The organism is Nocardia sp. NPDC050717 (genome assembly GCF_040654275.1).
Taxonomy (GTDB): domain Bacteria; phylum Actinomycetota; class Actinomycetes; order Mycobacteriales; family Mycobacteriaceae; genus Nocardia.
Genome location: NZ_JBFAHR010000006.1, coordinates 113,867 through 168,478 on the forward strand (window position 1 = coordinate 113,867; position 54,612 = coordinate 168,478).

Genomic DNA, 54,612 nt, shown 5'->3' on the forward strand with positions numbered 1-54,612 from the left:
GTGTTGGCGGCCAGACCGAGCGCGAGACCGACGGACACGAGCACCGGCGCCGTCGCGTCGCCCCACACGTCCTGCCCCCACTGTTCGCGCACGGTCACCACGACCGCCGACATCGCCAGCCCGGCGACCACCCCCGCCACCGGCCCACGCAGGATCGCCATGGAGATCACCGAGTTCGCGATCCACAGCGTGGTCGGCAGGGTCTGATGCCCGTGGTACCAGCCGTAATCGGCGACGAGCCGGGTCGAGGCGATCAACAGCACCGTCACCACCTGGTCACCGAAGACCACCCAGCCGCGGATCCGCCCGGTCGCGGAGGGGAAATACCACTGCGAGAGCAGCAGCGCCGAGGTGCCCGACCAGATGACCATCACCGCGATCAGCACCCAGCTCAGGCGCGGATGCTGATAGTAGGGCGCCGAGGCGATCTGCTGGCCGATCGCGTACAGCAGGGTGACCAGCCGGAAGGCCTGGGCGGCCCGCCACAGGGGCGCGGTCGCCGCGTCGGTCGAGCTCAGCTCAGCTGTGTGGGTCCGCATCGCCGGACTCCGCCTTGCGCAGCGTGCGCGTGATGTCGAACCGGCCGGGCTCTGGTTTGTCCGGCTCGGCGGAGAAGAGCCTGCGGTCCTCGCCGCCCGCGAGTTCGCCGTACACCTCGTCGGGACTGTCGGCCAGCAGATACCGGATCGCGGTGTTGCCGACCGCGATCAACGGCACGGCCAGCAGCGCGCCCGCGATCCCGCCGACCACCAGGCCCGCGGCGATCGCCAGCACCACGGCCAGCGGATGGATGCTCACCGCGCGTCCGAGCAGCAGCGGCTGCAGCACATGACCTTCCAGCTGCATCACCGCGATGATGATGCCGAGCACGATCAGCGCCGTCACCAGGCCTTTGGTCACCAGCGCGATGAACACCGCGACGAACCCGGCGAAGAACGCGCCGATGATCGGGATGAACGCGCTGATGAACACCAGCGATGCCAGCGGCAGCGCCAGCGGCACGTGCAGGATCGCCAGCCCGGCGCCGATACCGATCGCGTCGACCGCGGCCACCGCGACGGTCGCGCGCACGAAACCGACCAGCGTGCCGAAGCCCAGTTCACCGGCGGTGCGGACCTTTTCCCGATGCGCGGTGGGAATGATCCTGGTGACGAAGTGCCAGATCTGATCGCCGCCGTAGAGGAAGAAGATCAGGATGAACAGGATCAGGAACGCGCCGGTGAGGATGTGCCCGATCGTGGTCGCGGTGGTGAGCGCGCCGCTGGTCAGGGCCTCGCGGTTGTCCTGGATGGTGCGCACGATGGTGTCGCCCGCGCTGCGGATCTGCTGATCGCTCAGGTGCGCCGGGCCGTTGATCAGCCAGTCCTGCACCTTGTGCACGCTGTTGGTGACCTCGTTGGACAGCCCGGGCACACCGTCGACGAACTGCTCGACGACGAAGGTCATGATCCCCGCCAGCAGCCCGATCGACCCGACCATGGCGACGAACACGCCGAGCGAGCGCGGGATCCCCACCCGCTGCATCCAGTCGACCAGCGGCGCGAGCAGCGCCGCGGCGAGCAGCGCGATCGCGAGCGGGATCACCACGGTCGCGAATTTCTGCACCAGCATGCCGACCGCGAGCAGCGCGGCGAAGATGATCAGCAGCCGCCAGCTCCACGCCGCCGCTTTACGGACCAGGGGATGTACGGACTCCGCGTCCGCGCGCCACGGCGTGGACGGCGGCACGGAATCTACCTTCTGGTCGGTCACCCGAGAGAGCCTATCGGTCCGAACGCTAGATTGGTGGTCGTGTCGGCGCCACTGGAAGCGGTCAAACAGACCATGCGAACGCGCTGGCCGCTGTATCTGACGTCGGTGCTGCTGGCCAACGCCTTCGGCGCCGTACTGGTGTGGGCGTTCATCCAGTACGGTCTGCCGGTCCCCGAGGGGGAGGCCGGTGCGGTGCGCCAGACGGGGCTGCTCGCGCCGGTGCTGGTGTTCGGCTCCGCAGCGGTGCTCAGCATCTTCGCCGCGGCGCTCATGCTGCGGCCGGTGATGCGCTGGCAGATGCGTGGCGGCCCGCCGAGCAGGCGTGAGCAGATGGCGGCCCTGCATGTGCCGCTGCGGCAGTCGATCGTGCACCTGGTGCTCTGGATCATCGGCGGCGGCATCCTGGCGGCGCTGATCATCGTGGAATCGCCCGAGCTGGCGGGCGCGGTGATCATCACCGAGTGCATGGCCGCGACCATCGTGTTCGGCTTCACCTACATGCTGGGCGAACGCATCCTGCGCCCGGTCGCCGCCGAGGCGCTCACCGAGGGCACCTTCGACCACACCCTCACCCCCGGCGTCGGCACGCGCATGGCGATGACCTGGGGCATGGGCACCTTCGCGCCGACCATCGCGATCGTGCTGCTGTGCGTCACCCAGATCTCCTCCGACGTGAAGTTCTCGGCGAACTCGCTGGCCATCTCGATCCTGCTGCTGTGCGGCGTGGTGATCATGCAGGCGCTGGCGCTGTCGATGCTCACCGGATCGTCGATCTCCGACCCGGTCCGCCAGCTGTCCCAGGCCATCGACCGGGTGCAGGCGGGTGCGCGCGACGTGCAGGTCGAGGTGTACGACGGCAGCGAGATCGGGCTGCTGCAGGTCGGTTTCAACCGGATGATGGAGGAGGCCGCCAAGCGGCGCAAGCTGCAGGAGCTGTTCGGCCAGCACGTCGGCGAGGAGGTCGCCCAGCGCGCGCTGGACTACGGCACCGAGCTCGGCGGTGAGACCAGGTTCGTGGCGGTGCTGTTCGTCGACATGGTCGGCTCGACCGCCGCGGCGGCCGAACGACCGCCGACCGAGGTCGTCAGCCTGCTCAACGAGTTCTTCCGGGTGGTGGTCGACGTGATCGACCGCCACCACGGTTTCGTCAACAAGTTCGTCGGCGATGCCGCGCTCGCCATCTTCGGCGCGCCGCTGGATCGTCCCGACGCCCCGAGCGCCGCGCTGGCCGCGGCCCGCGACCTGCGGGAGGCACTGCGCGAGGTGACCAGCCTCGACGTCGGCATCGGCGTCTCGGCCGGTCTGGCCGTCGCCGGAAACATCGGCGCCGCAAATCGTTTCGAATACACCGTGATCGGCGACCCCGTCAACGAGGCGTCGCGGCTCACCGAATTGGCCAAAGATCAACCCGGCCGCGTTCTCGCTTCGGGCAGCGCGCTCTACTTCGCCGACGAAAGCGAGCAAGACCATTGGGAAACCGGCGACGAGGTCCAACTGCGTGGCAGACGCAGGAAAACCCGCCTGGCCTGGCCGAAGCCCGCGATGGCCACGCCCGACGAGGAGCAGGGCGAACAGGTGCGTTCGTTAGGCTGAGACCGTGACGGCCGACGGCGACCTAGCAGGCGAACCCGCCTCGCCACCGACCGAGCGCCGCCGCCGGTTCCGGTGGGTCAAGTGGGTGCTCGGTGCGGTGCTGCTCGCTCTGCTCGTCGGCGAGGGCGTCTACCTGTGGCCGCGGCTGCACGAATCCTGGCGCACGCTCACCGAGATCCATTGGGGCTGGCTGCTGCTGTGCATCGTGCTGCAGGCGATGTCGATGAGCGGGTTCGGCCGCGTGCAGAAGCAGCTGCTGCACGCCGGCGGGGTGGATGTCAGCCAGCGCAAGTCGGTGTCGGTGGTGTACGGCGCGACCGCCATGTCGGTGACGCTGCCCGCCGGTCAGGTGTTCTCGACCGCGTTCACCTATCGCCAGACCCGGCGCTGGGGGGCGAGCCCGATCGTGGCGTCCTGGCAGCTGGTGTTCTCCGGTGTCGTGGCCGCGGCCGGGCTGGCGCTGCTCGGCATCGGCGGCGCCCTGCTGGTCGGCACGCAGATCGGCGGCAAGCTCATCGCCTCGGTGGTGATCCTCGGCGTGGTGCTCGTGGCGGGGAACTACCTGGCCAGGCACCCCGGCACGCTGGAGGCGATCCTCAAGCGGGTGCTCGCGCTGGTGAACCGGATCAGGAAGAAGCCGGCGGGCTACGGCATCGCCAAGCTGGCCGAGATCAGGGCCCAGCTCGAGTCGGTGGACCTGGGCAAGAAGGACGCCGCGCTGGTCGGGGTGTGGGCGCTGGTGCACCGGTTCGCCGACGTGGCCTGTCTCGGCGCGGCCTGTTACGCGGTCGGCGCCGATCCCAAACTGTCCGGCCTGCTCATCGCGTTCACCGCGGGCAAGGCCGTCGGCTCCATTCCGTTCGCGCCGGGCGGCATCGTCTACGTCGACGCGACCCTGATCTACGGACTCACCGCGGGCGCGGGCCTGCCCGCCTCGCAGGCGGTGGCGGCCGCGTTCGTCTACCGGCTGGTGAGCTTCATCCTGGTCGCCATCGTGGGCTGGATCGTCTTCGCGTTCCTCTATCGCACCCCGCACGCCGACGACGACGAGTACGAGCAGGAGTTCAAGCAGCAGCGCAGGATCTAGCGCAGCGCCCGGATCGCCGCGCGCCAGCCGAGCAGGAACAGCGCGAGCACACCGGCCGCCACGATGACGAAGCTCACGGCCACCCCCTGCCCGCTCACGGCGCGCAACAGCATGCCGCCGACGAGGGTGCACGCCCAGATGACGATGCCGCTCGGCCACAGCGCGGTCGCGTCGAAGCGGGCGCCGCGCGCGATGAACACCGCGACGGCCCAGCCGATGAGCAGCCCGATCCCGAACGGCCACACCGTTTTCAGGAGACCGGCCAGCACCGCCTCGTCGTGACTGCGCCTACCGATCGCACAGAAGACGATCACCAACAGGGCATCGACGAGAAACGGCGCAAATCTCCTCACGCCAGGCAGCCTATCCGGTGCTGAGCGACATCCAGTGCGGCCCCACCACCCCTGACCAGTGCGCCAACTGCACGCACATCCGCGCTTACGGCTCAGGCGTGGCCAGGGATTTCAGCAGAACGGACGCGAGGCGCGAGGTGGCGTCGCCGCTGTCGGCGTCGGCGATGTGCACAGCGAAGACCAGATCGCCCATGGCGGCGAGCAGCCAACCGTCGGATCCGCCGGTCGCGGTGAACGCGGTGACATCACGGAAGCCGCGCAGCGCGGCCGTCTCCGGCTTGCCGATGCCCTCGTGCATCATCGCGCGCAACCGGTCGACCGCGACCTGCGGCAGCGCGGGCACCGGGGTCTCGGTGGTGCTCGGCTTGCCGTTCTCGATCATCGGCGGCACCACCGAACCGCGGGTGATCGCGGCGGCGGCGATGGCAATGCCGAACGGACTGGCCAGGACCGCGTCCGAGCCTGCGCCCTGCCGGACCTGCTCGGTGCTGCGCCCCGGCGCGGCGATCCGGCCGGTCACCTCGTCGAGCCCGTGCACCTTGAAGTCGACGCCGACGCCGAGCGCGGTGGCCGCCTCGGCCGCCTCCTGCTCCGAGACATCCTGCGGCGCTTTGTTCTTCGTCGCGGCGGCGACGGTGCGGAACAGTTCCATGGTGCCGCCCGCCGGGTACAGCCCGGTGAACGCGATCGGCCCCTTCTCGGTGGCGTAGCTGTTCTGCGCGACCGCGACGACCGCGCCGGTGGACGGCTGGATCGCGACCACCGAGGCAGGCGTGCCGACGCTGACCACCGCGTCCTCGGCCGCGCGCTGCAATCGCTGGTCCATGGTCGCGGAGATGTCCGGCCCGGCCGGACCCTGGTACCCGGCGACCTGGTTGACGAACCGGCCGTCGGCCTCGAAGATCTGCACGCCCCAGCCCGCGGTGGCCTCCTGGCTGTCGAACCACACCTCGCGCAGCGCGTCCAGCATGGGCGACCAGGTGCGCCGGTCGGCCGAGATCAGCTTGGGCTGCTTCTCCATCACCACGCCGGGAATCCTGGCCATCCGCGGCTCGAGGATCGCGAAATCGCCCTCGCGCAGGTTGACCGCGACCACCGGCTGCCCCTGCGACGCGGCCAGCTGCTGCATCAGCGAGGGCCCGGTGATCAGCGGCGCGACCGGTTCGATGGCCTCGGCGAGCGCGTTCGTCGAACCGACGAGGTCGCCCGTCCGGCTGGGATCGATCTTGATGACATTGAGCATCTGCTCGGTCATCAGCGGCTCACCGGCCATGTCGACCACCCGCGGCGGCGGCTTCGCGGTGGTGCGCACGAGCTTGACGGTGCGATTGTCGGTGAGCTGCGGCATCACGACCTGGGGCTCCCAGGTGATGCGCCAGCCGATGGCGAGCTTGCGGACGGTGCCCTGCAGGGTATAGGTCCAGTCCTTGCGCTCACCGAAGTTCCAGGCGACGTCCATGCTGAAAATGGCCGACTGCGGATCGAGGTCGATGACCTGGGTCTTCTCGTAGTCGACGGTGCCGGTCGCCAGACCCTCGAACATTTGCTTCATGGTTGCCGAAGCGGCGGCGGGGTAGGAGGTCAGCTCGGCGGCCTTGGCGTAGTCCTGGTCGTCGAGCAGGTCGGTGAACCGCTGGACAACCGATTCGGACTCACTGAGCGTGTCCCCCGCCCCGCACGAGCACAGCGCGATGGCGAGGGTCGCGACCCCCGCGATCGCCATTGCGCCCCGGACCCGAAAGCGGCGGGATCCCCACACATCCATATCGCCCACTCTTCACTCTTGCCACTCCGGTAACAAATCCACCGTACCGGAAGTTGACCCGTCTCCGATGCCCCGGTAACACGGGACCACTACCCGACCACAGCACCTCGATTGTGCCCGATATCTCCCCCTGCCGAGGGGCCGATTTCGAACCTCGCCCAGCCAGTGGCAACAACTGGCGCGCTAACCGTACCGGCAGGCCCGCCCGGTTGTGCGCATCTCGCATCGTCCCGGCGATTCAACGCGAGGATACCCAGGCCCGTCCCCACTCAACCCCGGTGACCACCGATCGGGACCGAGCCGAAAGCACCGTTCTCGCAGAGCATAAGTCAGCACGCATATATCGGCGTAATCTTGTAATCAACGCAACGTGCGCTACACAGATTGCAGGTGATTGCCATGCGGAACGCTCATCGCGAACGCGGATTCGGCCGCCCCGGCGGCTGGCAGCAAGCCGATCTCCCCGACCCCTCCGACGCCCCCGACTGGTTCGCCGGGCGATTGCCCGCCGACTGGTTCACCGGCCCGCCCGAGATCGAGATCGACCGCGACGAGATCGTGGTCGTCGGCGAACTGCCGCCGCCAGAGGCCGCCGACGGCGCGCCCGTCGCGGCGGCCACGAAGGAGGGCGCGCTCGCCCGCTGGCGCGAGTCGACCCGTCCCGCCCGGATGCAGATCGCCGACGAGGCCCAGCGCCGTTATCGCCGCAGCGTCGCCTGGGGCGTGCGGCTCGACGGGGAGCGAATCCTGTTCACCCATCTCGCGGTTCCGGTGATGACGCGGCTGCGCCAGCCCGAACGGCAGGTCCTCGACACCCTGATCGACGCGGGCGTCGCCCGGTCCCGCGCCGACGCGCTGGCCTGGACGGTGAAGCTGGCGGGCAAGCACGCCGAGAGCTGGCTCGCCGAACTCCGCGAGGCCATGCGCAAGGTCGACGACCTGCGCTCGGAGGGCCCGACCGGCCTGTGAATTAAGGTGGCCTGCATGGAGAACGTGCAGGCCACCGGTCCGATCCTGGTGCTCAACGGGCCGAACCTGAACATGCTCGGCACTCGTCAGCCGCAGATCTACGGCGCCGACACCCTCGACGACGTGGTCGCCCTGTGCGAGCGGACGGCGGCCAGGTTCGGGCGCGAGGTGGTGGCGTTCCAGTCCAATCACGAAGGCGCGCTGATCGATCGGATCCACGAGGCGCGCGGCCGGGTGTCGGCCATCGTGATCAATCCGGGCGGGCTCACCCACACCTCGGTGGCCCTGCGCGACGCGCTCGTCATCCCCGAGGTGCCGATCGTGGAGGTGCACATCAGCAATGTGCACGCGCGCGAGGAGTTCCGGCACCACTCGTTCGTCTCCCCGATCGCGACCGCGGTGATCGCGGGCCTCGGTATCCAGGGCTACGCCGCCGCCATCGAGTTCCTCGCCACGCGCTAGGCGAGCCGGAAGACCGGGAAACCGGGGGCGATCGCCGCGAGCTGTTCGTCGCTCGCGTTCTTGTCGACGCCCTCGAAGAACTTGCCGACCTCCCAGCCCCACTTCTCCAGGTAGAGACGCAGCAGCGGGATCTTCGCCGCGTCGGCGACCTCGGTGGCGGTGAAGGTTTCGACCTTGCGGCCCAGGCGCAGTTCCCCCTCGCCCGCGGCGCGCAGATTGCGCACCCACTGCGTGTGCCCGCGCGGGGCGACCAGGTAGCGCGCGCCGTCGGCGCCGGTGAGCACGTTCACCATCGCGGTACGCCATTCGCCGCTCTTGCGGCCGCGCACGGCGAGCAGCCGCGAACCCGCGACGCTGATGCCCAGCTTGGGCAGCAGATTGGCGATCTTGTTCATGACCGGATCGAAGCCGGTGGGGCGGAGGTAGCGAGTCGCGTTGTCCATCTTGATCTCTCCCGAACTGTGAGCACTGCTCTCTGTTTGAGAAAAGCATGCGCGCATGGCGTCGAGTTGTCAAGAGCAGTGCTCTCGTTTTCTGAAATGCCCAATTCGGGCGAAGCATTGCCGCGATGATATGTAGTACGTATGCTACATATCATCGAAGGTCGATGACTGGGAGGAATCATGGCTTCGAGCAACGGCGTCGTTCTCGACGTCCGACAACTACGGATGCGGTACGCCGAGACCGACGTGCTGCACGACGTGACATTTCAGGCCGGGCGCGGAGAGGTGCTCGTGATGCTCGGGCCCAACGGCGCGGGCAAGACCACCACGATCGAGATCCTCGAGGGGTTCCGCAGGAGGTCGGCCGGTCAGGTCGAGGTGCTGGGGATCGATCCCGAACACGGTGACGAGCAGTGGCGCGCGCGCATCGGCGTGGTGCTGCAGTCCTGGCGTGATCACGCCAAATGGCGGGTGCGCGAGCTGCTCGCCCACCTGGGTGCCTACTACCGCCCCTACGCCACGGCGCGCACCCAACGGCCATGGGACACAGACCAACTCATCGAGTTGGTCGGGCTCACCGAGCTGGCCGAGGCCAAGATCGCGACCCTGTCCGGTGGACAGCGGCGCAGGCTGGATGTGGCGATCGGCATCGTCGGCAAGCCGGATCTGCTGTTCATGGACGAACCGACCGCGGGGTTCGACCCGGCGGCGCGGCGCGACTTCCACGATCTGGTGCACCGGCTCGCCGACCTGGAGGAGACCACCGTGCTGCTCACCACGCACGACCTCGACGAGGCCGAGAAGCTGGCCGACCGGATCCTGATCCTGGCCGGTGGTCGCGTCATCGCCGACGGCTCGCCCGACGAGCTGTCCCGCTCGATCGCCGGCGAGGCGCAGGTGAGCTGGACCGTCGACGGGCAGCGGTTCGTGCACACCACCACCGAATCGACCAAGTACGTGCACGAGCTGTTCAAGCAGCACGGCGAGGCGGTCGGCGACCTCGAGGTGCGGCGCGCCTCGCTCGAGGACACCTACATGACGCTGGTCCGGCGCGCCGAATCCGGCGAGGACGCCGCCCCCGTCCACACTCTCGCGGAGGTCACCCGATGAACGCGATCCGGATCGGCGTCAGCCGCGGCCTGATCGAGCTGCGGCAACAGTTCACCAACGCGACGGACCTGATCGGTCAGTTCCTCACCTCCGCCATCACCCTCGGCGTGTTGTTCCTGCTGCGCGACAAGATGTACAGCGAGAGCGGCCTGTCGGTCGCCGAGCTGGCCGTGCCGGGGCTGCTCGGCAGCATCATCGCGTTCAACGGCATGTACGCCCTGCTCAACGTGCTGGTGCAGGACCGCGAGGACGGCACGCTGCTGCGCGCGAAGGCGGTGCCGAAGGGCATGGTCGGCTATTTCGTCGGCAAGATCGTGGCCACGGCGGGCTCGGTGCTCGCGCAGGTCGTTATCGTGCTCGGGGTGGGCATGGTGATCATCGGCGGCTCCTCGCTGAGCGGAGCGGGAGCGGTGGCGACCTTCGCGTGGGTCGTCGCGCTCGGTCTGCTGGCCGTGCTGCCGTTCGGCGCGATCCTCGGCAGCTACCTCGACACCAGGTCGGCCTTCCTGCTGACGATGCCGCTGATGGGACTCATCGCCGTCTCCGGCATCTTCTATCCGATCACCGCGCTGCCCGGCTGGCTGCAGGCGGTGGGCCAGGTGTTCCCGATGTACTGGCTCGGTCTCGGCATGCGCTCGGCGTTGCTGCCCGCCGACGCGGTGGCCATCGAGCTCGGACAGTCCTGGCGTCACCTGGAAACCGTTGCGGTACTCGGTATCTGGGCCGTCGTCGGACTGCTGCTCGCACCGGTGGTGCTGCGCCGGATGGCCGAGCACGAGTCGGGCGCGACCATGGCGGCGCGAAAGGAAAAGGCGATGCAGCGTGCCTTCTGAGGTCATCTACAACCGCATCGCGATGCTGCGTGCCGAACGTGGCATCTCGCGGCGGGACCTGGCCGAGGCGCTGGGGGTGCACTATCAGACCGTCGGCTACCTCGAGCGGGGCGAATACAGCCCCAGCCTGCATCTCGCCCTGCGGATCGCGGCCTACTTCGAGGTGGCGGTGGAGGTGGTGTTCGCCATCGAGCCGTTTCCCCGGCTCGGCGCCGAGACCGCGTGAGACGAACCGCCCGGCAGCCGATGCCGGGCGGTTTCGTCCGTGGTGTCAGCGCTGCCCGTCGCGGATCAGCTCGAAGGTGGAGACCGCCCTGCCCGCGGCCTCGCTGGCGGCGATGGCCTTGCGCCAGTACGACTGGGCCAGGTGCGAGAAACCCGCGTCGACGCCGACTTCCTCGCTGGCGTCGATGATGTGCTGCGCGCCGGCGTCCATCATCTTCAGCTGGGCCAGGTCGGCCCAGCCACCGGCCGCGTTGGCCTTCGAGAACTCGGTCATGAAGAACGGGAAGGCCTCGTTCGCGCGGATCGCGAACGGGACGAAACCGGCGATGTCGTGACCGGACTTCGCGATCACCGCGCTGGCCTGGTCGAAGGCCAGCAGCCAGGGGTGGAAGATGGTCAGCAGCGCCTGGTAGTAGATCTGGGCCAGGCCGTCGTCGGCGCCGAGGTATTCCTGCGGGCTCAGCGGGCGCAGCAGCTCGGCGTGCGCGTCGAAGACCGCCTTCGGGCCGCTGTAGAAGATGTAGGACGCGGGGTGCACGATGTTGTCGCCCGCCGACATCACGCCACCGGAGAGGAACTCGGCGCCGCGCTCACGGACCCAGGCCGCGCCTGCCCGCGCCTTCTCCGGCGAATCGGAGGACAGGTTGGCGATCACCTTGCCCGCCAATGCTTCCGGCGCCTGGCCGAGGACGTCGTACATGGCGGCGTAGTGGGTCAGGCTCAGGACCGACACCTCGTTGGCGGCCAGCGCCTCGGCGACCGTCTCGGCGCGCTTGGCGCCGAGCGCCACCATGGCGTCGACCTTGGCGGTGCTGCGGTTCCACACCGTCACCTCGACGCCTGCGTCCAGGAAGGCGCGCACCATGGCCTGGCCCATCGGGCCGAGGCCGAGCACGGAGACGGAGCGGGTGGTGTTCTGCTCGGACATGGGGTTGTCCCTTCGGTTCTCGTTGCTTGCTGGTTCGGCGCCGAGATCCATGGTGGTCGCGTCGGTATCGTCGGGGAAGACCGAACGTCGACGTGCGGTTGCTTACCCAGAGGTTCGAAATACGGTCAGAAGGGCGCCCCGAAGATGAGCAGTGACGTAGATCACGATGTGTGCGGCATGAGTTTGGCCATCGACGTCGTCGGCGGCAAGTGGCGACTGCACCTGATGTGGGTGCTCGGCGACGGCCCGCAGCGGTTCGGCCAGATCCGGCGGATGCTCGACGGCGTGAGCGAGAAGGTGCTCGCCGAGAACCTGCGACACCTGGAGAGCACCGGCGTGGTGCATCGCGAGATCTATCCCGAGATCCCGCCGCGCGTCGAGTACTCGCTCACCGCGCTGGGCGAGACCCTGCGCCAGGCGCTGGTCCCGCTCGAACAGTGGGGTGACGCCCACCGCGCGGAACTGTCCGCCCCGGCCCCGGTTCCCGCGCCGCCGCGCCCGGCCACCAGCATCGCGATCTGAGCCGCTACCAGCGCTCGGCCGCGATGCGCTCGCCGACGCGCTCGAGCAGCGCCGCCGCGTGCGCGATCGACAGGCCGGGGTCGGGTTCGAGGTCGCTCAGGGCGTAGCACCCGGCGAACCCGGCGGCCCGGATCTCCCCCGGCGACAACAGCGTCCGCCCCACCGCGGCGACCACCGGCACGCCGGCCGCCTTGGCCGCCGCGGCGACACCGACCGGCGCCTTGCCGTGCATGCTCTGATGATCCAGCGAGCCCTCCCCGGTCACCACCAGCGCGGCACCGCCGACCAGGTCGGGGAATTCCAGCAGCTCCAGCAGCACGTCGATGCCGCTGCGCACCTGGGCGCCGAGCACGGCCAGCACACCGAAGCCGGTGCCGCCCGCCGCGCCCGCGCCGCCGATCTCGGCGTAGCCGGTGCCGAGCACGGCCGCCCAGTTGGTGAGCGCGGCTTCCAGCGCGAGCATCTGCTTGGGCCCTGCGCCCTTCTGCGGCGCGAACACCGCGACGGCGCCCGCGGGCCCGAGCAGCGGATTGTCCACGTCGCAGGCGAGGGTGAAGCTGGTCCGCGCGATCGCCGGATGCAGCCCGGCCCGGTCGACCGAGGCCACATCGCCGAGCAGGGTGACGACATCGCTGGTCGCGCCGTCCAATTCGACGCCGTCGTGATCGAGCAGCCGCAGCCCCAGGGCGCGCAGCAGGCCGGAACCGCCGTCGGTGGAGGCGCTGCCGCCGAGGCCGAGCACGATCTCCTCGGCCCCGTTGTCCAGCGCGTGCGCGATGACGACGCCGAGGCCGTAGGTGTTCGCGCGCAGCGGATCGAGCCTGCCGCGCAGTTTCGCCGCGCCGACGGCGGCGGCCAGCTCGACGACGGCGGTCCGCTCGTGCACGGCGTACACCGCGCGCGACGGCTCGCCGACCGGGCCGGGAGCCGCCACCTCCACCCGGCGCCAGCCCGCCGCGACGAAGGCGTCGACCATCCCGTCGCCGCCGTCGGCGACCGGCACGCAGCGCACGTCGGCGGCGGGGTCGGCGCGCCGGATCCCGGCCGCCAGGGCCGTGGCGACCTCGGGCGCGGTGAGGGAACCCTTGAACTTGTCCGGGGCGAGCACCACACGTGGTCCATCGGTCATCCCGACATTGTCCCCTTCCAGTAGTTTCGACGCATGGCGACCGAGGTCCGGAAAAATGCCGCGCTCGAGCGGTTCGAACTCACGGCCGACGGGGTGCCCGCCGGTTACATCGAGTATCAGGACACCGGGGCCGAACGCGCCCTCGTGCACACCGAGGTCTTTCCCCGATTCGAAGGGCAGGGCCTGGCCAACGTGCTGGTCAAGCATGCCCTGGACGCCAGCCGCGGCGAGGGATTCGAGGCGCTGCCGCTGTGTCCGGTGGTCCTGCACTTCATCACGACCCACCCCGATTACATCGCACTGGTGCCGCAGCGGGCCAGGGCCCTGTTCGGACTGCCTCAGTAACCGGCGACGGCGGCGTCGACGGCGAGCTGTAGTTCCTCCTTGACGAGGCGGGCGATGTCGGCGGGCCGCTGCGGCAGCTCGAGCACCGGCGCGCGGAAGTGGAAGTGCGCCGAGCGCGCCTGCTCGGCGGCCGGTTCCAGGTGCGGGCCGTAGCTCATCGCCAGCGCCACCAGCGCGGGCGGCGCGTCCAGCTTGGCCGCGCGGAAGGCGATGTGCCCGATCCCGCTGCCGACGGCCTGCACCTTCGCCGGATCGACGTCGTTGCAGGTGCCCTCGGGGAAGATCGCCAGGTGGTCACCGGCGGCCAACCGCTGCGCGCAGACATCCATCATGCGCTGACCGGCGGCGTTGACCGCCCTGATGCCGTGGTCCTTGCCACGGAAGACCGGGATCCCGCCCATCATGTCCACCTTGCGGCGCTGCTCCGGGTCGAGGAACAGCTCGTCCTTGGCCAGCACCCGCACCCGCCCGATCTTCGCGCGCAGCGGGGAGCGCCATGCCGTCGCCGCGACGGTGTAGGGATCGCTGGTGGAGAGGTGGTTGATGGCGTAGATCACCGGACGTCCGCTGCGGAGCAGGGCCTTCAACTGCTGTTTCGCGCCCTCGGCGAAGCTCACCCTCGGCCGGAAACGGCGGGCCAGCACGGCATAGGACGCGAGCGCCTTCCAGCGATTCTGCTGATGTCGCAGGTAGTAGTCGTACACGGCGTCGCTGTCTTCGAGCAGAACCTCGGGCGAGTGCATGCCGCGACCCTACCGGGCGCGCCCGCGGCCGGTCGGAGGAGAAATTTTCCGGTTCCGGGCCCTCGCCGGGGAGCGCGCGACGCCCGTCCAGTGCGATGATGGCTCGGTGGCACCACGCGGAGACGACCCGGACGAGCGCCGGACTCGCGACGGGCACGGCGATGACCGGCGGCGCGGGCAACCCGCGGTGGGCGTGCGCGCCGGCAACCTGCTGGTGTCGGCGATCGACCTGGTGGAACCGACCTTCCGGCGCACGGTGGTGTACGTCATCGAGCACAACGACGCGGGCAGCCTCGGCGTGGTCCTGAACCGGCCGAGCGAGACCCCGGTGCGCGATGTGCTCCCCGCCTGGAGCGCGCTGGCCGCCGAGCCGACCGACCTGTACATCGGCGGGCCGGTCAAACGCGACGCGGCGCTGTGCCTGGGCACGCTGCGCACCGGGGCCGACATCTCGGGCGTGCGCGGGCTGCTGCGGGTCGACGGCCGGGTGGTGCTCGTCGACCTGGACGCCGATCCGGCCGAGATCGGGCCGCTCGTGGAGGGCATCCGGATCTTCGCCGGATACGCGGGCTGGTCGATGGGTCAGCTCGACGGCGAACTCGACAACGACGACTGGGTCGTGGTCTCGGCGCTGCCGTCGGACCCGCTCGCCACCGATCAGCACGATCTGTGGGCGGCGGTGTTGCGCCGTCAGCCGCTGCCGCTGGCCCTGCTGGCCACGCATCCGATTGAACTCGAGCGCAACTGACCCCGTTACTCCTTCGAACAGGCAGGAGTGACACCCATGAATATCGACGAGCAGTGAGCACGGCCGCCGATGGACGACGGTCGCGACGAACTGATGCGCGCGCTCTACGCCGAGCACGCGCCCGCCCTGTGGCGCTTCACCCTCGGCATCACCCACGACCCGGGCCGGGCCGAGGACATCGTCCAGGAGACGCTGCTGCGGGCCTGGCAGCGGCCCGCGGTGCTGGAACAGACCGAAACCTCGCCGCGCGCATGGCTTTTCACCGTGGCGCGTAACCTCGCCGTCGACGAGCACCGCAGCGCCCGCCACCGCCGCGAGTTCGGCACCGACACGCCACCGGAGCAGGTGAGTCCCGACCAGTCCGACCGGGCGCTGGACGGCTGGCTGGTCGCCGACGCGCTCAGCACACTGAGCCCGGATCACCGCGAGGTGATCGTGCGCGCCTACTATCGCGGGCTCGGCATGCAGCAGATCGCCGACGAGCTCGGCATCCCGCCGGGCACCGTGAAATCCCGGCTGCACTACGGCATGCGCGCGATGCGCCTGGCCTTACAGGAGATGGGGGTGACCACCAGATGACCGATCTCGCCGACGAGTACAGCACCTGGGACGCCGCCTACGTGCTCGGTTCCCTCGGCGCCGCCGAGCGCCGCGAATACGAAGCCCATCTGCGCGACTGCCCGCACTGCCAGAACGCCGTCGCCGAGCTGGCCGGGCTGCCCGGCATGCTCGCGCTGGTCGACCGCGACACCGCGCTGTCGATGAGCGAATCCACCGAGCCGGCGCCACCAAGGGCTCCCGATCTGCTCCCGTCCCTCGCGGCGGCGGCCGCGAAACGCAGGCGGCGTACCCGCTGGATCGGCATCGGCAGCGCGGTGGCCGCGGTCGCGGCGACGGTGGCGATCGCCGTGCCGGTGACGATGACGGTCGCCAGGTCCGATTCCCCCACCGAACAGGTCGTCGCCCAGCAGCAGATGCGCGCTGTCGAGCAGACCCCCATCACCGCCGAGGTGAAACTGGTCCGCGACGGCGACCGCACCCGGCTGGTGATGACCTGCCGCTACGGCGGCGCCGACTACGGCTACGGCGCCGCCTACGAGTACGGCCTTGTCGTCACCGTGGCCGGTGAGCGAATGCCGTTGGACCGGTGGCCCGCCGGGCCCGGCACCGAACTCACGGTCGACCGCACGATCGACGCCGCGCCGGAATCGATCGACGCCGTGGAGATCACGTCGGTGGATTCCGGGCGCACCGTCCTGGTCGCCCAGGTCTGAACGCCGACGATCCGGTCACCCCGCGCGGGGTGACCGGATCGCTGTGTCGCGTGATCAGTCCGCTTGCTTGCGGAAGATCGACTTGGACCACAGGTAACCGCCGCCCGCGATCACCACGCACCAGCCCAGCGAGACCCAGCCGTTGACGCCGATCTCGGTGCCCATCAGCAGGCCGCGCAGGGTCTCGGTGATGGGGGTGAACGGCTGGTATTCGGCGAACTGGCGCAGGCCGATCGGCATGGTGTCGGTGGCCACCAGACCGCTGCCGAGGAACGGCATCATCACGATCGGAAACGGTGCGTTGCTGGCGCTTTCGGGGTTGGGCGAGAGCAGGCCGAGCGCGATGGCCAGCCAGGCGAAGGCGAAGGTCACCAGCATGAGCAGGCCGAGCGCGGCCACCCATTCGAGCGGGTTCGCGTTCGGCCGGAAGCCGATCAGCAGCGCGACACCGGTCATCACGGCCATGCCGCCGAACGCCTGGATGAGCGTGCCGATGACGTGCCCCGTGAGCATCGAGGACTGCGAGATCGCCATCACCCGAAAGCGATTCACGATGCCCTTGCTCTTGTCGGTGGCGATGGAGACCGCCACCGAGACCGTCATGTACGCGGGCAGCAACAGCAGCATGCCCGGCGCCAGGTAGTCGATGTACTCACCACCGGAGGACTTCTCCAGTGCCCCACCGAAAACGAAGTTGAACACCAGCAGCAGCACGGTCGGCATGATGAGGATGCCGAACACCATGCTCGGATAGCGCTTGGCGTGGATGATGTTGCGCCGCAACATCGTCATGGTGTCAGCCATTGCGTGGCCGGAAACGGTCTGTGTACTCATGCCAGGGACTCCTGCTCGGTGGTGGCGCGGCCGGTGAGGGTGAGGAAGACGTCGTCGAGATTCGGGGTGTGCACGGAGATGCCGCCCGCTTCGATGTTCTCGGCATCGAGCAGGTCGAGCACCGCGCGCAGCGAGCGCACGCCGCCGTCGCTCGGCACGGCGAGGGTGAGCCCGTCGCCGCCGTCGAGCACGCGCGCGGCCGAGCCGAACGCGTACTGGGCGGCGGCCATGGCCTGCTGATCGGCGAAGTCGATGCGGATGTGCCCGCCGGGGATCAGGCGCTTGAGTTCGGCCGCGGTGCCCTCGGCGACGATGCTGCCGTGGTCGAGCACGGCGATGCGGTCGGCCAGCTGGTCGGCTTCCTCGAGGTACTGGGTGGTGAGGAAGACCGTGACGCCGCGATCGTCGACCAGGGTGCGGATGATGTCCCAGATGGCGCGGCGGCTGCGCGGATCGAGGCCGGTGGTCGGCTCGTCGAGGAAGATCACCCGCGGGTCGCCGACCAGCGTCATGGCCAGGTCGAGCCGCCGGGTCATGCCGCCGGAGTAGGTGCTCGCCGGCTTGTCGGCCGCCTCGATCAGGTCGAACCGGTCGAGCAGTTCGGCGGCGAGGCGACTGGTCTCGCGGCGGGGCAGATGATTGAGATCGCCCATCAGGTGCAGGTTCTCGCGGCCGGTCAGCAGTTCGTCGACCGCGGCGAACTGCCCGGTGACGCCGATGAGCTCGCGCACCCCGTCCCGGCCGGTCACCACGTCGTGGCCACCGACGGTGATCTCCCCGCCGTCGGCGCCGATCAGCGTGGTGAGGATCTGCACGGTGGTGGTCTTGCCCGCGCCGTTGGGGCCGAGCAGGGAGAAGATCGTGCCCTCGGCGACGGTGAGGTCGATGCCGTCGAGGACCGTGTGCTCGCCGTAGGCCTTGCGCAGGCCGCGTGCGGTGATGGCCGAGTTGACCATGGTCGTCCCTTTCCAGAGAATTGCATTCATTACTGCGAATAAGTGCATGAGTTATCCACACGACCCCTTCGGGGTCGCGGTACTCGGTTGTCGGTGTGCGGTTGTCGCGGACGGAGCTAGATGTCGAGCTCCTCGATCTGCGGATGCGAGTAGATGTCCTCGACCTTGCGGTAGAGCTTGTCGGGGACGCGCCCCTTCAGCGCCGCGACGTCGTCGAGGATCTCGTACTCGTAGTCGCCCCAGTCCCAGGGCCGGTCGCCGATGCCGAACATCCGGCGCCAGTACTTCCAGTCCTTCATGTCACCGGCGGCCTCGCCGGTCGGGTAGTCCTTCCACAGTGCCGTGTGCGTGTGCAGCACGAGCTTGCCCTTGCGGCTGCGGTACACCTTCTGGTCGAGCACGCGCTCGTCGCCGACATCGCGCCACTCGCCCAGCAGCGAACCCTGGAAGCGCACCTGCCGCACGCCGTCGCGGCCCACCTGCAGGACGATCTCGTCGAACCCCGCCTGGCGACCTTCCTCCAGGTCGATGAAGCGACGCAGCGCGGTGACGACCGCGCCGGACAGATTCCCGCCGACGAGTTCCTGTGCGCGCTGGAACAGCGTCAGGTCGTCGTCGGAAACATAGATCGTCTTGTTGGGCATGAACTCACTATACGTAGATGTATACGTACAAGCAAGAGGGGATCTTCCGAACCGGTGAACCGTCCTCGGCGCGTCCCCGTATCCCTCGTGTACGGACGATCCGGTCCGTCGGTGTCCGCTGGACCCGGCGGGCGCGTCAGGAGGAGGGCCGATGCCGGGCCGAGTGGTCGACTATCTCGTGGACATGATCGCCGATCTGGGGATCACCCATCTCTTCGGGGTCGACGGCGCCAACATCGAAGACGTCTACGACGCGATCTTCGACGCGAACGGGCCGGTGGGCATCGTCGCCAAGCACGAGTTCTCCGCGGCGACCATGGCCGACGGATACGCACGCAGCACCGGCGGGCTCGGCGTCGTAGTCGCCACGTCCGGCGGCGGTGCGATGAACCTGGTCGCCGGGCTCGCCGAGTCGTACACCTCGCGGGTGCCCGTGCTCGCCCTCATCGGGCAGCCGCCGACCGGCCTCGAAGGCCACGGCGCCTTCCAGGATTCGAGCGGACTGGCCGAATCCATCGACGCGACAGCGCTGTTCGCGACGGTCAGCCGGTACTGCGCGCGCGTCGAGGATCCCGCCGAGCTGCCCGAGCAGTTCGCGGCGGCGGTGGCCGCGGCTAAAGACGGTGGCCCCGCGGTCCTGCTGATCCCGAAAGATGTTCAGCAACAAGCGATGCCGATCCATGTCCCGCACCGCGAGAACGCCGCGGAACCATCGGCCGCACACAGCGGGCCTCGGCACCGCGCGACCGCCGAACTCGCCGACGAGCTCACCGCCGCCCGGCGCACCGGCAAGATCGTGATCATCGCCGGTGACCAGGTCGCCCGCGATGACGCCCGGGCCGAGCTGGCCCACCTCGTCGCCGCGCTCGACGCCTCGATCGGGCTCGCGCCGGACGCGAAGGACGTGTACCCGAACACCGGGCCCGGCTACCGCGGTGTGGCGGGCAGCATGGGCCATGCCGAACTGCTCGAGGCGCTGCGCTCGGCCAGCGCCTGCCTGCTGGTCGGCACCCGCCTGCCGGTCACCGCCCGCGCCGGACTCGACGCGCTCCTCACCGAACTGCCGGTGCTCAGCGTCGGAGTGCTGCCGCCCCATCCGGCGGCCAACCACCTCCACGCCCCCGACCTCGCCGCGACCATCGCCGACCTGCTCACGCGGATCGACACCGCCCCGGCCCGCGGCGAGGCGGCGGCCCAGCTCACGCCGATGCCGGTGCCGCCGGCCGACGGCCCCGGGCTGCGGTATCGCGCGGTCGTCGAGGCGATCCAGCGCGAACTCCCCAGCGGCGCGGATATTTTCGCCGACGCGGGTAACACCGGCGCGGCCGTGGTGCATTACCTACGGGTGCCCGAGGGTGGACGATTCGTCGTCGCCCTCGGGATGGGTGGCATGGGATACGCCTTCGGCGCGGGCATCGGGTCCGCGTTCGCCCGCAGGCACGCCGCCGACGGTCCGCATCGCACGATCGTGATCGCCGGCGACGGCTCGTTCTACATGCACGGAATGGAGCTGCACACCGCGGTCGAACACGACCTGCCCGTCACCTTCGTGGTGTTCAACAACAACGCACACGCCATGTGCGTCACCAGAGAACAGCTCTACTACCGAGATCGATACAGCTTCAACAGGTTCCGCACCGCACGGCTCGGTCCCGGCATCGCCGCCATGTTCCCCGGGCTGCCCGCGCGCACCGTCGCCGAACCCGGCGAGCTCGCCGGCGCCCTGCGCGACAGCGTCGCGGCCACCGGCCCGTCGTTTCTCGAAATCCTGTGCGACCCCGACGAGATCCCGCCGTTCCAGCCCTTTCTGTCGACCATCGACGCCTCGAGGAGTACACCGTGACCATCAGCGCCCTACCCGCCCTCAGCGACATCCCCGACGAGGTGATCCCCGGCGTCCTGCGGATCGAGAATTCCGACAGGGAAGCCACCACGCCGATCATCATGGACATGCTGCGGTCGGTGTACCCGCACGATCAGATCTACGGCGACTACTGCCCGGTGCAGACCTACATCGCCGCGCCACCGCGCGAGGTCTTCGAATACCTCGCCGACACCCGCTCGCTCGAGGAATGGACCTACAGCCTGCGCGGCTTCACCGAGACCGACGAGCCGGGACTGTGGCTGTCCTACGACCGGCTCGGCGATACGACCAAGTGCTACACCAGAACCGTCGCCAACGCCGACGCCATGACCGTCGACTATCACTGCGCCTGGGACCAGTCCGAGCACCTGTGGATGATCTATCTGATGCGGGTGGTCGACGCGAAGCTGGTGTTCGACAAGCCGGGCTCGGTGGTGCTGTGGGTGAACTGCAAGCACCCCTTCTACGACGAGAACGGCTATCCGGAGACCGCGCCGCCGAAGCGGCCGGTGTGGGTGGGCGACTTCTGGGAGATGTTCTCCGCCGGGCACCAGCTCGAGCTGGACAACCTCAAGGCCATCTGTGAATACCGCGCGGCGAACGGGCTGCCGATCAAGCCGGAGTGGATGCGATGAACATGCCGACCGTGAGCCTGGTCGATGTCGCGAGCTACCTGCCCGGCGACCCCGTCCCGACCGAGTACTTCACCCAGTTCTCCCGCTCCGACCGGATGGCCAAGAACGTGATGTTCCGGTCCCCCACCGGCCGTCATCACATCTCCCGGGACGAAACGGCCGTCGACATGGCCGAACGGGCCTTCGCGCCGCTGCGGGACCGACACGGCGACGGCCTCGCCGGCGAGCTCGACATCATCATCACCCACACCCAGCTGCCCGACAATCCGGTGCTCGGCGCCGGTCCGGAGCTGGCGCGCCGGCTCGGCGCGAAGCCGGCGCACGTGTTCGACGTACACAACGGCGGCTGCGCGGCCTTCGTGCACATGATGTCGCTGGCGCGGATGATCATGGCCACCAGCGACGCCCGCACGGCGCTGATCGTCGCCACCCAGAACTGCGCTGGCCCGGTGTTCACCCAGCCCGAGATCCGCAAGCTCGCGCAGGCGCCGGTGCCCGGCGACGGTTGCGGCATCGGCCTGCTGCGCAGGGACGACTCGGCGCCGATCCTCGACATCGAATGTCGCACCTACCCGGAATTCGCCGGTGACATGGACTTCTCCACCAACGGTCCGCGCAAGTACTGGGAGCCGGGCGAGGGCCAGGGCTGTGTGAGCTTCACCGAATCGAAGATCACCAAGGTGTTCGCGCGCGGCAATCGCCTCGTGCCCGAGGTGGCGCTGGCGGTGTGCGACCACATCGGGGTGAAGGGGCGCGATATCGACACCTTTGTCACCAACCAGCCCAACCGGCTGTTCCTGCGCAACTGGCACGATGCGCTCGAACTGCCCGCCGAACGTCATCCCGACACCTTCGATCGGTGCGGAAACCTGTTCGCCGCGGGCATTCCCGTCACCCTCGACGTGGAGAACCGGGCCGGGCGGCTGCGCAACGGGTCGGTGGTGTTGCTGTCGGCCTTCGCGCACGCGGGCGATTTCGCCGGCGCCGCGGCCGTGCGCTGGGGCGCGGCGCGATGACCGTGCGGCTGGCGGAACCGTCGATCCCCTCCCGGCGGTTCCACGGCACGGCCACCCTGTTCGACCTGTCGCTCAGCGAGAACCCTTTTCCGCCACTGCCTTCCGTGGTCGCGGCGGTGCGGGACACGCTCGCTTCGGCGAACAGATATCCGGAGTTCCTGCCGGAGCGGCTGCCACGGCTCATCGCCGAGCGGCTCGGCGTGCCCGCCGACGAAGTGGTGGTGGGCGCCGGGGCCACCGGCGTCGCCATGCAGATCCTGCGGGCGCTCGGTGGCGGTGAGATCGTGAGCAGCACACCGACGTTCGACGGGTATCCGATCATGGCGGAGATGGCGGGAATGCCACTGGTGTCGGTGCCGCTCGACCCCGCGGGGCAGCAGGACCTGGCCGCCCTCCGCCGCGCGGTGCACCGGCGGACCGCGCTGGTCGTGCTGTGCCGTCCGCACAACCCGACCGGAACGGTGCTCGACGCGGCGGCGGTGCGCGGCTTCCTCGCCGCGATTCCGCGCCGGGTGCCGGTGCTGCTCGACGAGGCCTACGCCGAGTTCCTCGACCCGGCCGATCGCCTCGATGTCGACGGACTGCTGCGTCGGCACGCGAACCTGCTTGTCCTACGAACCTTTTCGAAGGCGTACGGATTGGCGGGATTGCGTATCGGGTATTGCGTGGGACGCGGTGAGCTGATCGCCAGGGTGCGCGGACAGCAGTTGCCCTTCGGAACACCCGCTGCGGCGGCCGCGGCCGTCCGGGCCTGCTACGCGGCCGACGACGAACTCCGCGCCAGGGTGCGCCATATCCGGCGGGAGCGTGAAGCACTGCGTATCTCCCTGTGCGCCTCGGGGATCAATGTCCCACTCAGCCGAGCCAACTTCCTCTACCTGCCCGGTCCGGGAGTGGCCACCGCCCTGCGGCGGGCGGGAATCAAGGCCAAGGCCTACGCGGACGGCAGTGCCCGCATCACCGTCGGTGACCCGACCGCCGGGCTCGCCGTGCACGCGGCACTCGCCGGTCTACGCGGCTGAGGGTGCTCCCGACGGCCGCGCGGGCAAGCACCGTCCCGCAAGCAAGCGAGCATCGGCCGCGGGCAAAGCGTTTGTCGTCAGGGCGGCTCACCGGCGCTGGTCGACGTGGACGTCGAGTGCGTTGTTCCGCTGGCCAGGGCTCGGCTCGAGCACGCCGAGCGAGGTAGGCGTTCGCTGGCGCCGGCGCCCTGGACCGCCCAGGGTTCGGGTCGGCGCGCGCACGCCGTGGTTCGATGGCGGAATGACCCGGTGGCGAACCACGTTCCAGCCGAACCCGGCGCCCGCGGTCGGCACCGCCAGCCGGACGCTCCTGCGCGTGCGGCTGGGCGGGCGCGAGATCGTGGTGCGGCGGACGCGCATCGCGCCCGGCGGCAGCAGCGGGTGGCACTATCACGACGGCACGCTGTTCGTGCTGGTCACCCGGGGTGTCCTCGACCATCCGTACGTGCGACGTGGCCCCGCGGAGTATCCGCGAGGCCACGTCTTCCGTGAGCCGAGTGGACCGGCGAACGCGCACGTCGCCCGCAATCTCGGCCGCGGCGAAGTGCGCATCCTGGTCCTCTACCTCAACCCGGCGGGCAGCCCCCTGTCCCACCAGGTCACCCCACCCTGATCAGCAGCTGCTGCTACCCCCGCCACAGCTGCTCGAACTCCCGCCGCCACAGCTGCTGCTACTCGAGCTGCCGCTGTCGCAGCTGCTGGACGAACCGCTGTCGCCGCCGAACCAGCCACCACCGCTCGAGCCGCCGCCGTACCCGCTGCTGAAGCCGCTGTCGGCGTAGGACCAGCTGCTCGAACTCGACCCGCGGCGGTGCCGCATCTGCGCCCTGGCCCGCTGCACCTCGGCCGCCCGATACGCCCGCCGGGTCCGGGCCGCCGGGGTATCGGTGGCCCGGACGATCGCGACGATGATCATCACCGGGACCAGGGTCACGATCACCACCCCGACACCCGCGATGAAGAAGGCGACGATCGTGCCGATCACTTCGGCGATATCCATGAAACCTCCCCAGCCGGTTCAACTCTCACGGCCGAAGGTATTCCCGCGCCCTTAACAACCCCTTTCGACCGGCTGGCGCCCGGTCGACCGCCTGCATCAGCCGGGCTGCCGGGTCGTGGCGGGCGCGGACGAACGCCAGGGCAGGCGGTTCGCGCGCGAGAGATCGCGGAAGGCATCGGCCGTCACCAGCGCCGCGATCACGAACAGGGGTATGGCCGCCATGGCCGATTTGCCGATCACCGTCGCGCCGATGACGGCCAGGAGCACCGCCGCCGCGAAGGCCATGATCAGATCGCCGGATCCACTGAACAGTTTCATGCCACGCCCCTGTTCGAGTCCTACCTCAGGCGGTCAGCATCCGCCGCCGCCTCCGCCGCCACCACCACAGCCGCCGCCACCCCCGCCGCTGCTGCCACCGCCGCAGCCGCTGGAGCCGCCACCACCGTCACCGCTGGAACCACCGCCGTCACCGAAACCCCAGCCGAAGACCGAGCCCGAGGCCCCGGCACTCCAGCCGCCGCCCCCACCCCGCCTACCGGGACGACCGGGGTGCGAGTTCCGGGAGAGCAGGGCGAAGCCCGTGGCGTAGAGCCCGATGGCGACGCAGAACAGTACGAAACCCAGTATGGGCGCGAACGCGAACGAGATCACCCCGATCACCGTGACGAGCAGTCCCAACCCGATAGCCCACATGTTTCCCCCTCGGTCGATTCGTCCGGATGCGACCCGCCCACCACCGTCGAGACAGGGTGGATCCCCCCACCTGGCTGAGCACTGGGTACCCGAGCGCGGTTCAGGCCAAACGGCTGTCAGCTGCCCCCGCCGCAGCCGCCTCCACCGCCACCGCAGCCGCCGCCACCGCTGTCACTGCCGCCGTCGCCGCCGCCGGCATAGAAGTGCCCACCGCCGCCGCCCGCGGCGCCCGCGCCACCGGAGGCCCACCAGCGCCGGTCGGACCTGCGGGAGGTCAGCAACTTGTCTTCGCGTCTGATCCGCACAGCGCCGGCGATCGCCAGGCCGACGGCGGCCACGATGACGACGATCCCGGCCACGGGCCACACGTTCGCCACGATGATTCCGACGAGCGCGAGCAGCGCCGCCGAACCGAAATACTTCATGAATCCCCCCGGCTCAGTTCCTACCTCCGTTGTACCGAAGCAACGGGCCGTAGGCCAGTGAATTGTGGGGGTACGGACCGGCTCAGTTGGCGGGTGCGCAGGTGTCGCGCAGCGAGCAGCCGCCGCACGAGGAACCGCAGCCGCCGGCGGGGGCGGGCGGCAGGAGCGGCTCGACGGTGCGGGCCGCGGCATTGGCGCCGGCGCCGAGGGTGAACACGGCGATCACGGCCACCACGACCGCGACGCCGAGACCGGCGAAGCCGCCCGCGACCAGGGCGATCAGACCACCGGCGAACAGCAGCGCACCGGCGCCGACCGAGGTGGGCGCGGCGATGCGGTTGGCGATGCGGAAGTTGTCGTCGCTGTGCAGGGCGGCTTCGGTGGTGACACCGAGGAAGCGGTTGCGGGGCAGTTTGCCGAGCAGTCCGAGCACACCGGTCACGATGGCGACCGCGGCCAGCGCGAACAGCAGGGAAGCGACGACGACCATTCCTGCAGGCTAGCGCACCCGCGCCGGGCCCCGATCGCGCGCTCCCCGCGAAGGTGACCGCCCACACAGCGGCGTAGCGGCGCGCCGCGCGGTCTCGGCCCGTGGAAATCGGCTGGCACCGACGTTCTACCCTGTTAGACGATGTTTACCGGGGATCGGCGAGAACAAGAAGGCAGGACCGTGCAGGACACTCGTGCAACCGAGAGTGACGTACCTCAGCACCGGTACAACGCCGAGCTGGCTGGGCGGATCGAACGACGCTGGCAGCAGAACTGGGCCGAGCGCGGCACCTTCCACGCGCCCAACCCGGTCGGGCCGCTCGCCGGTGACACGCCGGCCGACAAGCTGTTCATCCAGGACATGTTCCCGTTCCCCTCGGGCGCGGGCCTGCACGTCGGCCACCCGCTGGGCTACATCGCCACCGACGTCTTCGGCCGCTACCACCGCATGCGCGGCCGCAACGTGCTGCACGCGCTGGGCTACGACGCCTTCGGCCTGCCCGCCGAGCAGTACGCCGTCGCGACCGGCGCGCATCCCCGGGTGACCACCGAGTCCAACATCGCGACGATGCAGCGTCAGCTGGACCGGCTGGGCCTCGGCCACGACTCGCGGCGGTCCTTCGCCACCACCGATCCCGAGTACTACCGCTGGACGCAGTGGATCTTCCTGCGCATCTACAACGCCTGGTACGACCAGGAGGCCGGCCGGGCCCGCCCGATCGCCGAGCTGGAGGAGCAGTTCGCGACCGGTGCGCGCGCCGTGCCCGAGGGCGACTGGAACAGCATGAACGCGGCCGAGCGTGGCGCGCTGCTCGACTCGTATCGCCTGGTGTACCAGTCGGATTCGATCGTCAACTGGTGCCCCGGTCTCGGCACCGTGCTGTCCAACGAAGAGGTCACCGCCGACGGCCGCAGCGAGCGCGGGAACTTCCCGGTGTTCCGTAAGCGCATGTGGCAGTGGATGATGCGGATCACCGCCTACGCCGATCGCCTGGTCGACGACCTGGACGAGCTGGACTGGCCGGACAACGTGAAGTCCATGCAGCGCAACTGGATCGGCCGTTCGCGTGGCGCGCAGGTGCGCTTCGAGGCCGACGGCGAAACGCTCGAGGTGTTCACCACCCGCCCCGACACGCTCTTCGGCGCCACCTACGTGGTGCTGGCGCCCGAGCACGAGCTGGTCGACACGCTGACCTCGACGGTCTGGCCGGACGGCACCGAGCCGGGCTGGACCAACGGCGGCGCCGCCACACCCGCGGAAGCCGTTGCGGCGTACCGCAAGTCGATCGCGGCCAAGTCGGATCTGGAGCGGCAGGAGAACAAGGAGAAGACCGGCGTCTTCCTCGGTTCCTATGCCACCAACCCGGCCAACGGCAAGCAGGTGCCGATCTTCATCGCCGACTACGTGCTGAGCGGGTACGGCACCGGCGCGATCATGGCCGTGCCCGGCCACGACAGCCGCGACTGGGACTTCGCCACCGCGCTCGGCCTGCCGATCGTCGAGGTGATCTCCGGCGGCGACATCACCGAGGGCGCCTACGCGGGCGACGGCGAACTGGTGAATTCCGACTTCCTGAACGGACTTTCGGTCGACGAGGCCAAGGCCGTGATGATCGGGCACCTGGAGGCCGACGGCCACGGCACCGGCAAGGTCCAGTACAAGCTGCGCGACTGGCTGTTCGCGCGGCAGCGGTACTGGGGCGAGCCGTTCCCGATCGTCTACGACGAGCAGGGTGTCGCGCACGCGCTGCCGGAATCCATGCTGCCCGTGGAACTTCCGGAGATGGAAGACTTCGCCCCGGTCACCTTCGACCCGGACGACGCGAACTCCGAGCCGTCCCCGCCGCTGGCCAAGGCCACCGACTGGGTCACCGTGGAACTGGATCTGGGCGACGGACCCAAGAAGTACCGCCGGGACACCAACGTCATGCCCAACTGGGCGGGCAGCTCCTGGTACCAGCTGCGCTACGCCGACCCCACCAACACCGAGGCGTTCTGCGCCGAGGAGAACGAGAAGTACTGGCTGGGGCCGCGGCCGGCCGAGCACGGTCCGAACGATCCGGGCGGCGTCGATCTGTACGTGGGCGGCGTTGAGCACGCGGTGCTGCACCTGCTGTACGCGCGGTTCTGGCAGAAGGTGCTGTTCGACCTGGGCGACGTGACCGGCAGCGAGCCCTACCGGCGGCTGTTCAACCAGGGCTACGTGCAGGGCTACGCCTACACCGACGCGCGTGGCGCCTACGTGCCCGCCGCCGAGGTCGTCGAGCGCGACGACAAGTTCTTCTGGACCGGCGCCGACGGCGTCGAGATCGAGGTCGCCCAGGAGTACGGCAAGATCGGCAAGTCGCTGAAGAACGCCATCTCGCCCGACGAGATGTGCGATCTGTACGGTGCCGACACCTTCCGCTTCTACGAGATGTCGATGGGGCCGCTGGACACCTCGCGGCCGTGGGCGACCAAGGACGTCGTCGGCGCGCACCGGTTCCTGCAGCGGGTGTGGCGCCTGGCGATCGACGAGGAGACCGGCGCGGTGAAAGCCACCGACGCCGTGCCCTCGGACGAGACCCTGCGCCTGGTGCACCGCACCATCGCCGGTGTCGACGAGGATCTGGCCGCCCTGCGCGACAACACCGCGGGCGCCAAGCTGATCGAGCTGACCAACCACCTCACCAAGAACTACCCCGACGGCGCCCCGCGCGCCGCCGTGGAACCCCTGGTGCTGATGCTGGCCCCGCTCGCCCCGCACATCGCCGAGGAACTGTGGGAACGCCTGGGCCACACCACTTCCCTGGCCCACGGCCCCTTCCCCACCGCCGACCCCGCCCTGCTGGTCGCCGACTCGGTGGAGTACCCGATCCAGGTGAAGGGCAAGGTCCGCAGCCGCATCCAGGTCCCCGCCGACGCCGACCCGACCGCCATCGAGGCGGCCGCCCTGGCCGACGAGAAGATCGTCGCCCTGCTCGCGGGCGCGGCCCCCCGCAAGGTCATCGTCGTCCCAGGCAAGATGGTCAACATCGTCCCGTAGCCGACCGTGCTGCAGGGTTCAACCCGCCCTGCAGCACGGCGGTGCCGGATCAGTTGACGGACGGCCGGCGCACGCGTGATCGCTCCATGCTGACGTTGACAGACTTGACGTGCGGCGAGACCCTACACTTGATGACGAAGGCCCCGGAACGATCACTGACTCGGTCACATCGCCGGGGCTACGCCATTTTCTGACCCCCGTCGAGCAGCGGTTGCGATCATAGCTCAAAGCTATTGTCTACGTGGTAATCCCGAGGTTGCCGAGGTCAGGCCTGGACCTGGAGGACGTCGTTCAGGGTGACCAGGGCGAGGTTTCGTTCGCGGATGATGTCGACGAGCTGGCCGTAGCAGTGGGTGACCGGGGGGAAGTTGGCGTGGCCGATGATGATCTTCTGGGCGGCGAAATACTTTCGCGCGCATTCCATCAGGTATTCCTCGGTGATCAGGCCGGAGTCGGAGAGGGAGCCTTCCCACATGGTGGGGACGGTGTAGCCGAGGTCGGCGGCGACGCGGTCGACGGCGGCGTTGTGGTAGCCGAAGGGTGGGCGATAGAACGGGGTGCCGTCGACGCCGAAGGTGTTGCGCAGGAAGGCTTTCGTGCGACCGAGCTGGTCGGCGATGCCGCTCGCGCCGATCTTGGTGAGCGCGGGGTGGTCCCAGGTGTGGTTGCCGAGCTGGATCTGACCCGAATCGACGAGGGGGCGCAGGGCGTCGCGGTGGATCGTCCACGATTCGTAGTAGCCGGTGACGAAGAAGGTGAAGCGGGCGCCGGTGTCCTTCGCCCACCGCACGTACGCGCCGACGACCTCGGGGCTGGCGCCGTCGTCGACGGTGAGCGCCATGCTGGTGCCGGGACCGGGCAGCGCGGTGATCGTCTCGGCCGCGATCACCGACTTCGGCCCGCCGGGCGGCGGCGGCAGCAGCGGCGCGACCGGGGCCGGAGCGGGGGCGGGCGCCGGCGGGGTGGGGATCTCGCCCGCCGAACCGGCCGTCTCGCCCTCCGCGGTCGCGCACCCGGTCAGCGCCACCGCGCCGCCCGCGGCGAGCAAGGCCAGCATTCGACGTCTGTCCACGGACGAACCCCTCTTCGACGGGTGCACCTGCGCCATCCGACCAGGGCACGGATCAAAACAGCGGGACCGTACCCACCGAATCCGTCGACCAGCTGAACCGGCGGGCACCTGCGCGCGAACATCGTGCCGCCCGCACGACAGGCGACCATACCGAATCGCCGGCCGCCCCGACCGCGCTCGGCTGACAGTCACATCGCCGGGCGCACATGATCGTGCCGCCGTCACAGCACCGTGCGGCTGCGATCGCGGGCGATCCAGCCGGGCCTCCCGGCGCCGGCGGGCCGGGCAGGCACACCGACCACGCCGAGCGCCGCAGCCGCGGGTCGGCACCGACACGCCTCACCGCGGGCGCAGCACGATTTCGGTCGGGTGCCCGTCACGCGGGGTGTCGACGGCGGTGCGCACGGCGCCGGCCACGGTCTCCGCGGTCAGGAATTCCTCCGGGCGGTATTCGCGGCCCTCGTCGGCGACGATCGCGCGCTGCATGTCGGTGTCGATGCGGCCGGGGAAGATCGAGGTGACGCGCAGGGTCGGTTCCTCGAGGCGCAGCGCGTCGGCGAGGGCGCGCAGGCCGAACTTGCTCGCCGCGTACGAGCCCCAGCCCGCGTTGGCGCGCAGCCCTGCACCCGAATTGATCAGCACCACATGGCCGTTCGCGGCGCGCAGGGCGGGCAGCAGGATCCTGGTGAGTTCGGCGACGGCGATCAGGTTGACTTCGAGGGTGGTGCGCCACTGGTCCACCGAGGACTCCGCGACGGTGCCGAGGTCGGCAACCCCGGCGTTGTGGACGAGCACGTCGAGCCGCTGGATCGGCTCCGCCGCCGCGGCGACGGCCGGATAGTCGGTGAGCGCGACGGGCCAGCCGGTCGCACCCGGCAGCTCGGCCAGGATCGGGGCGAGGGCGTCGGCGGAGCGGGCGCCGAGCAGCAGCTCGTGGGTGGGCGCGAGTTCACGGGCGATCGCCGCGCCGAGTCCACGGCTGGCGCCGGTGATCAAAGCGGTCGGGGCGGGAGTACTGGTCACCGTCATACGATCCACGCTAACGGCAGACCTGGGTCGACCACGACGCGCCGGCCGGCCACCGACGCGCCGAGGACGGCCAGGGCTACCGCCGTCGCCGCGAATCGGGCCGCACGAAACCAGTCCGCTGCCCCGCGCGAACCGGACGACGTCGCGTAATTCTGGCGACTCCAGATTCGGGCAAATCCGGCGCACGACCCGACGGCTTCCGACACCGTGCCCATTTCGGCGCAGATCAGGGGCCAGCGCTTGTACCGTCGAGGCATGACCGATCCCCGGTACAACTACGATCCAGCGAACCCGCAGTATCCACCGAACCAGGGACAGCCCCCGCGGCCCAAGATCAATGTGGGCAAGCTGTGGGCGGGCGGTATCGGCACCGCGGTCGTCGCCGCGCTGCTCGTCGTGGTGGCGATCATGCTGATCCGGGGCGTGCTCGGCATCGCGATCCTCGCGCCGGAAGGGGCCGGCACCTACGGCTCGGTGTCGACCACGTCCTACGCGGTGGCCGCCGCGGGCGCGGCACTGCTGGCGACGGCCCTGCTGATGGTGCTGCTGCTGGCCATGCCGAGCCCGATGACCTTCTTCACCTGGATCTGCCTGCTGTGCACCGCCGTCGCGGTGATCCTGCCGTTCACCCTCATCGCCGATCTGGACGCCAAGATCGCGACGGCCTCACTCAACCTGGTGATCGGCCTGGCGATCACCACCATGCTGAATTCGGTCGGCACCGCCGCGCAGAACGAGGCGCGTCAAGGCGGGTACTGATCGTCACAGCCGTGCCGAGATGCCATCGGGGCAGGGCAGCCGCAGAATAGAGGGATGTCCGATCCCGGGTTCACCCCCACGCAGCTCGCGGCCCGCGCCGCCTATCTCCTGCGCGGCAACGACCTGGGCACGATGACGAGCGCCGCGCCCCGGCTCTATCCACACATGTGGAGCTGGGACGCGGCGTTCGTCGCGGTCGGGCTGGCGCCGCTGAGCGTGGAGCGCGCGGTCGTCGAGCTCGACACGCTGCTCTCGGCACAGTGGAAGAACGGGATGATCCCGCACATCGTCTTCGCCAACGGCGTGGACGGGTACTTCCCCGGCCCCGCGCGCTGGGAGTGCCGCAGGCTGGCTGCCAACGCGCCCGACGGTCCCGACACCTCCGGCATCACCCAGCCGCCGGTGCACGCCATCGCCGTCCAGCGCATTCTCGACCATTCCCGCAGGCACGGCCGCTCCACCAGGGCGGTCGCCGAGGAATTCCTGAACCGGCGCTGGCCCGATCTGGTGCGCTGGCACCGCTGGCTCGCGCACGCCCGCGACCCCAAGGAGACCGGGCGGGTGACGCTGTACCACGGCTGGGAGTCGGGCATGGACAATTCGCCGCGCTGGGACCGCGCCTACGCCAACGTGGTCCCCGGCGCCGACCTGCCGCCCTACCGCCGTGCCGACACCGCGATCATCTCCGACCCCACCCAGCGCCCGAGCGACCGCGAATACGACCGCTACCTGTGGCTGGTCGAGCAGATGCGGCGCGCGTCCTACGACGACTACCAGCTCACCTCGGTGATGAGTTTCGCCGTGGAGGACGTGTTCGTCTCGGCGATCTTCGCGCTGGCCTGCGAGGTGCTCGCCGATATCGGCGAGGAATACAAGCAGCCGCACGCCGACGTCCGCGAACTGCACGGCTGGGCCGAACGCTTCCGCAACGGCGTGGTCGCCACCACCGACGAACGCACCGGCGCCGCACGGGATTACGACGTGCGCCTGCAGCGCTGGATCAACACCGAGACGCTGGCGATGTTCGCGCCCTTGCTGGCGGGCGGGCTGCCGCGGCACGCCGAACGCGCCCTGCTCAACACCTTCGAGGGTCCGCGTTTCTGCGGTCACCCCGACCTGCGCTACGCCCTACCGCCCTCGACCTCGCCGGTCTCGAAGGACTTCCGTCCCCGCGAGTACTGGCGCGGCCCGGTCTGGCCGGTGATGAGCTGGCTGTTCTCGTGGGCCTTCGCCCGCCGCGGCTGGGCCGAACGCGCCTACATGCTGCGCGCCGAGGGCCTGCGTCAGGCCGCCGACGGCAGCTTCGCCGAGTACTACGAACCCTTCACCGGCGCACCGCTGGGCAGCATGCAGCAGTCCTGGACCGCGGCCTCGGTGCTCGACTGGCTCGGCTGAAGCTCCACCGCTCAGTGCTCGCCGGCGAACTCCTGCCATTCGACGATGATGCCGAGTTCGCGGGCGAGCGTGGCCGCCAGTGATACCAGGTCACCACCCTGGATGACGGCGCCGCGCAGCGCGGTGACCCCGAGCACCCCGGTGAGATCGCAGTCCTCGAAGCGCAGGCTCTGCTGGATCCTGGCATCGGCGAAGCGGGCACCGGCGAGATTGCAGCGTTCGAAGCGCACATCGCGAAACTCGGTCCGCTGGAAATCGGCCTGCCGCAGGTCGCAGTCGCGGAACACCACTGTGCGCAAACGTGATTCGGCGAACGAGGCCAGGTCGGCACGCGTGGAGTCGATCAGCACATCGCGCAGCACGCCCGCGGTCCACGACAATCCGGTGAGCCTGCCGTGCGCGATCCCGGTCTCGAACATCGACGAATCGTCGGCCTGCACATTGGCGAGATCGCACACCCGCAGCTCGGCCTCGTCGATCCTGGCCTGCCGCAGCGTGCTCGGGAAGCGGACGCTGTCGAACCGGCACTGCTCGACGGTCCACCCGTAGACGTGTGACTCGGCGAAGTCGGCTCCGCGATACTCGACGCCGGACACGCTGCCGTCGTCGGCCGGGTCGTCCCCTGGCGATGCCGCCTCCGGCAGGGCACCGAGCCCGGCCACCTTCGGTTCGAACCGCACCTCACGCTTGCGCACCACGCCACCACTCCCGTCTCCGCGGACGCGCCCAACATACGGGTCCGACCGACGCGTCCGCACCACCGGTTCGCCGCTGTCACGGCGCCCGCCGGGTGGTATAGCGCCCCGCCGCTCGTCACAACTTTTCCCGGACACCCCATCAACACCGCTGGTCACACGGGTTCGCGGGCACTACGGTCGAGGGCCATGGACACCAAGCGCTGGAGTTCGACGGTTCGCCGAGGTTGCACCGCGCTGTCGGTGGTCGCGCTGGCCGGGCTGGTGCCCGCGCTCGCGCAGGCCGAGCCGAGCGGTCCCGATGTGTCGTCCTGGCAGCATGTGGACGGGCGGATGATCGACTGGCACGCCGTGCGCGCGGCCGGTCATCAGTTCGCGATGGTGAAGGCCACCGAGGGACTGCACTACGTCAATCCGTACTTCGTGCCCGACAGCATCCTGATGCGCACCGCGGGCGTGGCGCGCGGCACCTACCATTTCGCCAGGCCGGAGCTGCCGCCCGAGCCGCAGGCGGCGATGTACGCGGCCACAGTGCTCGGCCAGAACGGCCCACTCGATCTGCCACCGGTGCTCGATCTGGAGACCTCCGGCGGCCTCGCCCCCGCCGAGCTGATCAACTGGACCGAGCGCTACCTCGCGACCGTGCGGGCGCTGACGGGGCGCACCGCGATCATCTACACCTATCCCCACTTCTGGAAGACGGCCATGGCCGACACCAGCCTGTTCACCCACCATCCCCTGTGGATCGCCGACTACAGCGGCAACCCCGAACCCGACGTCCCCGGCAACTGGCCCACCTGGACGTTCTGGCAGACCACCGACCGCGGCAGCGTCCCCGGCATCGGCGGCGCCACCGACGTCAACCGCTTCAACGCCACCCACACCGATTTCGCCCGCTTCGCGAACATGTCGGGGCTGTTCGGCAGCAGCTGATCGAATTCATTCGCCGCGGGTGAGGCCGAGGGCCTGCCGATCCGTGATGCTGCGGAAACGATCCGACGGCGGAAAGCGAGCGGCCATGAGTATCCCGGTGAATGTGGACAATTTCGCCCGGGCGGAGACCGACACGATGATCGAGCGGATGCTGCCGATCGTCGGCGGTCTCGGTGTGTTCCACCACGACCGTGAGCTGGCCCCGCTGGATCAGCAACCGGTGATCCGCCAGAACCGCGACACCCTGTACTCGGTGGCGATCACGTCGATCACCGACGGCCCGGCGACGCTGACCATCCCGGATGCCGGTCGGCGCTACCTGTCGGTGATGGTGATCAACCAGGACCACTACATCAACAGGGTCTTCCACCAGCCCGGGACCTACCCACTCGGCCGGGACGAATTCGGCTCCGATTACGTCGTCGTGGCCGCGCGGATCCTGTTCGACCCGAACGATCCCGCCGATCTCGCCGAGGCCCATCGCATCCAGGACGGCCTCCGCCTCACGGCGGGACAGCAGCGGCCCTTCGAGTACGCGGACTACGACTCCGCCACCCACAAGCAGGTCAGGGACGCGCTGCTGGCGCTGAACGAGTCGATGGCCGACTTCAGCGGATCCTTCGGCAGCGCCGACGACGTCGACCCGGTCCATCATCTGATCGGGACGGCGGCGGGTTGGGGCGGACTACCCGACGCCGAAGCGGCCTATCTGAATGTGCATCCCGGCCTGCCGGTCGGGGCGTACACGATGACCTTCCGCGACGTCCCGGCAGACGCATTCTGGTCGTTGAGCGTTTACAACGGTGACGGCTACTTCGAACCGGGCCCCAGCGGGATCACCAACGTGAACTCCGTTTTCGCCCGGCACAACGACGACGGCTCGACCACGATCCACCTCGGCTCGACCGGTCCTGATGCCACGAACGGCATCCCGCTTCCGCCGGGCTGGAACCTGCTGATCCGCCTGTACCGTCCCCGCCTGGACGACCTCGCGACGTGGCAGGTTCCCGAGATCGAACCGGCCTGAGCCAGCGGTGATCCGGAGACGACGAAACCGGTACCCGCCCAGTCGGGTACCGGTTTCGTCGGCGGGTCACACGCCGATGCGTCCGCCGTTCTTCTTCCACACCACGGCCACCGCGGGCCGGGGCTGGGAGGTGCCACCGTCGGGCCAGTGCGACTGCGGGTTGTCCGGCGTCGCGTCGTCGGCCTCGCCGGGGTGCTGGACCGAGACGATCACGCGCTGCTCGGTGACGATCGGGCCGCAGGTCTCGCCGCCCTTGGGGACGGTCAGGAACTGCTTGGTCTCGCCGCGGTTGGGGCCGTCGAGGACCACCGAGAACAGGCCGTCATTGGTCTTGAGGGCATTGCCGTCGGTGGAGATCCACAGGTTGCCGTACGGGTCGAAGGCCAGGTTGTCCGGGCAGGAGATCGGGCTCACCTTGGTCTTGTCGAAACCGGCGAAGTAGGTGTCGGCGGCGGCCGGATCACCACAGACCAGCAGCAGCGACCAGGTGAAGTCGGTGCCGGTGTGGTTGTCGTCGATCTCGAGGACCTGGCCGTTCTTGTTCAGCTTGCGCGGGTTGGCCTCGTCGACGCCCGGCTTGTCGTCCTTGGCACGGTTGTCGTTGTTGGTCAGCGCCACATAGACCTTGCCGGTGTACGGGTTGGCCTCGAAGTCCTCGGGGCGGTCCATCTTGGTGGCGCCGACCTTGTCGGCGGCCAGCCGGGTGAACACCGCGACCTCGGCGGCCGACATGCCGTCGACCAGCGACTTGCCCTTGCCGTCCTCGCCGGTCTCCAGCAGCGGGATCCACTGGCCCTTGCCGGTGAAGCCCTTGTCGGAGGGCACCGCGCCACTGCCGTCGATCTTGTCGGCGTGGTCGCCGGTGAGCTTGGCGACGTAGAGGGTGCCCGCGTCCAGGATGGTCAGGTTGTGCCGCATGGCCGCCGCGCCGGTGCCCGACTGCATCTTTCGCTTGGATACGAACTTGTACATGTAGTCGAACTTCTCGTCGTCACCGGTGTAGGAGACGACGTCGCCGTTCGCGGTGACGTAGATGTTGGCGCCCTCGTGCTTGAGGCGGCCCATCGCCGAGTGCTTGATCGGGGTGGACGAGGCGTCCCACGGGTTCACCTCGATGACGTACCCGAAACGGTTGGCCTCGTTGGGCTCCTGGCTCAGGTCGAAGCGCTTGTCGACGCGCTCCCACTGGTTCGGCGTGCCGCCCTTGGCGAAGCCGTAGCGCTTCACCCGGCCCTGCGGGTCGGAGGCCTTGTCGCCGTTGGCGAAGTAGCCGTTGAAGTTCTCCTCGCCGGAGAGCACGGTGCCCCAGGGGGTCACGCCGCCCGCGCAGTTGGCGAAGGTGCCGAGCACCTTGGTGCCGGAGGAGTCGGCGCCGGTGATGGTGAACGCACTGCCCGCCGCCGGACCGGTGAGGGTGAACTCGGTGTCGGCGGTGATGCGGCGGTTGTACTTGCCGAAGACCGGGGTGAGCTTGCCGGTGCCTGCCTCGCCCTTGACCTCAACCACCGAGAGCCCGTGCGCGGCCTTGGTGATGGCGATCTGCTCGTCGGTCGGTGCTTCCTTGTTGTAGCCGCGGAACATCATCGGGCCGGTGGTGTACTCGTGGTTGACCACGAGCAGGTAGCTGTTGGCCTGGCCCTCGATGGGCAGCAGGGCGGCGAAGTCGTTGTTGTAGCCGAACTGCTTCAGCTGCGCGGCCGCGCTCTGCTTGTCGAAATCGAAGGCGGGGGCGTCGGCGAAGATCGGGTCGCCCCAGCGCAGCACGACCTGCTGCTCGTAGCCCTCCGGGATGACCAGCGCGTCTTCCTTGTTGGGCGCCACGGCGGTGAAGTTCGTGCCGGTGCCGGGAGTGCCTGCCGGGGTCGGCGCCGGGGTCGACGAGGACTCGGCCGCGTCGTCACCGCAGGCGGCCAGCGCGCCCGCCGCGCCGAAGGCCAGCACCGCGGCGGCGCCGCCCTTGATCAGGCCGCGGCGGTTCAGGCCGCTGACGATGTCACCGAAGTAGGCGCCGGCGGAGGTGTTCGGCGGCTCGTGGAAGCACGCGTTGCCGCACTTGTATTCACAAGTCAGGGCGGCTCGTGACGACTGGCCGTCGTGCTTGACGAACAGTGCGAGCGGTTTCGGACTCACGGTGACTCCTGTGTAGGTCGGACTTCGCCGCACGGTAGGCACCGCAGGCGAGCCGTCGGGAACGCGTAGATGAACACACGACCAAAACTCGGCGAGTGGTGTACTCGCCGAGTTCAGGGAAGGGCTGGTGTCATCAGGCGTTGACCGGCAGCGCGATCACCACCTCCTGTTCGTCGCCGGGCAGGTAGTGGGCCTGCACGATCCGCCCGACCTGCACCGATCCGATGGCCGTCGGCGGCAAATACTTGTCCACGCGGGCTTCGAAGGTGGAGCCGTCGGGCCGGGTGACCACCAGGCCGAGCACCACCTCGGTGTAGCCGCCGCGGATGCGGCCGGGCACGTCCAGGCTGCGGACCACGGCCTGGGCGGCGATGCCGCGTTCGGCGATGTCGAGCTTGGCGCGGGTGGTGATGCCCTTGCGGATGAGCGATTCGTTCATCGCCCGCTGCGCGGCGCCCTGGTCGCCGGAGCGGTCGACCTCGACCTTGTCGGTGCGGCCGGGCAGGTAGCGCACCGGCAGGACGACGCCGGGCTGCAGCAGGGCGAGCTCGGTGAGCGGCACGATCATCTTGGCCTGCGAATCGAAGACCTTGCCGTCGGCGCCCTCGACCCGGAACTCGATCCTGACCTGGGGCTGGTCGTTGACCGAGACCCCGGTCTGGCGGAACCCGACGATGGTGCCGATGCCCACCTCGCCCTCGCGGAACTCACCGCTGTTGCGGCCGGTGAAGGCCTCGAAGATGCCGTCGCCGGTGAAGGCGAACACCATCGGGACGATCGTGAGGGCGATGATCGGCAGCGCCATCTGCGGGCCGACCCAGCCGAGCATGCCGCCGGTGAACTCGTCGGGGGTGTAGGTGAGTCCGTAGTACAGGTAGTAGCCGATGGCCAGGATTCCGAACGCGACCGCGGCCGCACGCAGCTTGGATTTCATGGTTCCTCCTCGGGAAGTGGTGCGACCGGGTCGCGGACAGGGTCAGGCGATGGTGGTGCAGGCGAAGGTGATGTCGAACTTCGCGGTCGCGGGGCCGGCCAGCGGGTTGGTCATGTCGGGGGCGCTCACGCCCTCGCCGGTGACCTTGAAGGTGTTGCCGTCCTTGGTGAGCTTGGCCGAGCCACCGGGCTGGCCGTTGCCGTAGCCGACCGCGTAGGGCATGCCGTTGGCGCCGCCCTGGGAGCCGGCGATGGCGACCGCCTGGACGGTGTCGCCCTCGATCGAGGCGCTGACCGAGAGGTTGCCGTAGGTGGCGTTGGCCAGGTCGGTGAGCGCCAGCGCCAGCGTGCTGCCCTGCTTGGCGCAGGTGGTCTCGAACTTCGCGTCGAACGCTTTGCCGTCCACGCTGGCGGCGGACTTGCCCGCGGCCGGGGCGGGCGCGGCCGAACCGGTGCTGCTCGGGGTGGCGGTGCTGCCGGAGTCGTCGCTGCAGCCGGTGACGAACAGCGCGGTGGCGGCGGCGGAGGCGGCGATGGCGGCGATCAGCTTGGTGTTCATGGTGTTTCCGTTCTCTCGGTCGTGCGGGTCGGTGTGGTTGACCCGTTGAGAGAAAGGTAGGAATCGCCACGGCCCTACCGATCCCAACTTTTCGCGGCGCCAAGCACCCGAAATGCCGTTAACCTGGTCGAATGCGAAGACCGCGTGCCATGGTGCTCGACGAGGTGTGGCGTGGGCTCACGGGTGTCGAGGCGCTGAGCGGGCCGCAGGGCGGGCCGCTGCGGCGGACCGTGAAGCTGATCCTGGATCCGCTGGTCATCCGGCCGGTGCAGCATCCGCTGTGCGCGGGCACCGTGTTGTCACCCGACGGCGTCGCCCTGCTCACCTCGCTGGTGCTGGCCCGCTCCGACGCGTTGCGCGCGTGCGCGGCGTGGTTCACCGAGCTCAAACAGGCGCGCCGCGCGCTGCGGATCACCGAGGGCAATGCCCAGGACCTGTACTTCCAGCGGTGCTTCGAGCTGGCGACGTTGCACGGTTCGCCGGGCCCGGGGGCTCGCACGCGCGCCGAGGCGGTGCTGCGCGAAGTCCACGACAGCACCGGCGGCCGCACCACGGCCGCGTTGAAAGACCATGTGACCGAACCGGATCGGCTGGCCGAACTCACCGCGCTGGTCGATCTGGCCTGGCGTCGCCGCCCGGCCGCCGAGTTCGGCGCCCGCGACCACGCCCCCGCGCTGACCGAACTGCTCGAGGCGAGCACCCTCGCCTACGAGGGCGACCCAGCCGACGCGGGCCCACTGCTGGACGAACTGCTCGACGACAAGGTGGGCACCCACCGCGGCATCGCCCTGTGGCGCCCCCACCCGGCCTACGGCGCCGACGACCTCGGGCTGACCGTGCACACCCATCCCCAGCGCCCCGACCTCGGCGCCGGCGCGTCGACCGCCACCCTCGCGCTCCCCTTCGACCGCACCGTGTACGAGCGCGTGTTCACCGTCCTCCAGGGCAGCATCGACCGCAGTGACCTGCCCGCCATCCCGGAACTGGTGACCACCGAGATCACCCGCAGCTGCTCGCCGTGGGGCCTGCTCGACGAGTCCCTCCGCCTCACCGCCGCCGTGGGTTGTGAACTGGCGCTGGGCCTCTCGCCGCTGGGCTCGGCCGTCGACGACGATCGCAGCGAGCTACCGCCGTCGGCCGCAGCGACGCCGACGGACCTGGCGCCGTCGACCGAGTACGCCCGCGCGGACAGAGATGCCTCGCGCGGCGCCGACAGCGGTTCCTACGCGCGCCCTGCCCCGCTCCCGGCGAAGGCGCCCGGCACCGCGGATCGCGGTCGGCCGACGACGAGTGCGGGCGGTGCCGCCGCGTGGCCGACAGCGACAGTGGGCGAGGGACCACTCCGACCACCGGCGGAATCCACGCCGGGCAGCGCCGGACTATTCGGCCCCGGGGTCCGCATCGCACCACCGCACGACGACGGTGCCCGCCGCTCGGTGGGCACCGAGGTGAGCAGTTCACGCGCACAGCGAGCGAACACACCGGAAATGGCGGACCCGGGGCAGTCGCGGGCGCACGAGGTGGTGAACGGCCGGTGGCGGCGGGAAGCCTATGTGCTGCAGGCACGCCGGTTCGCGGTGGACGCGGGGGCGAGCGGGCCGCTGGCTGCGGTGGCCGCCGAGCTGCGCACGCCGTGGCGGCCCTATCTGCGCAGGTTGTGGGTGCGGTTGCACGGGCGGGACGTGCGTGACATGCCGGTCTTCGAGCCGGGCGAGCTGTGGGATCTGCTCGACGGGGTCGCGCGGTCGGTCATGCTCGATCATCGGGCCAGGGTGAAGCAGGCACTCACGGTGGCGGCCGCGGCCGTACCGGAATCGAGGGCGAGCTGATGACGACGATCCGCCTCGACCACCCCGCCGCGGGGATCGTGACGCTACGGCCCGACGGCGCGCCGACCGCCCTCGACGCGGCGCCCGCCCTCGACACCCTGGTACTCGAGGTGACCGGCGGCCACCTCACCTGGAGTCTCCTCGCCGGACAGCGCCTTCCGGCCGCGACCCTCGACGACACCGAGGCCGCCCAGGACTGGCTGTGGGCCGTCTACGGCGAGAACACCGCCCTCGCGGTCGCCGACGACGAGGGCCACCACCGCGACCTCACCGCCACCCCGGCACGCCCGGAACTGGTCATCGCACTGCATCGACTCGCCTACGCGCACTGGGCATCGCGCTGGTGGCCCGCCTCGACCGTCGAAAGCATCCCCGCCCTGGACCAGGCCGCCCTCGCGAAGGAGATCGCGGAACTGTCGGAGGTCTGCGAAACCGTGGTGTCCGGCGCCGACGACCACTCCGCTGCCAGTCTTGGCGGACAGCTGACCACCGGCAGCGGAGGTGCGTTCGCGCGGGACGAACAGTCGGGCACACACCACCCCGGGCAAGCGCCGAACAGCGGCCACCCAGACGAGCTCGCTCCCGCGCGCGGGCGCGAGGCGAGCCCACGCGATGGGCGGGCGGAGGACTATGCGCTCGCGGCGGGCGGGGAGACGAGCGGGACCGGGCCGGCATTGGCTAGTGGTGACGGGGACTGGGATTGGCGCTGCTGCCCGCCGGGGCTCGTGGATGCGGGGGCGCGGTCGGTGTCGTGGCAGGTGCGGCGGGGTGGCGGAGTGACGACGGTGGTGGTCAGTGCCGTCGCGGCGCCGGACTGCCCGCGTACCGTGCCCGTCCACCTGCTCCCAATGGCCCGCCTGCGCACCGCGGATTCGCCCGCCGAGATTCCGCTTTCCCGGCGTGGTGATGCGTGGATCGGTGAATTACGAACTCCCGCTGCTATCCAAAACCTGGTCTCGGTAGCGGTTTTCGTGCCGGGCGTGGGGCCGGTCGGACCCCCGACCGATGAATCACCGCTGCGCGAGTCGATCCGCGAGCACATCAGGCTACGGTTGGCTGGCGCTCAGCAGGACATTCCCTTGCTCGCGGTGGAACTCGCTGCTGCCGATAATGATTCGGACTACTGATGCACCTGAACCCCGAACCGAGCCGAAACCGGTGCGCAAGCCGGCCGCGGCGCCGAGCCGCCCTTCGCCGGGATCGACGCACCATCGCTCCCCGGCCGCTTCGGTACGACCGTCTCCGGAGTGAAAACGGCGCGCCGGCAGCCGACAGCGAACACTTCTCCTGCGGAAACGGAGCAGCACCATGGCGGCGGTAGGCGAGACCTCCGATCAGGACGACACCCAGCTCACGGCGGGATACGCGGCCTACCAGCGCGGTGACATCGCGGGTGCGATGGCGATCTTCGAGCGCGCGGCCGAGGACGCGGCGCCACGCCTGCGCAGCGCGGCGCTGATCAACGCCGCGAGCATGGCCGACGAGCTCGGCGAGCACCGCCGCTCGGTCGACCTGTTCCGGACGGCGCTGGCGGTGCTGCCCGCCGACGGCGCGCATCAGCGCCCGGCCGCGCTGGTGAATCTGTCGCAGGCGTTGCAGCACCTCGGCGACCTCGATGAGGCGCAGCGCGTCCTGGAGGAAGCGCGCGACCTGCTGGTCGACACCACCGAGCAGGGCATGGTGCGGGTGGCCTGCCTGCTCTCGCTGACCGCCGTCGCGCTGCATCGCCAGCAGTGGGCCAACGCGGCCGAAATCGCCAACGAATCCCTCGGCGTCACCGAACGTTTCGCGCCCGAGCTGGCGGGCCACCCGTTGATGAATCTGGCCACCAGCTCCTTCGAGACCGGCAGGCACGATCTCGCGTTCGACTTCGCCAGACAGGCCATGACCGCCTTCACGGCGACCGGCGACGAGGCCGCCGTCGCCGAGGCCGCGCAGAATCTGGCGATCATGCTGGTGCGCGCCGGGCGCTACGACGAGGCCGAGGAGCCGCTGCGGTCGAGCCAGAAGTTCTTCGAGACCGCGGAACTGGGACACCGGGCCGGAATCGGCTACAAGACACTGGGTTTCCTCGCCGAAGGCCACTGCGACCACACCGAGGCGCGCACTCAGTACCTGCGCGCGCTGGATCGCTTCGACAGCACCGGCGTCGTCCTCGACGCGGCCGACGTCAGATTGCGGCTCGCCACAGTCGCTTTCGCGACGGGCGCCACGACGGAGAGCGAGACCCTGCTCGCGGACGCCTTCGCGGTGTACTCCGCGCACGGGCTCGGCCTGCGTTGCGCCCAGCTCGACTACTGGCACGCCGAACTGCTGCACACCGTGATCGAGCGCGCGGACCGGCCCGACCCGACTCTGCTCGCGCGCGCCGTCGGCCTCGCGGTGCCCTCCGCCCTCGCCATCGACGCCGTCCGCCACACCCTGCCCAACGGCAACCAGCGCGAACACTGGCATCGCGCCGTCGCCGAACCGGCCATGCGCCTGGCCTTCCGCTTCGCGGCGCTGTCCGGAAACGCCCAGCTGGTCAGCGATCTCGTCGACACCCAGTGCGCGGGAACGAGTCTCGATCCAGCCCTGTTCACCGAGCCCGCGGCACCCACGCTCGATTTCCAGCTGCTCGATCCCCTGCCCGCCGAACCGTCCACCGCCCCGGCCCTGCATCTCGGCGCGGCACTGGCCGAGGTCGCCGCCGCCGCGGGCATCCCCGTCGCCGCACCACCACGGCTCCGTGACGACGACCGAATAGTGCTGTCGGACTTCATCACCCATGCCGAGGAGCGCTACGGCGTGCCGGTGCGCGGTGCTCAGGTGGTAGCCCTGTGAACATCCCACCATCTGATCCGACGATGAACTCCGAGACGCCGACCGCGGTGATCCGGATGGCGGACGCCGGTGACGTGTATGTGTCCTGGCGCTGGGTCGACGACGTAGCGGCGCGCGGCGTCGGCGTCCTGCCGCGCGATCAGGTCCGTGCCGTGCTGGAACTGCTGAGCGACGCGGTACCCCACCCCGCGCGACCCGACCGGCTCCGCTTCGTGCTGAACCAGGGCGCGCTGGCCGAACCGACCGCTGAACTGGCTCTCGCCCAATCCCTTTCGCGGACACTGCTGCCGTATGGACTCGCTGTTCAACTGCACGAGTTCTACCAGCGCGGCCTGCGCCCGCACCTGCGGATCCAGCCGTCGCCGCGGCTGGCGCAGGTGCCCTGGGAGATCATCGCGCCCGATCCCGACCTGCGGCTGCTCGACATCGCCGATGTCAGCCTGCTCGCGCCCGCCTCGGTGGTGCACGCGCCGGAGCGGATCGTGCGGCGCTGGACGGAGACCAACGAACTCCCCGTCGTCGCCGTGCTCGACCCGCGCGTACCCGGGTATCGCGCCGACTCCGAACTCGGCTCGGTACTCGGCCGCCCCGGCGCGGAGACCTTGGTGACCGAGCATTTCGGTCGGTACGACCGGCTGGTGCCGCGGGTCGCCGACCCGGTGGAGCTGTTCCGCCGCACCGACACCGACCGCACCTGGCTCTCCGACGTGCTGAAGGCAGGGGCGAGCAGGCTCGTCTACGTCGGCCATGTCACCGCGCCGCCGCCGGAAACCGGCGAGAGCGAACACGCCGAACTCCACCTGAGCTGCACGGCCGACGTTCGCGGCCTGGCCGCCCCGACCCGCTCGCACCGCCCGCTCTCGGCCAAGGACCTCCTGCTCGGCACCCACACCATCGATTCACTGCCCATCGCGGGCCGTGATCTGTGGCCGATGCCGAGCAGGGTCGCCCTGATCGCCTGCGAGAGCGGCGGCGATCTGCGCTTCACCGAGGCACTCGGCCTCACCACCGCCGCGCTGTCCGCGGGCGCCGAACTGGTCACCGCCACCCGCTGGCCGCTCCCCACCGACCACGCCTTCCACACCCTCACCCCCACCACCGCCCACCCGCTGCAAGCGGCGATCTGCGCGGTGGACACCGCCCACGACGTCGCCGAGCCGATACCGGCACTCCTGGCCTGGCAGCGAGCCCAACTCTCCGCCTGGCGCGAGAACCCCGTCCCCGCGAACGCACCACTACTCTGGTCGGCCTTCGCCACCGTCGCGGGCTGATCGTCGGGGGTGGGTCTCAGGGCGGGTCAGTGTTCGTCGTAGTGGCCGTCGTGTGCGGCGTGGCGGTGGCCGTCGTGGATGTAGTCGGTGTGGTCGCCGTGTGGGACCGCGACGTGGCCGCAGTCGGGGCCGTGGACGTGCTCGTGGGTGGTGTGCTCGACGTGCGCTGAGGGCTCGCACTCGTCGAAGTGGCCGTCGTGCTCGCGATGCAGGTGGCCGTCGTGCACGTAGTCGACGTGGTCGCCGTGCGGAACGGCGACATGCCCGCAGGTGGGGCCGTGGACGTGGGTGTGTTCCGGGTGTTCTACGTGTGCCGTTGTCATGCCTATCTCCCTGTGCTCGGACCGGTCGATTGCAGCTGGAACACGTCCGACATTAACAGTTGCGCATGCGTTGCTGCGACCCCCGTCCCGACCTGAAAAACCTGGTCAGAGGACCTGGTCGAGGAAGCGGCGCAGGCGCGGGGTCTTGGCGTCGTCGAACAGTTCGTCCGGGGTGCCGGTCTCCACGACGACGCCCTGATCCATGAACACGACGCTGTCGGAGACACTGCGGGCGAAGCCCATCTCGTGGGTCACCACGATCATCGACATGCCGCCGGCGGCGAGGTCGGCCATCAGCGCGAGCACACCCTTCACCAGTTCGGGATCAAGCGCCGAGGTGGCCTCGTCGAAGAACATCAGCTCCGGCTTCATGGCCAGCGCGCGGGCGATCGCGACGCGCTGCTGCTGGCCGCCCGAGAGCGCGGACGGCCTGGCGTCGGCCTTGCCCGCGAGGCCGACGATCTCGAGCTGCTCCAGCGCCAGCGCCCGCGCCTGCTCGGCGGACAGGCCGCGCAGCTTGCGCGGACCGAGCGCGATGTTGTCGGCGACGGTCTTGTGCGGGAACAGGTTGAACTGCTGGAACACCATGCCGATGCGCTGCCGCAGCTTGTCGGGGTCTTCGCGCAGCACCGACTCACCGTCGAGCAGGATGTCGCCCGCATCCGGTTCGTGCAGGCGGTTCAGCACGCGCAACAGGGTCGACTTGCCCGAACCGGACGGGCCGATGACGGTGGTCGCGTGCCCGGCCTCCACATGGATGTCGACACCGCGCAGGATGTGGTTGTTCCCCAGGGTCAGTTGCAACCCGGTGCCGGTGAGAGAAGCACTCATGCGCCACGTCCTTCCGTGATGACGGCCTGCTCGATCGGGTCGGCCGGGGTCGGCTTGCCGGTACGCATCCGCCCGTCGATGTAGTTCACCAGGTGGGTGAGCGGGATGGTCAGCACCAGGTACATCAGGCCCGCCGCGACCAGTGGCGACAGGTTGCCGGTCTGGGCGTTGAGATCGCGGCCGACGGCGAACAGCTCGCGCTGAGAGGCGAGCAGGCCGAGGAAGTAGATCAGCGAGGAGTCCTTGATCAAGGCGATGAACTGGTTCATCAGCGCAGGCAGCACCCGGCGCACACCCTGTGGGATCACCACCAGCGTCATGGCCTGCCGGTAGCCGAAGCCGATGGCGCGGGCCGCCTCGAGCTGACCGGCCTCCACCGACTGGATGCCCGAGCGGAAGATCTCCCCGATGTAGGCGGCCGCCAGCAGCGCGAGCGCCACCGCGCCGAGCCAGTACGGATTGCCGCCGGTGATGCCCCTGGTCACCGGGCCGATGCCGAGACCGATCAGCAGGATGATCACCACCGCGGGCAGGCCGCGGAAGATGTCGGTGTAGATCCGGGCCGGCCAGCGCAGCCAGCGGGTGCGGGAGATGCCCATCACCGCGAGGATCATGCCGAGGACGGTGCCGAGCACGCCCGAGACCACCGCCAGGATCAGGGTGTTCGGCAGGCCGGTCTTGATCAGGTCGGGAAAGGCCTTGCGGTACAACGACCAGTCGAAGAACGTGTCCTTCAGCTGCTCCAGCGTCGACTTCTGCACCGCCTGCTCGGCCTCGCCCGGCGCCCGCTCGGCCGCGATGGCCGCGAAGTCAGGGAGTTGCGGCGCCGGTGCGGCTTTGGAGCCCGGCTTCCAGCCCGGCGGGAGTTCGCGCGGCACCCAGTCGGCGTAGAGCCGGGCGTAGGTGCCGTCGGCGATCACCGCGTCCAGGCCGGAGTTCAGCGCGTCGATGAGCGGCTGGTTGTTCTTGGCCACCGCGTAGCCGACGAAGTTGTCGAGGCTGAAGGTGTTCTCCGAGATGACGATTCCGTCGCCGGGTGAGATCGCGCCCTCGGCCTGCGCCGATGGCGCGACCCAGGCGTCGACCTGACCGGACTTCAGATTCGCGTAGGCGGTGTTGTAGTCGGGGAACTTCACCGGGTCCAGCTTCAGCTGGTTCACCACGAACTCGTCCTGCACCGTGCCCTGCACGACCGCGATGCGCGAGCCGGTGGTCAGGTCGGCGAAGCTCTTGATGCCGCTGCCCTGCGGCACCACCAGCGAGAAGTAGCCGAAGTCGTAGCCGTTGGTGAAGCCGACCAGCTCGCGCCGGGCGTCGGTGGTGGTGATGTTGGACGAGCCCACGTCGAAGCGCTTGCCCGAGACCTGCGCGAGCAGACCGGCGAACTCGGTGCCGGAGAACTCGACGCGCAGGCCGAGTTTCGCGCCGATCGCGCGCAGCAATTCGTTGTCGAAGCCGGTGAACGAGCCCTGCCCGTTCACACAGATGCTCGGCGGCGCGTCCGAGAGCGTGCCGACGCTCAGCGTGCCGGGGGTCAGCAGTCCGAGTCTGCCGGTGTCGATCGACTCGACCGGGGCCGTGGTCGCCGTGGTGTAGCGGTCGGTGCCCGCGGTCTCCGAGGACGCGAGGTTCGTCGGCGCCGCGGCGGCCGCGCTCTGCCCCGGCGGGGAACACAGATCGCGGGCCGTCTCGTCACCATCGGAGCCGCCGCCACACCCGGTCGCGACCACGCCGACGAGGAGCAGCAGCGCGGCGATCCGCGCCCGGGTTCGCACAGCACGCACACCAGCCATGGCGATAAACCCTAGCCGCAACCCCGCGCCGGGCAGGATATGCGCGCCTGCGCGGTGACCGGCAACACTCAGGCAAGCCCCTCGAGCAGCTCGGGGTTCACCTCGTCGCGCCAGTCGATCGCCTGCTTCAGCGTGGACAGGTCGTAGTCGGGGCCGGAGACGCCGACGGTGAACAGGCTGACGCCCGCCGCGCGCAACGCGTCGGCCGAGGCGCGGCCCTGCCACTGCACCGACCGCTCGATCCGGTTCGGGTCGGTGCCGACCGCGGCCGCGTGCTCGGCCAGGATCTCGTTCTTGCGGGCCAGGGTGTCGGCATCGGCGAAGGAATGCCAGATGTCGGCGTACTCGGCGACCAGACGCAGCGTCTTGCGTTCACCGCCGCCGCCGATCAGGATCGGGATCTGCCGCGTCGGCTGCGGTGTGAGCTTGCCGAGCCTGGCCCTGATCCGGGCCATGTTGTCCTTCAACAGGTTCAGTCTGGTGCCCGGTGTCCCGAACTCGTAGCCGTACTCGTCGTAGTCACGCTGGAACCAGCCGCCGCCGATGCCGAGGATGAGCCTGCCGCCGCTGATGTGGTCGACCGTGCGGGCCATGTCGGCGAGCAGATCGGGATTGCGGTAACCGCCGCCGGTGACCAGCGCGCCGATCTCCACCCGCTCGGTCTGCTCGGCCCAGGCGCCGAGCATGGTCCAGCACTCGAAGTGCGCGCCGCCCGGATCGCCGGTGAGGGGGTAGAAGTGGTCCCAGTTGAAGACGATGTCGACCCCGGCGTCCTCGGCGCGCAGCACCGCGTCGCGAATGAGCCCGTAGTCGGGCGCGTGCTGGGGCTGAAGCTGGACTCCGATACGGACGGGACGACTCATACCGCGCTCCTGGGGTCTCGGTGGGCACCGCCAGCGAGGCTACCCGGAATCGGGCGGTGCTTCAGCGAGGCCGCTACGATCCCTGGCGACCCTGTTCTCGGATCGTCCGGCACGTTCCTGCCGGGATGGGATGACTGATCTACGCATGGCTACCGTGACCTTCGATCGCGCCACCCGCCTCTACCCAGGCGCGACCAAACCCGCCGTCGACGCCCTCGATCTGGAGATCGCCGCCGGCGAATTCCTGGTCCTGGTCGGCCCCTCCGGCTGTGGCAAATCGACCTCGCTGCGCATGCTGGCCGGGCTCGAGGAAGTCAACGGCGGGCGGATCCTGATCGGCGACAACGACGTCACCCACGCCGAACCCAAGGATCGCGACATCGCGATGGTGTTCCAGAACTACGCGCTGTACCCGCACATGTCGGTGGCCGAGAACATGGGCTTCGCGCTGAAGCTGGCGAAGGTGTCCAAGGACGAGCGGGACCGGCGGGTGCGCGAGGCGGCCCAGCTGCTCGACCTCGAGCAGTACCTGGACCGTAAGCCCAAGGCGCTCTCCGGTGGTCAGCGCCAGCGTGTGGCGATGGGCCGCGCGATCGTGCGGCAGCCGCAGGTGTTCCTCATGGACGAGCCGCTGTCGAACCTCGACGCCAAGCTGCGCGTGCAGACCCGCACCCAGATCGCCCAGCTGCAGCGCAGGCTCGGCACCACCACGGTGTACGTCACCCACGACCAGGTCGAGGCGATGACGATGGGCGACCGCGTCGCCGTGCTCAAGGACGGCCTGCTGCAGCAGTGCGCGTCCCCGCGTGACCTCTACCGCGATCCGGCGAACATGTTCGTCGCCGGGTTCATGGGCTCGCCCGCGATGAACCTGTTCACGCTGCCCGTCGCCGACGGCAACGTCACCATCGGCGGTTTCCCGGTGCGGGTGCCGCGCGCGGTGGTCGACGCGGGCGAGGGCACCGTCGTGCTCGGCATCCGCCCCGAACACCTCGAGGTGGGCGACGGTGGTCTGCGCATGGAGGTCGACGTGGTGGAGGAGCTCGGCTCCGACGCCTACGTCTACGGCCGGGCCCTCTCCGACGACGCCAGCGGTCAGACCGGCGAAACCGTGGTGGCGCGGGTGGATTGGCGCCGTCCCCCCGCCAAGGGCGAGCAGCTCACCCTGACCGCCGACCCCGAGCACATCTACTTCTTCAGCGCGGTGGACGGCAGCCGCCTGCGCTGAGCGCGCGGCCGGGCCCGCGGTGTCGCCGCGGGCCCGATCCAGCTGTCCGCGTAGCCGCTCAGCGGCCGGCCTCACCTGGACCTAAGCTGTGCTGGCCGCGGCGATCGCCGGGGCGATTTCTCGGATCTGGGATGGCACCATGCGGATCGCTGTACTCGGCACAGGACAGGTCGGACGTCGGCTGGCGAGCAAGCTCGTCGACATCGGGCACACCGTGACGCTGGGCTCGCGCACGGCCGACAATGCCGACGCCACCGCCTGGGCGGCCGAAACCGGCGGCGCCCACGGCACTTTCGCCGATGCGGCCGCTGCCGCCGAGCTGATCGTGAACGCGACCTCCGGCACCGTCTCGCTGGCCGCGCTGACCGCGGCCGGCGCCGACAATCTGCGCGGCAAGATCATCGTCGACGTGTCCAACCCACTCGATTTCTCGCAGGGCTTCCCACCGAAACTCGTTGTGCCCGAAGAGGGCAGCGTCGCCGAGTCGCTCCAGGCCGCCTTTCCCGAGGCCGCGGTCGTGAAGACCCTCAACACCACCAACAACCAGGTGATGGTCGACCCGGCGCGCATCCCCGGCAAGCACAGCATCTTCCTCAGCGGTGATGACGCCGCCGCGAAACAGACGGTCACCGACCTGCTGATCTCCTTCGGCTGGGCCCCGGATCAGCTCATCGACCTGGGCCCACTGCATACCGCCCGCAGCACCGAGCCGATGGTTCTCCTGTGGGTCAGCCTGTTCCAGGCCCTCGGCACCGAAGACGTCACCCTCGGCGTCTTCACCGCCTGACGCGCTACCTGGGCCGGTCGCTCTTCTTGCGGGCGCGGAGGTAGTCCGGGTTGACGCGGACGGTGAGTTGTTCGAGTTCGACCGGGGCGCCGTCGGGGGTGGTGAGCCGGGCGCGGACCGGTTCGCCGGTGTCGGTGTCGACGCGCAGCAGGGGGGCGGGGCCCGGCTGGAGGTAGGTGTCGCCCCACTGCCACAGGGCCACGACGGCGGGGAGCAGGTCTCGGCCCATCTGGGTGAGGACGTACTCGTGGCGGGTGCGCTTGCCTTCCTCCCGGTAGGGGCGCTTCTCCAGCAGGCCGGCCGCGGTGAGTTTGCGGAGCTGGCTCGCGGCGGCGGCGTCGGTGATGCCGACGCGGCGGGCGAAGCCGTCGAAACGGGTGGTGCCGTAGTAGGCCTCGCGCAGGATGAGGACCGCGGAGCGGGTGCCGATGAGATCCATGGCGCGGGCGATCGAACAGCCCTCGGTCTCCCACCTGCTCAGATCGGCCAGGGGTCCTTCCATCACGGCTGCCATGACCGACATCATACCCATCTCTGACTTGAGTGGATGATAGTTAGCGCCTACTCTGGCTATTGCCTGATATAGCCAGCTCGAAAGAGGACTCCCATGCGAGACGCGGTCATCGTCGAAGCGGTACGCACCCCCATCGGCAGGGGCAAACCCAACGGCGCACTCCACGACGTCCATCCCGTCGACCTGCTCGCGCACAGCCTGCGCGCGGTGATCGAGCGCAGCGGCATCGACCCGGCCCTGGTCGACGACGTGATCGGCGGCATCGTCACCCAGGTCGGCGAGCAGGGCTCGAACATGACGCGGCGAGCCGCCCTGGCCGCCGGCTATCCCGAATCGGTGCCCGCCACGACCGTCGACCGGCAGTGCGGCAGCAGCCAGCAGGCCATCCACTTCGCCGCACAGGGCGTGATCGCGGGCGCGTACGACATCGTCGTCGCGGCCGGTGTCGAATCCATGGGCCGAGTTCCGATGGGCGCCAACCTGATCGGCGCCACCGACCTGTCCGGTGTCGCCTTCGCCGAGCGTTATCCGGACGAGCTCGTCCCCCAGGGCATCAGCGCCGAGCTGATCGCCGCGAAGTGGGGCCTGACCCGCACCCAGCTCGACGAATTCGCGCTCGGCAGCCACGAAAAGGCCGCGCGCGCAACCAAGGACGGGCTCTTCGCCGACGAACTGGCCCCGCTGCACGGGCTCACCACCGACGAGGGGATTCGCGTCGGTTCCACGCTCGAGACGCTGGCGAAGCTGAAGCCCGCCTACTACGACCCCGCGATGGCCGCCCGCTTCCCGCAGATCGGCTGGGAGATCACCGCCGCCTCCGCCAGCCAGGTCAGCGACGGCAGTTCGGCCGTGCTGATCATGTCGGGCGAACGCGCCGCACAGCTCGGCCTGCGCCCGCTGGCCCGGCTGCACAGCTTCGCCGTGGCAGGCGACGACCCGCTGCTCATGCTCACCGCGGTGATCCCCGCGACCGAGAAGGTCCTGCGCCGGGCCGGCCTCGAGCTCTCCGACATCGACCTGATCGAGATCAACGAGGCGTTCTCCCCCGTCGTCCTGGCCTGGGCCGAGGAAACCGGCGCCGACCTGAGCAAGGTGAACGTCAACGGCGGCGCCATCGCCCTCGGCCACCCCCTCGGCGCCTCCGGCGCTCGCCTGACGACCACCCTCGTCCACGCCCTGCACCAGCGCGGCGCCCGCTACGGCCTGCAGACCATGTGCGAAGCGGGCGGCCTCGCCAACGCCACCATCATCGAAAGGTTGTGACCCCCGACGGCGGCGTCCACCGGGACGCCGCCGCGACCAGCACGACGAGGGGATCGACCGACCTCCGTTCGAGGGGGCGCACCTACGATCGGGGGGTGGACTTCGAGACTTTCGTTTACGCGATTCCGCTGCGGACGCGGTTTCGGGGGATCACTGTGCGTGAGGGGATGCTGATCCGGGGGGCGGCGGGGTGGGGGGAGTTCTGCGCGTTTCCCGAGTACGACGATCGGGAGGCGGCCGGATGGTTGGGGACCGCGGTCGAGCAGGCGACGATGGGGTGGCCGGCGCCGGTGCGGGGTCGGGTTCCGGTGAATTGCATTGTGCCTGCCGTTGATCCGGAGCGGGCCGCGCGGATCGTGCGGGCATCCGGGTGCGCGACGGCGAAGGTGAAGGTCGCCGATCACCCGGATTCGCTGCCGGAGGACCTGGTCAGGGTGGCGGCCGTGCGCGAGGCGATCGGGTCGACGGGCGCGATCCGGGTGGATGCCAACGCGGTGTGGGATGTGGCGACCGCCGTACGCCACATCGGGGAAATCGACCGCGCCGCAGGTGGTCTCGAATATGTGGAACAGCCGTGCCGGACGGTCGGGGAATTGGCCGAGGTGCGGCAGCTGGTCGATGTCCCGATCGCCGCGGACGAATCCATTCGGCGCGCGGAGGACCCGCTGCGCGTCGCGGTCGCCGGGGCCGCCGACGTGGCGGTGCTCAAATGCACGCCGCTGGGTGGGGTGCGGCGGGCGCTGGCGGTCGCGGACGCGGCCGGCCTGCCGACGGTGGTGTCGTCGGCGCTCGAGACCAGCGTCGGGCTGGCCGCGCAGATCGCGCTCGCCGGGGCGCTGCCTCAGCTCGAATTCGCCTGCGGGTTGGGCACTCTCGCTCTCTTCGACGGCGATCTGGTTCGCGACTCCCTGCTGCCCGAGAACGGGTGGCTGACGGTTCCCACCAGCGCACCCGAACCGGATCCCGCGCTGCTCGACCGCTACCGGCATCCCGATCCCGCGCGGACCGAGTGGTGGTTGCGGCGCTACGAACGAGTGAGCGCGCTGCTCGAGGCGACTACTTGAAAACGCTGAGCGCGCCGATATTGGAGTCGATGTACCCGTAGGCGCCGCTGTCGCCATAGATCCCGTCGTCGCAATCGACACTGGCCCAGACGCCGAGATTCAGGGTGTAGACGCGGCCCGGCTGCATTGTCCACAGCACTTCCAGCGACGGATCCAATTGGAAGCCCTCCGCCAGGCCACCACCCTGGTCCACCTCACCGTTGCTGCGCCGCATCCGCCACATCTTGTTGGAGGCGAAGGTCACCAGGTTGCCGTTCTCCAAGACGGTCAACTCGACACCGCCCTCGGTCGTGGCATCGCCGTTTCCCGGCGCGGCCAGCACGGAATATTCCTTCCGTACCCAGCGCAGTGAACGGCCCATCACATAGACCGGAGTGGTCGAATTGACATCGGCCACAGTGAGAGCGACGCCCACCCCGGCGTGCGCGTCGAGCCAGGCCACATCCCTGCTCACCGCCGCGCTGATGCCCGCATAGCCGTTGTTGCCCGGACTACCTTTGTGGGCTGCGTCCGAAAGTGAGTACGCTCCACCGTGATTCGACCAGCGCCAGTCGAAATGGAATGGCGCCCAGTAGACCTTTGTCGCGTTTCCGAATCTGAGCATGTT

General features: G+C 69.6%; 58 protein-coding genes (2 of these 58 only partly in view). 30 read left to right on the top strand and 28 right to left on the bottom strand.

Annotated features, from left to right (window positions below; translation table 11 throughout):
* On the bottom strand, positions 1-539 hold the beginning of the coding sequence (locus tag AB0H56_RS14725) for a DUF5931 domain-containing protein (RefSeq protein ID WP_357162379.1). Its footprint begins 640 nt before the window's first position; only the first 539 of its 1,179 coding nucleotides appear in the window; it begins with the start codon at positions 537-539; its stop codon lies beyond the left edge, outside the window.
* Complete coding sequence (locus AB0H56_RS14730; protein ID WP_357162382.1) at positions 520-1,752, bottom strand: AI-2E family transporter; 1,233 nt, start codon at positions 1,750-1,752, stop codon at positions 520-522. The genes AB0H56_RS14725 and AB0H56_RS14730 overlap by 20 nt, the downstream gene beginning before the upstream one ends.
* Positions 1,753-1,824: 72 nt before the next feature.
* Between AB0H56_RS14730 and AB0H56_RS14735 the strand changes: the two genes are divergently transcribed.
* Positions 1,825-3,345, top strand: a complete 1,521-nt coding sequence (locus AB0H56_RS14735; RefSeq protein ID WP_357162901.1) for an adenylate/guanylate cyclase domain-containing protein — start codon at positions 1,825-1,827, stop codon at positions 3,343-3,345.
* Between the two features lie 4 nt (positions 3,346-3,349).
* Entirely contained in the window at positions 3,350-4,432 is a 1,083-nt protein-coding gene (locus AB0H56_RS14740) for a YbhN family protein (protein ID WP_357162385.1), read from the top strand.
* Here the strand turns inward: AB0H56_RS14740 and AB0H56_RS14745 are convergent.
* Both AB0H56_RS14745 and AB0H56_RS14750 read right to left on the bottom strand, forming a co-directional pair.
* Positions 4,429-4,785, bottom strand: a complete 357-nt coding sequence (locus AB0H56_RS14745; protein ID WP_357162388.1) for a DUF3054 domain-containing protein — start codon at positions 4,783-4,785, stop codon at positions 4,429-4,431. The two genes, AB0H56_RS14740 and AB0H56_RS14745, sit on opposite strands and share 4 nt — an antisense overlap.
* Positions 4,786-4,870: 85 nt before the next feature.
* Positions 4,871-6,508: an NTF2-like N-terminal transpeptidase domain-containing protein gene (locus AB0H56_RS14750; protein WP_357162391.1), complete on the bottom strand. Its 1,638-nt coding sequence runs from the start codon at positions 6,506-6,508 to the stop codon at positions 4,871-4,873.
* 441 nt (positions 6,509-6,949) lie between these two features.
* Between AB0H56_RS14750 and AB0H56_RS14755 the strand changes: the two genes are divergently transcribed.
* Together AB0H56_RS14755 and aroQ are read left to right on the top strand one after the other, a co-directional pair.
* A complete protein-coding gene (locus AB0H56_RS14755; RefSeq protein ID WP_357162394.1) occupies positions 6,950-7,519 on the top strand; it encodes a hypothetical protein in 570 nt (189 codons plus the stop codon).
* 15 nt (positions 7,520-7,534) lie between these two features.
* Entirely contained in the window at positions 7,535-7,981 is a 447-nt protein-coding gene (gene aroQ, locus AB0H56_RS14760) for a type II 3-dehydroquinate dehydratase (RefSeq protein WP_357162397.1), read from the top strand.
* Here aroQ and AB0H56_RS14765 read toward each other — a convergent pair.
* Entirely contained in the window at positions 7,978-8,424 is a 447-nt protein-coding gene (locus tag AB0H56_RS14765) for a nitroreductase family deazaflavin-dependent oxidoreductase (RefSeq protein WP_357162400.1), read from the bottom strand. The two genes, aroQ and AB0H56_RS14765, sit on opposite strands and share 4 nt — an antisense overlap.
* A 180-nt stretch (positions 8,425-8,604) precedes the next feature.
* Between AB0H56_RS14765 and AB0H56_RS14770 the strand changes: the two genes are divergently transcribed.
* From AB0H56_RS14770 to AB0H56_RS14780, 3 genes are read left to right on the top strand one after another with little or no spacing between them, the layout of a single operon-like run.
* Positions 8,605-9,534 (top strand): ABC transporter ATP-binding protein, encoded by a 930-nt coding sequence (locus tag AB0H56_RS14770; RefSeq protein ID WP_357162403.1) that lies wholly within the window; start codon positions 8,605-8,607, stop codon positions 9,532-9,534.
* Complete coding sequence (locus tag AB0H56_RS14775) at positions 9,531-10,367, top strand: ABC transporter permease (RefSeq protein WP_357162406.1); 837 nt, start codon at positions 9,531-9,533, stop codon at positions 10,365-10,367. The genes AB0H56_RS14770 and AB0H56_RS14775 overlap by 4 nt, the downstream gene beginning before the upstream one ends.
* Complete coding sequence (locus AB0H56_RS14780) at positions 10,357-10,593, top strand: helix-turn-helix transcriptional regulator (RefSeq protein WP_357162409.1); 237 nt, start codon at positions 10,357-10,359, stop codon at positions 10,591-10,593. Before AB0H56_RS14775 ends, AB0H56_RS14780 begins: the two co-directional genes overlap by 11 nt.
* Positions 10,594-10,638: 45 nt before the next feature.
* Here the strand turns inward: AB0H56_RS14780 and AB0H56_RS14785 are convergent, their stop codons facing one another.
* Positions 10,639-11,520 (bottom strand): NAD(P)-binding domain-containing protein, encoded by an 882-nt coding sequence (locus AB0H56_RS14785; protein WP_357162412.1) that lies wholly within the window; start codon positions 11,518-11,520, stop codon positions 10,639-10,641.
* A 144-nt stretch (positions 11,521-11,664) separates the two neighbouring features.
* Between AB0H56_RS14785 and AB0H56_RS14790 the strand changes: the two genes are divergently transcribed.
* A complete protein-coding gene (locus tag AB0H56_RS14790) occupies positions 11,665-12,042 on the top strand; it encodes a helix-turn-helix domain-containing protein (protein WP_357162415.1) in 378 nt (125 codons plus the stop codon).
* A 4-nt stretch (positions 12,043-12,046) separates the two neighbouring features.
* On the opposite strand, the gene AB0H56_RS14795 is transcribed toward AB0H56_RS14790, so the two are convergent.
* Positions 12,047-13,171 carry a glycerate kinase gene (locus tag AB0H56_RS14795; RefSeq protein WP_357162418.1) on the bottom strand — a complete coding sequence of 375 codons (1,125 nt, stop codon included), beginning with the start codon at positions 13,169-13,171 and terminating at the stop codon, positions 12,047-12,049.
* Positions 13,172-13,204: 33 nt separating this feature from the next.
* Here AB0H56_RS14795 and AB0H56_RS14800 point away from each other — a divergent pair, with 33 nt between their 5' ends.
* Entirely contained in the window at positions 13,205-13,516 is a 312-nt protein-coding gene (locus AB0H56_RS14800; RefSeq protein ID WP_357162421.1) for a GNAT family N-acetyltransferase, read from the top strand.
* Here AB0H56_RS14800 and AB0H56_RS14805 read toward each other — a convergent pair.
* Positions 13,510-14,259 (bottom strand): 1-acyl-sn-glycerol-3-phosphate acyltransferase, encoded by a 750-nt coding sequence (locus AB0H56_RS14805; RefSeq protein WP_357162424.1) that lies wholly within the window; start codon positions 14,257-14,259, stop codon positions 13,510-13,512. The genes AB0H56_RS14800 and AB0H56_RS14805 overlap by 7 nt on opposite strands.
* A gap of 106 nt (positions 14,260-14,365) precedes the next feature.
* Here AB0H56_RS14805 and AB0H56_RS14810 point away from each other — a divergent pair, with 106 nt between their 5' ends.
* The 3 genes from AB0H56_RS14810 to AB0H56_RS14820 all read left to right on the top strand — a co-directional run bounded on the left by AB0H56_RS14810 (position 14,366) and on the right by AB0H56_RS14820 (position 16,281).
* The gene (locus tag AB0H56_RS14810; protein ID WP_357162426.1) at positions 14,366-15,007 is read left to right on the top strand and encodes a YqgE/AlgH family protein; all 642 of its coding nucleotides are present in this window, start codon (positions 14,366-14,368) and stop codon (positions 15,005-15,007) included.
* Positions 15,008-15,076: 69 nt separating this feature from the next.
* The gene (locus AB0H56_RS14815; RefSeq protein ID WP_357162429.1) at positions 15,077-15,586 is read left to right on the top strand and encodes a sigma-70 family RNA polymerase sigma factor; all 510 of its coding nucleotides are present in this window, start codon (positions 15,077-15,079) and stop codon (positions 15,584-15,586) included.
* Positions 15,583-16,281 (top strand): zf-HC2 domain-containing protein, encoded by a 699-nt coding sequence (locus AB0H56_RS14820; RefSeq protein WP_357162432.1) that lies wholly within the window; start codon positions 15,583-15,585, stop codon positions 16,279-16,281. Before AB0H56_RS14815 ends, AB0H56_RS14820 begins: the two co-directional genes overlap by 4 nt.
* A gap of 54 nt (positions 16,282-16,335) precedes the next feature.
* Here AB0H56_RS14820 and AB0H56_RS14825 read toward each other — a convergent pair whose 3' ends face one another.
* From AB0H56_RS14825 to AB0H56_RS14835, 3 genes are all read right to left on the bottom strand, one after another.
* A complete protein-coding gene (locus tag AB0H56_RS14825) occupies positions 16,336-17,115 on the bottom strand; it encodes an ABC transporter permease (RefSeq protein WP_357162434.1) in 780 nt (259 codons plus the stop codon).
* Complete coding sequence (locus tag AB0H56_RS14830; protein WP_357162437.1) at positions 17,112-18,071, bottom strand: ATP-binding cassette domain-containing protein; 960 nt, start codon at positions 18,069-18,071, stop codon at positions 17,112-17,114. The genes AB0H56_RS14825 and AB0H56_RS14830 overlap by 4 nt, the downstream gene beginning before the upstream one ends.
* A gap of 116 nt (positions 18,072-18,187) precedes the next feature.
* Complete coding sequence (locus AB0H56_RS14835) at positions 18,188-18,715, bottom strand: EXLDI protein (RefSeq protein WP_357162440.1); 528 nt, start codon at positions 18,713-18,715, stop codon at positions 18,188-18,190.
* 151 nt (positions 18,716-18,866) lie between these two features.
* Here AB0H56_RS14835 and AB0H56_RS14840 point away from each other — a divergent pair, with 151 nt between their 5' ends.
* The 5 genes from AB0H56_RS14840 (at position 18,867) to AB0H56_RS14860 (ending at position 23,865) form a co-directional block, all read left to right on the top strand.
* Positions 18,867-20,558, top strand: coding sequence for a thiamine pyrophosphate-binding protein (locus AB0H56_RS14840; RefSeq protein WP_357162443.1), 1,692 nt, complete (start codon positions 18,867-18,869; stop codon positions 20,556-20,558).
* A complete protein-coding gene (locus AB0H56_RS14845; protein WP_357162446.1) occupies positions 20,555-21,214 on the top strand; it encodes an SRPBCC family protein in 660 nt (219 codons plus the stop codon). Before AB0H56_RS14840 ends, AB0H56_RS14845 begins: the two co-directional genes overlap by 4 nt.
* 2 nt (positions 21,215-21,216) lie before the next feature.
* Positions 21,217-22,230, top strand: a complete 1,014-nt coding sequence (locus tag AB0H56_RS14850) for a 3-oxoacyl-[acyl-carrier-protein] synthase III C-terminal domain-containing protein (RefSeq protein WP_357162904.1) — start codon at positions 21,217-21,219, stop codon at positions 22,228-22,230.
* Positions 22,227-23,252: an aminotransferase class I/II-fold pyridoxal phosphate-dependent enzyme gene (locus AB0H56_RS14855; protein ID WP_357162449.1), complete on the top strand. Its 1,026-nt coding sequence runs from the start codon at positions 22,227-22,229 to the stop codon at positions 23,250-23,252. The genes AB0H56_RS14850 and AB0H56_RS14855 overlap by 4 nt, the downstream gene beginning before the upstream one ends.
* Positions 23,253-23,493: 241 nt before the next feature.
* The gene (locus AB0H56_RS14860) at positions 23,494-23,865 is read left to right on the top strand and encodes a cupin domain-containing protein (protein ID WP_357162452.1); all 372 of its coding nucleotides are present in this window, start codon (positions 23,494-23,496) and stop codon (positions 23,863-23,865) included.
* On the opposite strand, the gene AB0H56_RS14865 is transcribed toward AB0H56_RS14860, so the two are convergent.
* The 5 genes from AB0H56_RS14865 to AB0H56_RS14885 form a co-directional block, all read right to left on the bottom strand.
* Positions 23,866-24,252, bottom strand: coding sequence for a hypothetical protein (locus AB0H56_RS14865; RefSeq protein ID WP_357162455.1), 387 nt, complete (start codon positions 24,250-24,252; stop codon positions 23,866-23,868).
* A 96-nt stretch (positions 24,253-24,348) separates the two neighbouring features.
* Positions 24,349-24,570, bottom strand: a complete 222-nt coding sequence (locus AB0H56_RS14870) for a hypothetical protein (RefSeq protein ID WP_357162458.1) — start codon at positions 24,568-24,570, stop codon at positions 24,349-24,351.
* Between the two features lie 33 nt (positions 24,571-24,603).
* Positions 24,604-24,945: a hypothetical protein gene (locus AB0H56_RS14875; RefSeq protein ID WP_357162461.1), complete on the bottom strand. Its 342-nt coding sequence runs from the start codon at positions 24,943-24,945 to the stop codon at positions 24,604-24,606.
* Between the two features lie 116 nt (positions 24,946-25,061).
* Positions 25,062-25,370 carry a hypothetical protein gene (locus tag AB0H56_RS14880; RefSeq protein WP_357162464.1) on the bottom strand — a complete coding sequence of 103 codons (309 nt, stop codon included), beginning with the start codon at positions 25,368-25,370 and terminating at the stop codon, positions 25,062-25,064.
* Positions 25,371-25,452: 82 nt separating this feature from the next.
* Positions 25,453-25,860 (bottom strand): SdpI family protein, encoded by a 408-nt coding sequence (locus AB0H56_RS14885; RefSeq protein ID WP_357162467.1) that lies wholly within the window; start codon positions 25,858-25,860, stop codon positions 25,453-25,455.
* A 180-nt stretch (positions 25,861-26,040) separates the two neighbouring features.
* Here AB0H56_RS14885 and leuS point away from each other — a divergent pair, with 180 nt between their 5' ends.
* Positions 26,041-28,884 carry a leucine--tRNA ligase gene (gene leuS / locus AB0H56_RS14890; RefSeq protein WP_357162470.1) on the top strand — a complete coding sequence of 948 codons (2,844 nt, stop codon included), beginning with the start codon at positions 26,041-26,043 and terminating at the stop codon, positions 28,882-28,884.
* A gap of 265 nt (positions 28,885-29,149) precedes the next feature.
* Here leuS and AB0H56_RS14895 read toward each other — a convergent pair whose 3' ends face one another.
* Together AB0H56_RS14895 and AB0H56_RS14900 are read right to left on the bottom strand one after the other, a co-directional pair.
* Positions 29,150-29,941 carry a polysaccharide deacetylase family protein gene (locus AB0H56_RS14895; protein ID WP_357162907.1) on the bottom strand — a complete coding sequence of 264 codons (792 nt, stop codon included), beginning with the start codon at positions 29,939-29,941 and terminating at the stop codon, positions 29,150-29,152.
* A gap of 354 nt (positions 29,942-30,295) precedes the next feature.
* A complete protein-coding gene (locus AB0H56_RS14900; RefSeq protein ID WP_357162473.1) occupies positions 30,296-30,985 on the bottom strand; it encodes an SDR family oxidoreductase in 690 nt (229 codons plus the stop codon).
* Between the two features lie 255 nt (positions 30,986-31,240).
* Here AB0H56_RS14900 and AB0H56_RS14905 point away from each other — a divergent pair, with 255 nt between their 5' ends.
* Positions 31,241-31,744: a DUF6069 family protein gene (locus AB0H56_RS14905; protein WP_357162476.1), complete on the top strand. Its 504-nt coding sequence runs from the start codon at positions 31,241-31,243 to the stop codon at positions 31,742-31,744.
* Positions 31,745-31,798: 54 nt separating this feature from the next.
* Entirely contained in the window at positions 31,799-33,139 is a 1,341-nt protein-coding gene (locus AB0H56_RS14910) for a glycogen debranching protein (RefSeq protein WP_357162479.1), read from the top strand.
* Between the two features lie 11 nt (positions 33,140-33,150).
* On the opposite strand, the gene AB0H56_RS14915 is transcribed toward AB0H56_RS14910, so the two are convergent.
* Positions 33,151-33,837 carry a pentapeptide repeat-containing protein gene (locus tag AB0H56_RS14915; RefSeq protein WP_357162482.1) on the bottom strand — a complete coding sequence of 229 codons (687 nt, stop codon included), beginning with the start codon at positions 33,835-33,837 and terminating at the stop codon, positions 33,151-33,153.
* 186 nt (positions 33,838-34,023) lie between these two features.
* Between AB0H56_RS14915 and AB0H56_RS14920 the strand changes: the two genes are divergently transcribed.
* Positions 34,024-34,767 carry a glycoside hydrolase family 25 protein gene (locus AB0H56_RS14920; RefSeq protein WP_357162485.1) on the top strand — a complete coding sequence of 248 codons (744 nt, stop codon included), beginning with the start codon at positions 34,024-34,026 and terminating at the stop codon, positions 34,765-34,767.
* 85 nt (positions 34,768-34,852) lie between these two features.
* Complete coding sequence (locus AB0H56_RS14925; RefSeq protein ID WP_357162488.1) at positions 34,853-35,794, top strand: DUF1214 domain-containing protein; 942 nt, start codon at positions 34,853-34,855, stop codon at positions 35,792-35,794.
* Between the two features lie 66 nt (positions 35,795-35,860).
* On the opposite strand, the gene AB0H56_RS14930 is transcribed toward AB0H56_RS14925, so the two are convergent.
* The 3 genes from AB0H56_RS14930 to AB0H56_RS14940 all read right to left on the bottom strand — a co-directional run bounded on the left by AB0H56_RS14930 (position 35,861) and on the right by AB0H56_RS14940 (position 39,416).
* Entirely contained in the window at positions 35,861-37,924 is a 2,064-nt protein-coding gene (locus AB0H56_RS14930) for a PhoX family phosphatase (protein ID WP_357162491.1), read from the bottom strand.
* Between the two features lie 133 nt (positions 37,925-38,057).
* Positions 38,058-38,858, bottom strand: coding sequence for a hypothetical protein (locus AB0H56_RS14935; RefSeq protein ID WP_357162494.1), 801 nt, complete (start codon positions 38,856-38,858; stop codon positions 38,058-38,060).
* A 42-nt stretch (positions 38,859-38,900) separates the two neighbouring features.
* Positions 38,901-39,416, bottom strand: coding sequence for a lipoprotein LpqH (locus tag AB0H56_RS14940; RefSeq protein ID WP_357162497.1), 516 nt, complete (start codon positions 39,414-39,416; stop codon positions 38,901-38,903).
* A gap of 131 nt (positions 39,417-39,547) precedes the next feature.
* Between AB0H56_RS14940 and AB0H56_RS14945 the strand changes: the two genes are divergently transcribed.
* From AB0H56_RS14945 to AB0H56_RS14960, 4 genes are all read left to right on the top strand, one after another.
* The gene (locus AB0H56_RS14945; RefSeq protein ID WP_357162500.1) at positions 39,548-41,245 is read left to right on the top strand and encodes a hypothetical protein; all 1,698 of its coding nucleotides are present in this window, start codon (positions 39,548-39,550) and stop codon (positions 41,243-41,245) included.
* The gene (locus AB0H56_RS14950; protein ID WP_357162503.1) at positions 41,245-42,372 is read left to right on the top strand and encodes a hypothetical protein; all 1,128 of its coding nucleotides are present in this window, start codon (positions 41,245-41,247) and stop codon (positions 42,370-42,372) included. Before AB0H56_RS14945 ends, AB0H56_RS14950 begins: the two co-directional genes overlap by 1 nt.
* A gap of 181 nt (positions 42,373-42,553) precedes the next feature.
* Positions 42,554-44,068, top strand: coding sequence for a tetratricopeptide repeat protein (locus tag AB0H56_RS14955; RefSeq protein ID WP_357162505.1), 1,515 nt, complete (start codon positions 42,554-42,556; stop codon positions 44,066-44,068).
* 23 nt (positions 44,069-44,091) lie between these two features.
* Positions 44,092-45,339: a CHAT domain-containing protein gene (locus AB0H56_RS14960; RefSeq protein WP_357162508.1), complete on the top strand. Its 1,248-nt coding sequence runs from the start codon at positions 44,092-44,094 to the stop codon at positions 45,337-45,339.
* Between the two features lie 26 nt (positions 45,340-45,365).
* On the opposite strand, the gene AB0H56_RS14965 is transcribed toward AB0H56_RS14960, so the two are convergent.
* The 4 genes from AB0H56_RS14965 to AB0H56_RS14980 all read right to left on the bottom strand — a co-directional run bounded on the left by AB0H56_RS14965 (position 45,366) and on the right by AB0H56_RS14980 (position 49,149).
* Positions 45,366-45,662: a hypothetical protein gene (locus AB0H56_RS14965; protein WP_110037795.1), complete on the bottom strand. Its 297-nt coding sequence runs from the start codon at positions 45,660-45,662 to the stop codon at positions 45,366-45,368.
* A gap of 105 nt (positions 45,663-45,767) precedes the next feature.
* Positions 45,768-46,493, bottom strand: coding sequence for an amino acid ABC transporter ATP-binding protein (locus AB0H56_RS14970; protein WP_357162511.1), 726 nt, complete (start codon positions 46,491-46,493; stop codon positions 45,768-45,770).
* Positions 46,490-48,286 (bottom strand): ABC transporter substrate-binding protein/permease, encoded by a 1,797-nt coding sequence (locus tag AB0H56_RS14975; RefSeq protein ID WP_357162514.1) that lies wholly within the window; start codon positions 48,284-48,286, stop codon positions 46,490-46,492. The genes AB0H56_RS14970 and AB0H56_RS14975 overlap by 4 nt, the downstream gene beginning before the upstream one ends.
* A 68-nt stretch (positions 48,287-48,354) precedes the next feature.
* Positions 48,355-49,149: an LLM class F420-dependent oxidoreductase gene (locus AB0H56_RS14980; RefSeq protein WP_357162517.1), complete on the bottom strand. Its 795-nt coding sequence runs from the start codon at positions 49,147-49,149 to the stop codon at positions 48,355-48,357.
* A 145-nt stretch (positions 49,150-49,294) separates the two neighbouring features.
* Between AB0H56_RS14980 and ugpC the strand changes: the two genes are divergently transcribed.
* Entirely contained in the window at positions 49,295-50,377 is a 1,083-nt protein-coding gene (gene ugpC, locus AB0H56_RS14985; protein ID WP_110037799.1) for a sn-glycerol-3-phosphate ABC transporter ATP-binding protein UgpC, read from the top strand.
* 139 nt (positions 50,378-50,516) lie between these two features.
* On the top strand, positions 50,517-51,164 hold the full coding sequence (locus AB0H56_RS14990; RefSeq protein ID WP_357162520.1) for an NAD(P)-binding domain-containing protein: 648 nt from the start codon (positions 50,517-50,519) through the stop codon (positions 51,162-51,164).
* A gap of 4 nt (positions 51,165-51,168) precedes the next feature.
* Here AB0H56_RS14990 and AB0H56_RS14995 read toward each other — a convergent pair whose 3' ends face one another.
* A complete protein-coding gene (locus AB0H56_RS14995; RefSeq protein WP_357162910.1) occupies positions 51,169-51,690 on the bottom strand; it encodes a helix-turn-helix domain-containing protein in 522 nt (173 codons plus the stop codon).
* A gap of 81 nt (positions 51,691-51,771) precedes the next feature.
* Between AB0H56_RS14995 and AB0H56_RS15000 the strand changes: the two genes are divergently transcribed.
* Both AB0H56_RS15000 and AB0H56_RS15005 read left to right on the top strand, forming a co-directional pair.
* The gene (locus tag AB0H56_RS15000) at positions 51,772-52,941 is read left to right on the top strand and encodes a thiolase family protein (protein WP_357162523.1); all 1,170 of its coding nucleotides are present in this window, start codon (positions 51,772-51,774) and stop codon (positions 52,939-52,941) included.
* 95 nt (positions 52,942-53,036) lie between these two features.
* Complete coding sequence (locus AB0H56_RS15005; protein ID WP_357162525.1) at positions 53,037-54,005, top strand: o-succinylbenzoate synthase; 969 nt, start codon at positions 53,037-53,039, stop codon at positions 54,003-54,005.
* Here AB0H56_RS15005 and AB0H56_RS15010 read toward each other — a convergent pair.
* Positions 53,998-54,612 carry the 3' portion of a hypothetical protein gene (locus AB0H56_RS15010; protein ID WP_357162529.1) on the bottom strand. Its footprint extends 315 nt past the window's final position, so only the last 615 of its 930 coding nucleotides appear in the window; its start codon lies beyond the right edge, outside the window — the gene reads right to left on this strand; its stop codon occupies positions 53,998-54,000. The genes AB0H56_RS15005 and AB0H56_RS15010 overlap by 8 nt on opposite strands.

Bases quoted from the DNA above. Each gene is read 5' to 3' on its own strand.
- AB0H56_RS14855 (WP_357162449.1), top strand. From the start codon at position 22,227: ATGACCGTGCGGCTGGCGGAACCGTCGATCCCCTCCCGGCGGTTCCAC.
- AB0H56_RS14900 (WP_357162473.1), bottom strand. From the start codon at position 30,985: ATGACGGTGACCAGTACTCCCGCCCCGACCGCTTTGATCACCGGCGCC.
- aroQ (WP_357162397.1), top strand. From the start codon at position 7,535: ATGGAGAACGTGCAGGCCACCGGTCCGATCCTGGTGCTCAACGGGCCG.
- AB0H56_RS14875 (WP_357162461.1), bottom strand. From the start codon at position 24,945: ATGTGGGCTATCGGGTTGGGACTGCTCGTCACGGTGATCGGGGTGATC.
- AB0H56_RS14815 (WP_357162429.1), top strand. From the start codon at position 15,077: ATGGACGACGGTCGCGACGAACTGATGCGCGCGCTCTACGCCGAGCAC.
- AB0H56_RS14830 (WP_357162437.1), bottom strand. From the start codon at position 18,071: ATGGTCAACTCGGCCATCACCGCACGCGGCCTGCGCAAGGCCTACGGC.
- AB0H56_RS14775 (WP_357162406.1), top strand. From the start codon at position 9,531: ATGAACGCGATCCGGATCGGCGTCAGCCGCGGCCTGATCGAGCTGCGG.
- AB0H56_RS14910 (WP_357162479.1), top strand. From the start codon at position 31,799: ATGTCCGATCCCGGGTTCACCCCCACGCAGCTCGCGGCCCGCGCCGCC.
- ugpC (WP_110037799.1), top strand. From the start codon at position 49,295: ATGGCTACCGTGACCTTCGATCGCGCCACCCGCCTCTACCCAGGCGCG.
- AB0H56_RS14895 (WP_357162907.1), bottom strand. From the start codon at position 29,941: ATGCTGGCCTTGCTCGCCGCGGGCGGCGCGGTGGCGCTGACCGGGTGC.
- AB0H56_RS14795 (WP_357162418.1), bottom strand. From the start codon at position 13,171: ATGACCGATGGACCACGTGTGGTGCTCGCCCCGGACAAGTTCAAGGGT.
- AB0H56_RS14825 (WP_357162434.1), bottom strand. From the start codon at position 17,115: ATGAGTACACAGACCGTTTCCGGCCACGCAATGGCTGACACCATGACG.
- AB0H56_RS14975 (WP_357162514.1), bottom strand. From the start codon at position 48,286: ATGGCTGGTGTGCGTGCTGTGCGAACCCGGGCGCGGATCGCCGCGCTG.
- AB0H56_RS14870 (WP_357162458.1), bottom strand. From the start codon at position 24,570: ATGAAACTGTTCAGTGGATCCGGCGATCTGATCATGGCCTTCGCGGCG.
- AB0H56_RS14785 (WP_357162412.1), bottom strand. From the start codon at position 11,520: ATGTCCGAGCAGAACACCACCCGCTCCGTCTCCGTGCTCGGCCTCGGC.
- AB0H56_RS14850 (WP_357162904.1), top strand. From the start codon at position 21,217: ATGCCGACCGTGAGCCTGGTCGATGTCGCGAGCTACCTGCCCGGCGAC.
- AB0H56_RS14940 (WP_357162497.1), bottom strand. From the start codon at position 39,416: ATGAACACCAAGCTGATCGCCGCCATCGCCGCCTCCGCCGCCGCCACC.
- AB0H56_RS14865 (WP_357162455.1), bottom strand. From the start codon at position 24,252: ATGGATATCGCCGAAGTGATCGGCACGATCGTCGCCTTCTTCATCGCG.
- AB0H56_RS14835 (WP_357162440.1), bottom strand. From the start codon at position 18,715: ATGCCCAACAAGACGATCTATGTTTCCGACGACGACCTGACGCTGTTC.
- AB0H56_RS14765 (WP_357162400.1), bottom strand. From the start codon at position 8,424: ATGGACAACGCGACTCGCTACCTCCGCCCCACCGGCTTCGATCCGGTC.
- AB0H56_RS14735 (WP_357162901.1), top strand. From the start codon at position 1,825: ATGCGAACGCGCTGGCCGCTGTATCTGACGTCGGTGCTGCTGGCCAAC.
- AB0H56_RS14920 (WP_357162485.1), top strand. From the start codon at position 34,024: ATGGACACCAAGCGCTGGAGTTCGACGGTTCGCCGAGGTTGCACCGCG.
- AB0H56_RS14945 (WP_357162500.1), top strand. From the start codon at position 39,548: ATGCGAAGACCGCGTGCCATGGTGCTCGACGAGGTGTGGCGTGGGCTC.
- AB0H56_RS14770 (WP_357162403.1), top strand. From the start codon at position 8,605: ATGGCTTCGAGCAACGGCGTCGTTCTCGACGTCCGACAACTACGGATG.
- AB0H56_RS14950 (WP_357162503.1), top strand. From the start codon at position 41,245: ATGACGACGATCCGCCTCGACCACCCCGCCGCGGGGATCGTGACGCTA.
- AB0H56_RS15000 (WP_357162523.1), top strand. From the start codon at position 51,772: ATGCGAGACGCGGTCATCGTCGAAGCGGTACGCACCCCCATCGGCAGG.
- AB0H56_RS14960 (WP_357162508.1), top strand. From the start codon at position 44,092: ATGAACTCCGAGACGCCGACCGCGGTGATCCGGATGGCGGACGCCGGT.
- AB0H56_RS14840 (WP_357162443.1), top strand. From the start codon at position 18,867: ATGCCGGGCCGAGTGGTCGACTATCTCGTGGACATGATCGCCGATCTG.
- AB0H56_RS14750 (WP_357162391.1), bottom strand. From the start codon at position 6,508: ATGGCGATCGCGGGGGTCGCGACCCTCGCCATCGCGCTGTGCTCGTGC.
- AB0H56_RS14970 (WP_357162511.1), bottom strand. From the start codon at position 46,493: ATGAGTGCTTCTCTCACCGGCACCGGGTTGCAACTGACCCTGGGGAAC.
- AB0H56_RS14990 (WP_357162520.1), top strand. From the start codon at position 50,517: ATGCGGATCGCTGTACTCGGCACAGGACAGGTCGGACGTCGGCTGGCG.
- AB0H56_RS14965 (WP_110037795.1), bottom strand. From the start codon at position 45,662: ATGACAACGGCACACGTAGAACACCCGGAACACACCCACGTCCACGGC.
- AB0H56_RS14860 (WP_357162452.1), top strand. From the start codon at position 23,494: ATGACCCGGTGGCGAACCACGTTCCAGCCGAACCCGGCGCCCGCGGTC.
- AB0H56_RS14880 (WP_357162464.1), bottom strand. From the start codon at position 25,370: ATGAAGTATTTCGGTTCGGCGGCGCTGCTCGCGCTCGTCGGAATCATC.
- AB0H56_RS14995 (WP_357162910.1), bottom strand. From the start codon at position 51,690: ATGATGTCGGTCATGGCAGCCGTGATGGAAGGACCCCTGGCCGATCTG.
- AB0H56_RS14790 (WP_357162415.1), top strand. From the start codon at position 11,665: ATGAGCAGTGACGTAGATCACGATGTGTGCGGCATGAGTTTGGCCATC.
- AB0H56_RS14820 (WP_357162432.1), top strand. From the start codon at position 15,583: ATGACCGATCTCGCCGACGAGTACAGCACCTGGGACGCCGCCTACGTG.
- AB0H56_RS14980 (WP_357162517.1), bottom strand. From the start codon at position 49,149: ATGAGTCGTCCCGTCCGTATCGGAGTCCAGCTTCAGCCCCAGCACGCG.
- AB0H56_RS14805 (WP_357162424.1), bottom strand. From the start codon at position 14,259: ATGCACTCGCCCGAGGTTCTGCTCGAAGACAGCGACGCCGTGTACGAC.
- AB0H56_RS14800 (WP_357162421.1), top strand. From the start codon at position 13,205: ATGGCGACCGAGGTCCGGAAAAATGCCGCGCTCGAGCGGTTCGAACTC.
- AB0H56_RS14905 (WP_357162476.1), top strand. From the start codon at position 31,241: ATGACCGATCCCCGGTACAACTACGATCCAGCGAACCCGCAGTATCCA.
- AB0H56_RS14955 (WP_357162505.1), top strand. From the start codon at position 42,554: ATGGCGGCGGTAGGCGAGACCTCCGATCAGGACGACACCCAGCTCACG.
- AB0H56_RS14885 (WP_357162467.1), bottom strand. From the start codon at position 25,860: ATGGTCGTCGTCGCTTCCCTGCTGTTCGCGCTGGCCGCGGTCGCCATC.
- AB0H56_RS14935 (WP_357162494.1), bottom strand. From the start codon at position 38,858: ATGAAATCCAAGCTGCGTGCGGCCGCGGTCGCGTTCGGAATCCTGGCC.
- AB0H56_RS14755 (WP_357162394.1), top strand. From the start codon at position 6,950: ATGCGGAACGCTCATCGCGAACGCGGATTCGGCCGCCCCGGCGGCTGG.
- AB0H56_RS14925 (WP_357162488.1), top strand. From the start codon at position 34,853: ATGAGTATCCCGGTGAATGTGGACAATTTCGCCCGGGCGGAGACCGAC.